This is a genomic window from Sphingomonas endophytica, from assembly GCF_014199415.1.
Taxonomy (GTDB): domain Bacteria; phylum Pseudomonadota; class Alphaproteobacteria; order Sphingomonadales; family Sphingomonadaceae; genus Sphingomonas; species Sphingomonas endophytica.
This window is the reverse complement of sequence record NZ_JACIJN010000013.1, coordinates 1-55,703: the sequence shown is the minus strand read 5'-3', so window position 1 is coordinate 55,703 and position 55,703 is coordinate 1. Positions and strand designations below refer to the sequence as shown.

The window sequence follows — 55,703 nt, the reverse complement described above, 5'->3', positions numbered from 1 at the left end:
CCGGGTTCACCATCCCATGATGCTTCTTGCCCGCGGAGATGCGCACCGGCGCGTCCGTCACCGTGACCGTTGCCGCTTCGTCGGCGACCTTCTCGCCGTCGATCCGCGCGCCGCCGCCCTTGATGAGCCGCCGCGCCTCGCCCTTCGAGGCCGCGAAGCCGAGCCCCACCAGCACGTCGACCAGCGGCGTCGCGCCCGGCGCGACGATCGACGGGAGCCCCGCGCCGCTCGCACCTTCCTCGAAGGTCTTGCGCGCGGTCTCGGCGGCATCCTCCGCGGCGGCGCGGCCGCGGCACATCGAGGTCGCCTCGTTGGCGAGCACCTTCTTGGCCTCGTTGATCTCCGCGCCGTCCAGCGCCTCCAGCCGCGCGATCTCGTCGAGCGGCAGATCGGTGAACAGCCGCAGGAAGCGGCCGACGTCGCGGTCGTCGGTGTTGCGCCAGAATTGCCAGTAATCGAAGTGCGGCAGCTGGTCCTCATGGAGCCACACCGCGCCCGCGACGGTCTTGCCCATCTTCTCCCCCGAGGCGGTGGTGAGCAGCGGGGTGGTCACGCCGAACACCTCGGTGCCGTCCATCCGCCGCGCCAGCTCGACGCCGTTGACGATGTTACCCCATTGATCGCTGCCGCCCATCTGAAGTCGCACGCCCGCGCGCCGCGCCAGCTCGCGGAAGTCGTAGCCTTGCAGGATCATGTAGTTGAATTCGAGGAACGACAGCGACTGCTCGCGATCGAGCCGCAGCTTGACCGAGTCGAAGCTGAGCATCCGGTTGACGCTGAAATGCTGGCCGACTTCGCGCAGGAAGGGAATGTATTCGAGCTTGTCGAGCCATTCGGCATTGTCGAGCATCACCGCATCGCTCGGGCCGTCGCCGAAGGTCAGGAAGCGGTCGAAGATGCGCTTGATGCCCGCGACATTGGCGGCGATCACCTCGTCGCTGTTGAGCTTGCGCGCCTCGTCCTTGAAGCTCGGGTCGCCGATCTTGCCGGTGCCGCCGCCCATCAGCACGACCGGCTTGTGCCCGGCCTGTTGCAGCCGGCGCAGCAGCATGATCTGCACCAGGCTGCCGACGTGCAGCGACGGCGCGGTCGGGTCGAAGCCGATATAGCCGGGCACGACCTGCTTGGCAGCCAGCGCGTCGAGCGCGGCGGCGTCGGTCATCTGGTGGATGTAGCCGCGCGCGGTCAGCGTGCGGAGCAGGTCGGACTGATATACGGTCATAGCGCTGGCGTCGTTACACGCGCGTCAGCGGCGCGGCAATTGCGTCACCGGATCGACGGGGGAGCGGCCGCGGCGCAGCTCGAAATGCAGCTCGGGCTGGTCGGCGAAGCCGGTCGCGCCGCTCAGCGCGATCACCTGTCCGCGCGTCACCGCCTGACCGCGCCGCACCAGTAATTTGCCGGCGTGGCCGTAGATCGAGGTCCAGTTGTCGCCATGTTTGACGATGACGAGCCCGCCCAGCGCGGCGATGCCGTCGCCGGCATAGGCGACCGTGCCGGACGCCGCCGCTTTCACCTCGGTGTCGGACGGTACGGCGATCTCGATTCCGTCGAAGCGCTCGCCGCTGCGCCCCGTGCCGAAGCGACGCACGATCTGGCCGGTGAGCGGCCAGATGAAGCGGCCGGGGGCGGCGCTCGGCGGCGCGACGGGGACGGTGGTGGCGGGCACGTTGGTCGCGCCTTTGACCGGACGGACCGGCGCGCGGCCGCTCGCCACCGCGGGCTCGCCGCCGGTGAGGATCGTGTCGACATCCAGCGTGAACGCTGCCGAGCGGGCAGCGGCGGAGGCGGTCTGCGACGGAATGAGGATGCGTTGCCCGGTGACCAGCACGAACGGTTCGCGCAGGTCGTTCGCCGCGACCACCTCGCTCCACGGCACGCCATAAGCCCGTGCGATGCCGATACCGGTCTGCCCCGGATCGACGCGGTGATAGCGCCCGCCGGGGATCACCAGCCGTTGCCCGGCGCGGAGGGCATAGGGCGACGATAGCCTGTTGCGGCGCGCGATGGCGGTGATCGACGCGCCGGTCCGCTCGGCGATCGCGCTCAGCGTGTCGCCGGAGCGGACGACGACGTCCTGCGTGCGGACCAGCCGCGCGTCGGGGGTGACCGGCGCCGCTTCCCACGCGGGACGCGGTGCAGCGAGTTGCTCGACGGGCGGGCGGCGGGTCGGGCGGGAGGGACGGGCCGGGTGCGGCGCCTCGACCGTTGGCTCCTGCTCTGGCTCCGAAAGCGGTTCGGGAGGCAGCTCGGCGGCAGGAACCGGCGCGGCCGTGGGTGGCGGGAAGCGCGGATCGGCGGCGGGGATGCATCCCGCCAGCACCAGCAGCAGCGCCGCCGATCTCGCCGCTCGCCGCGTCAAACCGCGTTACACTCCGGCGAAAGCGTCGCCGAGCGCCGCGAGCGAGTCATGCAGCGTCAGGTCGAGCTGGAGCGGCGTCACCGTGATCCATCCCTGCGTGATCGTCGTCAGGTCGCTGCCGTCGTCGGCGGCCGGCGCGGCCCGTCCCATCGACAGCCAGTGATAGTCGAAGCCGCGCGGGTCGGTGCGCCGGTCGAAGCGCACCCGCCCGTAGTCACGCAGCCCCTGCGGCACGACGCGCACGCCCTTGACCGCGCCCGCTTCGGGCTCGGGGAAGTTGATGTTGACCACCGAACGCGGCGCCCAGTCATGGTCGAGCAACGGCCGCAGCACGCGCGCGCCCCATTCCTCCGCGGCGGCGAACGACACGTCCTCGCCCGGCTCGCGACGGCCATAGCGCTGGCTGAGCGCGACCGAGCGCACGCCGGCCAGCGCGCCCTCCATCGCCGCCGAGACGGTGCCCGAATACATCACGTCCTCGGCGATATTGCCGCCGCGGTTGACGCCGGAGAGGATGAGATCGGGCGGCCCGTCGCGCATGACTTCAGCCAGCGCATACATCACCGCATCGGTGGGCGTGCCGCCGACCGCAAAGCGCTTCTCGCCGAACTGCTTGACCCGCAACGGCCGCGTCAGCGTCAACGAGCGCCCGGTGCCCGATTGCTCGGAGGCCGGCGCGCAGACCCAGACGTCGTCCGAGAGCTGCGCGGCGATCTTCTCCAGCACCGCCAGCCCCGGCGCATGATAGCCATCGTCGTTCGAAAGCAGGATCCGCATCAGCGCGCACCCAGCAATTCGAGCCCGCCGAGATACGGGCGCAGCACCTCCGGCACCGTCACCGTCCCGTCCTCGCGCTGGTAATTCTCCAGCACCGCCACGAGCGTCCGCCCGACCGCCAGCCCCGAGCCGTTGAGCGTATGGACGAAGCGCGTCGTCTTCTCGCCTTCGGGGCGATAGCGCGCGTTCATCCGCCGCGCCTGGAAATCGGTGCAGGTCGAGCAGCTCGAAATCTCGCGATAGCGCTGCTGCCCGGGCAGCCATACCTCCAGATCATAGGTCCGCGCGGCGGTGAACCCCATGTCGCCGGTACACAATTTCATCCGGCGATAGGCGAGCCCCAGCGCATCCAGCACGCCCTCGGCACAGGCGGTCATCCGCTCATGCTCGGCCTCGCTCGCTTCGGGGGCGACGATCGACACCATTTCGACCTTGTCGAACTGGTGCTGGCGGATATAGCCGCGCGTGTCGCGCCCCGCCGCACCCGCCTCGGAACGGAAGCACGGCGTCAGCGCCGCGAAACGCAGCGGCAGCACGTCGTGGCTGAGGATCTTCTCGCGCACGATATTGGTCAGCGACACCTCGGCGGTCGGGATCAGCCAGCGCCCGTCGGTGGTGCGGAACAGGTCCTCGGCGAACTTGGGCAATTGCCCGGTCCCGAACACCGCCTCGTCGCGCACCAGCAGCGGCGGGGCGACTTCCTCATAGCCATGCTCGCGGGTCAGCCGGTCGAGCATGAACTGCCCGAGCGCGCGTTGCAGCCGCGCCGCGTCGCCGCGCAACAGCGTGAAGCGCGCGCCCGCGATCGCCGCACCGGTCTCGAAATCTAGCCCCAGCGCCGGGCCGATCGCATCGTGCTCGCGCGGGGTGAAGGCGAAGTCGGGGCGCTGCCCGCGTTCGTGGACGAGCTGGTTGTCGTCCTCGTCCGCGCCCTCCGGCACGTCGGCGGCGGGGACGTTGGGCAGCGCGGCCAGCGCGGCGTCGAGCGCGCGTCCCGTCTCCGCCTCCTCAGCCTCCAGCTGCGGCAGCCGTTCCTTGAGCGTCGCCACCTCCGCCATCAGCGCGGCGGCGGTGTCCTCGTCCTTCTTCGCCTTGGCCGCGCCGATCGCCTTCGACGCCTCGTTGCGGCGCGCCTGCGCGGTCTGCGCTTCGGTGGCGGCCTCGCGACGGCGGCGGTCGAGCGAGACGAGCGTTTCGGCGCTGGCGGGCAGGCCGCGCTTGGCCATGGCGGCATCGAAAGCGGCGGGATCGTCGCGGAGCAGGCGGATGTCGTGCATGGCCGCGCTATGACTCCGCGCTCGGGCTGAGGCAACCCGGCTCCGCCGCGAGGCAACCCGCGCCGCGCGCGCGGCGTTCTTCGCCCGTGACGCAACGAGCAGAAGGAGAAACGTCCATGCAGGTCCCCCACAATTCGGTCGTTCTGGTCGCCGATGGCCGCAAGCTGCTGTTCCTGCGCAACGAGGGTGATGCCGAATACCCGAACTTGCAGGTCGAGCACGCCGAGGAACGCGCCAATCCCGCGACCCGCGATCAGGCGACCGACGCCGCGGGCGGCGCCTCGTCGACGCAGAGCGGGGCCGGGGCGCCCAATGCGGCGCAGGGCGGCTCGGGCCATGCGCAGGGCGGCGGCGCGCAATTCGCGCCCTCGCGCGGCAGCTTCGAGCAGACCGATTTCCATCAGCTCGAGGAGGATCGCTTTGCCGCCGATGCCGCCGATCTGCTGAAGCGACGCGCGCTGTCGAACGACTTCGAATCGCTGATCGTGATCGCGCCGCCGCGCACCTTGGGCGAGCTGCGCAAACATTATCACAAGGAGGTCAGCGCGCGATTGGCGGGTGAGCTCGACAAGGATCTGACCGGCCACCCGATCCCCGACATCGAGAAGGCGTTGCTCTCGGCCTGATCGCTTCTCGCCGGCGGGTGTCCGTCACCCGTCGGCATCGATGTACAGCCTTGCGACACTTCGGATCGAACGGGGCCAAGTCATTCGCTTGTGGAGGATCAATCAGACGATTATAGGCGCGCCCAAAGGGGCGTGCAGAGATGCTGACGACATCCTTCACGTGGGCGGGAGAAGGTCATGGCGACGGTGATGAGTCAGGTCGAAGACGCGTTTGACGAGCCGGAGGCGCTCTCCAGCCCGACGCCGGACGGTTATCGCCCCAGCGCGGACGAGCCGTTCATGAACCCGCGCCAGCAGGCGTACTTCCGTCACAAGCTGCTCGCCTGGAAAGAGGCGATCCGTCGCGAGGCGCAGGGAACGCTGTCGCAGCTGCAGGTCGACTCGCTGCGGGAAGCCGATCTCAACGACCGCGCGTCGAGCGAGGCGGACTGGTCGCTCGAACTGCGCACCCGCGACCGGCAGCGCAAGCTGATCGCCAAGATCGACGCCGCGCTGCGGCGCATCGAGGAAGGCGAATATGGCTATTGCGAAGTGACCGGCGAGCCGATCAGCCTCGGGCGGCTTGAGGCGCGGCCGATCGCGACGATGACCGTCGAGGCACAGGAGCGGCACGAGCGTGCCGAAAAGGTATCGCGCGACGATTGATGCGGATCTTAACCATTCGTAAATCATTTTGACGTAACCGTCCGGAACAACGAGCGGGCGGGTTTTATGGGGCAGTCGAGACACAGCTTGGTTGACGACCACAAGGCTGCGGGCCAGCCCGACGAACGCGGGCGGGGCGAGATCCATCTGTCGGCACGGATGCGCGTCCATGCCGAGGATGCGGGTTTTCTTGTGAGGATCCGCAACGTGTCGGCCGGCGGGCTGATGGCGGAACTGCCGCACCCGCTGCCGCCCGACAGCGCGGTCGAGATCAAGCTCAACGGGCTCGGCTGGGTTGCTGGCCGCGTGGTCTGGCAGACCGAGGGCCGGACGGGCGTTGCCTTCGATCATCCGATCGACGTGGCGATCGTCCACAATGCGAACGGCGCAACGCGCTAGGACTGCGCTGACGTCTTACGCGTTTACATCGTCGGTCGCCTTCGGGCACCAACCGAACGGTCTTTCGGGGCGCAACGGCGAACCGCGGGGTTCGGGAACCGGTCAGGGAAGCCGGAACGCCGCGGCTCGACGCCTAACGGCCGCCGGCCTCCAGCAAGCGCCGCGGCGCGGTCAGCTCCCAGCTTCGTGCGATCCGGTCCTCGACCAGCGGCCAATCGACATCCGCGTCGAGTGTGATCGCGAGCTCGCCCGCGGGCTCGCGTAGCCGCAGCACCGTCGCCGCATCCGCGGCAACGCGGGCGAACACCTCGCCCGCGACGAGGAAGTCTGCGCCGTCCGCCGTCGGCTGTTCGACCGTTTCCGGCAACAGCAGCGCGACCGCGCGCACCTGGTCGAGCGCGGTCATGCGCGGACGAACGCCTTGAGCACCGCCGGGTAGAGGCGATGCTCCTCGACCAGCACCCGTGCCGCCAATCGCTCGGGCGTGTCGTCGGGGCGGATCGCCACTTCGGCGCGGCCAAGCACTTCGCCGCCGTCCAGTTCCTCGGTCACGACATGCACCGAACAGCCGCCCGCCGCATCGCCGGCGGCGATCGCCCGGGCATGGGTGTCGAGCCCCTTGTACTTGGGCAGCAGCGACGGATGGATGTTGATGATCCGGCCACGCCACCGCGCGACGAATTTGTCCGACAGCAGCCGCATATAGCCCGCCAGCGCGATCCACTCCGCACCGGCCTCGCGCAGCGCGGCGTCCAGCGCCTCTTCATAGGCGGCCTTGCCGATCCCCTTCGGCGACAAGGCGAAGGTCGCGAGACCCTGCTCGCGTGCCCAGGCCAGTCCCGCCGCGTCGGGTCGGTCGGAGGCGACGAGCACGATCCGGTACGCCGCGCCCTGCTCGGCGGCGAGCGCCTGCATGTTCGAGCCGCGGCCGGAGATCAGCACCGCGACGGGTGCAGGCGTCAACGCGCTCATTGGTGGTGCGTCGCCGTCCAGTCGGCGCGCGCGCTCCACGTCTCGGTCCTGCCGGACACGGTACAGCCGCGCGCGCCCGCCTCGACCCGCCCGATCACATGGACCGTCTCGCCGCCAGTGCGCAGCGCTGCCGCGACCGCGTCGGCCTCATCGGCGGCGACGACCACCACCATGCCGATACCACAATTGAAGGTGCGCGCCATTTCCTCGGGCTCGATCGCGCCCTGCGCCTGCAGGAACGCCATCAGGCGCGGCTGCTCCCACGCGTCGGCGTCGATCTGCGCGTGCGCGTCGCGCGGCAGCACGCGCGGGATGTTCTCCAGCAGCCCGCCACCCGTAATATGCGCCAGTCCCTTGATCCTGTGGGCGCGGAGCAGCGGCAGCAGACTCGCGACATAGATGCGCGTCGGGGCCATCAAAATGTCGATCAGCAGCCGGTCGGCATCGAACAACGCCGGACGATCGAGCTTCCAGCCCTTGTCCGCCGCCAGCCGCCGGACCAGCGAGAAGCCGTTCGAATGCACCCCCGAGGACGCGAGCCCGAGGATCACGTCGCCCGCGCCGATCTCCGCGCCGGTCACGACGTCGCCGCGCTCGACCGCGCCGACGCAGAAGCCGGCCAGATCGTAATCGCCTGCGGCATACATGCCCGGCATCTCCGCGGTTTCGCCGCCGATCAAAGCGCAGCCCGCGATCCGGCAGCCCTCCGCGATCGAGGCGACGACGCTTTCCGCGACGGCGGTGTCGAGCTGCCCCGTCGCGTAATAATCGAGGAAGAACAGCGGTTCGGCACCCTGAACGACCAGATCGTTCGCGCACATCGCGACCAGATCGATCCCGACCCCGGCATGGCGATCCCATTCGATCGCCAGCTTCAGCTTGGTGCCGACTCCGTCATTGGCCGCCACCAGCAGCGGATCGGTGAAGCCGGCCGCCTTCAGATCGAAAAATCCGCCGAACCCGCCGAGATCGGCGTCGGCGCCGGGGCGGCGGGTGGCGCGGGCCAGCGGCGCGATCGCACGGACCAGCGCGTTGCCGGCCGCGATCGACACGCCGGCGCTCTCGTAGGTATAGGCTTCGTTGCTCATGTCCGCCGACTAGCCACATCGCGCTTGGATTTCCACGCCTGCTTCGCCAAAAGACCTTCCGATGCGCCATCGCCTCCCGATCGCCCTGGTTCTGACCGCCCTTGCCGCCGCGCTCGGCACGCGTGGCGTGTTCGCGCAGATCGAGGGCGGCGATCGCGGCGTCGCCGCGGTCGACAGTTCCAACGACTTCGAGGTGACCGGCGTCCGCGTCGACGTACCCGGCCCCAATGCCGAGGCGGCGCGGCTGGCCGGCTGGCGCGAGGCGCAGCGCAAGGCCTATGTCCAATTGGCGCAGCGGATGGGGGCAGGGAGCGGATCGCTCGGCGACGGCACGCTCGACTCGATCGTGTCGAGCATCGTCGTCGAGAATGAGCAGATCGGGCCGAACCGCTATGTCGCGCGGCTGGGGGTGCTGTTCGACCGCGCGCGCACCGCCGGGTTGCTCGGGGTCTCGGCCGCGGTCGCGCGCTCGTCGCCGTTCCTGGTCGTGCCGGTGCAATGGTCGACCGGCGTCGGCACCGTCTTCGAGCAACGCACCGTCTGGCAGGAGGCGTGGGCGCGCTTCCGCACCGGCAGCAGCGCGATCGACTATGTCCGCCCGACCGGCACCGGTCCCGATTCGCTGTTGCTGAACGTCGGGCAGACGCAGCGTCCCGATCGCGGCTGGTGGCGCGCGCTGCTCGACCAATATGGCGCCAGCGACGTGCTGATGCCGAGCGTCCGATTGTTCCGGCAATGGCCCGGTGGCCCCGTGATCGGCGTTTTCGAGGCACGCTACGGCCCGGACCATCGTATTTTGCAGCGCTTCTCGCTACGCGTCGGCACCGGCGCCGGTGTCCCCGCGCTGCTCGACGCCGGGGTCAAGCGGCTCGATGACATATACCAGCGGGCGCTGCGCGAGGGATATCTGGGGCTCGATCCGGGGCTCAATCCGATCACGCCCGTGACGGAGAAGCCGGTGGAGGAGGTTTCCGACCTGCTCGCCGACCAGCCGTTGCTGGCACCGACGACGCTTGCGCTGACCATTCAGTACGATAGCCCGGATGTCGGTGCGGTGACAGGAGCCGAGGCGGCGCTGCGCGGCGTGCCGGGCGTGGCCAGCGCCGCCACCACCAGCCTCGCGCTGGGCGGCGTCTCCTCGATGAACGTCAGCTATGCCGGCACGGTCGAGGCATTGCGCGCTGCGCTGGAGGCGCGCGGCTGGCAAGTCATTGGCACTGCGGCGACCTTGCGGATCCGCCGTGCTGCGCCGACGCCGAGCCCAAGCCCGCGGACGGGGCCGGCGACATGAACCAGATCGCGCTGCCGCTGGCATGGCCGGCGGAGGAACAGGGCGAATTTCTAGTGGTCGAATCGAACGCGCGCGCGGTGCGGATGCTCGAACATTGGGCGACCTGGCCGGTGCGCACCGCGGTGCTCGGCGGACCGCCCAAGTCGGGGCGCTCGCTGCTCGGTCGAATCTTCGCCGCGCGATCAGGTGGTTGGGTGATCGACGATGCCGATGCGATCGACGAGGGCACCTTGTTCCACGCCTGGAACCGCGCGCAAGAGGAACGCCGGCCGTTGCTGTTGATTGCCTCGGCGGTCGCGCCGGCGTGGCAGGTTTCCCTGCCCGATCTCCGTTCGCGGCTCGCCGCCAGCCCCGCCGCGACGATCGGTGCGCCGGAGGAGACGCTGATGTCGGCGCTATTCGAGCGCGGCTTCGCGCGGCGGCACCTCGAGGCGCGCGCCGACCTGATCGCCTGGCTGACCGCCCGGACCGAGCGGAGTCACACCGCCGTCATGGACACGATCGATACGCTCGATCGTGCCGCGCTGGCGGGGCGCCGCCGGCTGACGATCCCGTTGGCGCGCGAAACCCTTGATCTGGACAAGACGGCAAGGAACCGGAGCGACTTTCGATCATGACACGGCCCGTAAGTATCGTGCGTAAGGATGCCGAGGCGGCGCTCAAGCTGGACGATCCCTTCGTGGAACGCGACGGGAATCGGTATTTCAATCGCGAGCAATCGTGGCTCGCCTTCAATCGCCGCGTGCTGGAAGAAGCCTGCAATCCGGCGCATCCGTTGCTCGAACGGCTGCGCTTCCTCGCCATTTCCGGCGGCAATCTCGACGAATTCTTCATGGTTCGCGTCGCCGGCCTGAAAGGACAGCAGTTGCAGGACGTCGAGGCACGTTCTGCCGATGGGCTGACTCCCGGGCAACAACTGGCGGCGATCGTCGAGCAGGCCGATGCCCTGATGGCCAGCCAGCAGGCGGTATGGCGCGACATCCGCCGCGAACTGGACGACGCTGGGATCGCGGTGCTCGGCAGCCGTTCGCTCGAAGGGCTCGATGCCGAGCAGCGCGCGTGGCTCGAGACCTATTTCCAGGAGCAATTGTTTCCGGTCATCACCCCGCAGGCGCTCGATCCGGCGCATCCATTCCCGTTCATGCCCAACAAGGGGATGGCGGTGATGTTCGATCTGGTGCGCCGGTCGGACGCCGAGCCGATCCGCGAGTTGGTGATGTTGCCGGCCGCCATGCCGCGGTTCGTGCGGCTGCCCGGCAACGACCGCGCTTCATACGTTGCGATAGAGTCGATCCTCAAGCGGTTCTCCCATCAGCTTTTTCCTGGCTATGACGTGCTCGGTGCCGCCGAATTCCGCGTGTTGCGCGACAGCGATATCGAGATCGAGGAAGAGGCCGAGGACCTCGTTCGCTATTTCGCCAATGCGATCAAGCGGCGACGGCGTGGGCGCGTCATTCGGCTGGAGCTGGAAACCGGCATGCCCGATCGGCTCGCGCAGGCGCTGCGCGAGGAACTGGGGGGCGCGGATACGATCGTGACCGAAACCGGTTCGTTCCTCGGCATCGGCGATCTGTCGCTGCTCGCCGACGAGGATCGTCCCGACCTGAAGTTCGTGCCGTTCACACCGCGCTTTCCCGAGCGAATTCGGGAGTTTGGCGGCGATTGCTTCGCGGCGATCCGAAGCAAGGACATCGTCGTCCACCACCCTTACGAGACCTTCGACGTCGTGCTCGCCTTCCTCAAGCAGGCGGCGAACGATCCGGACGTGGTCGCGATCAAGCAGACGCTCTACCGCGCCGGCAAACAGTCTGCGGTCATCAGCGCACTGATCGCCGCGGCCGAGGCGGGCAAGTCGGTCACCGCCGTCGTCGAGCTGAAGGCGCGGTTCGACGAAGAGCAGAATCTGCAATGGGCCAGCGCGCTGGAGCGCGCGGGCGTGCAGGTCGTCTATGGCTTCATCGAATGGAAGACCCACGCCAAGGTCGCGATGGTGGTGCGGCGCGAGAACGGCAAGTTCCGCACCTACTGCCATTTCGGCACCGGCAACTATCATCCGATCACGGCGAAAATATATACGGATCTCAGCTTCTTCACCGCCGATCCTCGCATCGGACGCGATGCGGCGCGGATGTTCAACTACATCACCGGCTATGTCGAGCCGGCCGACATGGAACTGGTGGTGCTCAGCCCGCGGTCGCTGCGCGAACGGTTGCTGGCGCGCATCGACGCCGAGATCGCGCATGTCCGCGCCGGGCGGACGGGATCGATCTGGGCGAAAATGAATTCGCTGGTCGATCCGATCATCATCGAGAAGCTCTACGAGGCGAGCTGCGCCGGCGTGGAGATCGATCTGATCGTGCGGGGTATCTGCTGCCTGCGCCCGAAAGTGCCGGGCATGTCGGAGAACATTCGGGTCAAGTCGGTGGTCGGCCGCTTTCTCGAACACAGCCGGATCGCGGCGTTCGGCAATGGCGCGGCGCTCCCCAACGACGGCGCAGTGGTCTACATCTCCTCGGCGGACTGGATGCCGCGCAACTTCGATCGCCGGGTCGAGTATCTGCTACCGCTCCAGAACGAGACGGTGCACGATCAGGTGCTCGATCAGGTCATGGTCGCGAACCTGATCGACAATGAGCAGAGCTGGGAGCTGGAAGCGGATGGTAGCTATGTTCGCGACACGCCGGGCGAAAGGCCGTTCAACCTCCACCGTTATTTCATGGTCAATCCGTCGCTGTCGGGTCGCGGTGCGGCACTGGACGGCGATGAGGTGCCGGTGCTGTCGCTGAGGCGCAAGCGTTGAGGTGGCCGAAGCGCGCCGCGGAGCCGCCGGAAGCGGTGACCTCCGCGGAACCGCGCACCGCGATCATCGACATCGGTTCGAACTCGATCCGGCTGGTCGTCTACCAGGGGCCCCCGCGACTGCCGGCGATCCTCTTCAACGAAAAGGTGCTGGCCGGGCTGGGGCGCAGCCTCGCGGAGAGCGGGTCGATCGACGAACAGGCGATGGCGCTCGCCTATACCGCGCTCCACCGTTTTGCGGCGCTGGCGCGCGCCATGGAGGTCAGCACGCTGCGAACGGTCGCGACCGCTGCGGTGCGCGACGCGAGCAACGGTGGCGATCTGATCGCGATGGCCGAAGGCGCCGGACTGTCGGTCGAAATCCTGCCCGGCGAAAAGGAGGCGGAGGCCGCCGGCTATGGTGTGCTGTCCGGGATCCCGGATGCGGATGGCATCGTCGGCGACCTTGGCGGCGGCAGCCTTGAGCTGGTGCAGGTTCGGCGCGGCGAATTGTCGCGGCGCGCATCCTTTCCGCTCGGCGTGCTGCGGATCGCCGCGCTGCGCGAGAAGGGGCGGCTCGACCGGCAGGTCCGCGCCGTGCTGGACGAACATGGCTGGCTGGGCGCAGGAAAGGGGCTGCCTTTCTATCTGGTTGGCGGATCGTGGCGCGCGCTGGCGCGGCTCGACATGGAGGCGACTCGCTATCCGCTGCCGGTAATTCACCAATATGCGATGTCGCAGGAGACCGTTACCCGCCTCCGCCGCACGCTTGCGCATGTCGGCAAGCCGCGGCTGAAGGACGTGCCCGGCCTGTCGTCCGGGCGCATTCCGACGCTGTCAGATGCCGCCGCGCTGCTCGCGGCGATGTTGAAGCATCTGCGCAGCAGCGGCACGGTCGTCTCCGCCTACGGCCTGCGCGAGGGGCTGCTCTACGAACGTCTGTCGCCCGAGCAACGCGCCGCCGACCCGTTGATCGTCGCGGCGCGCGACGAAGGCCGACGCAGCGGTCGCTTTCCCGAACATGGCGACCTGCTCGATCGCTGGATCGCGCCGTTGTTCGGTGACGATCCGTACGCCGACGCACGGTTGCGCGTCGCTGCCTGCCATCTCGCCGACGTCGGCTGGCGCGCCAATCCGGACTTCCGTGCCGAACGCGGCATGGAGATCGCGCTGCACGGCAATTGGGTGGCGATCGATGCGCGTGGGCGCGCGATGCTGGCGCAGGCGCTCTGGACCGCTTTGGGCGGCGCGATCGACAGCCCCGCGCCGCTCGCCATTCTCGCGGGGGAGGCGAGCCTGCGCCGCGCGACGCAATGGGGGCTCGCGATCCGGCTCGGGCAGAGGCTGAGCGGCGGGCTTGCCGCTCCGCTGACCCGTGCGACAGTCAGCGCACAGGGCGGCGTCCTGCGGCTCCAGCCGGGCGATCCGGCGCTCTATGGCGAGACTGTGCAGAAGCGCCATCGCGCGCTCGCGACGATGATGGGGATGCAGGCCGAACTGGTATAAGTCGTACAGGGCGAAAAAATCCCCGTAGCAGCGGAAGATGACGGAACGGTCATGTTCCGGACAGGGGATTGCGAAGAGGTGCCGGGCAGAAGCACGGCATGGGCGATCCCTTTCCTCTCGACCGGTCGCGCCGCGACCCCGATGACCGGCAACGCTCACGATCGGCGCTTGACGAGCGAGTCTGCCGGCTGATCTGCCCGATGGCGGCGGCGATGGTCGGGGTCTGCCTGACCGGGATCGGGTTGCTCCATGTCGGTATCGCATGGGGCAAACGCGCGAGCTTCGCCGACGATTTGCTGGCCATCGACTCGCTGATCTTCCTGATCGCGATGCTGGCGTCCTATCTTGCGGTGCGCACCCCTGACGCGCGGCGGCGGGCGTGGCTGCACCGGCTGGAGCAAGTGGCTGACGCGAGCTTCATCGTTGCGATGCTCCTGCTGACCGCCGCGTGTTTCGTCATCACTTATGCGGTGAGCGCCTGACCATGCCGGGGCCGCGCCGCAACCGGTTCGCGATCACCGTGGCGACGCTTGCCGCGCTGATGCTGCTCATCACGGGTGGGGTCGGGTATCTCGGCTATTTCGGCGGTCCGGTTCTGCGCGCCTTCCCGGCAACCGCGCCCGCGCCGCATGGCGCCCAAGGCACGCAGGTGCTCTTCCTGTCGGGCGACATGGGGCTGAACGCCGGCATGGCGCCGCGGGTGATCGCGGCCTTGAACGCCGGGGGGTTGTCCGTTCTGGGTTTCAACTCGCTGACCGCGTTCGGGACCCGCCGCACTCCCGCCGAGGCGGTTGCGATCGTGGCGGCAGCGATCAGCCGGGCCGAGCGGAATCCCGGTACGACGCGCGTGGTATTGATCGGCCAGTCGTTCGGTGCGGACATGCTGCAATATGCCAGTGCGCACCTTCCACATGCCTTGCGACCCGCGGTGGCGCGGGTGATCCTGCTCGTGCCCGGCAATACGTTATTGTTCAAGGCCAGCCCGGGCGGGGTGCTGGATGGCGCGCCCGATGCACCCGCGCTGCCAAGCGCGCGGCGGATCGACTGGACTCCGCTGACCTGCATCCAGGGCGCGGCGGAGAGCCACAGCCTGTGTCCATTGCTGCGCGGCCCGAACATGCGCCGGATCGCGCTGCCGGGCGGGCATTTCATGAACTACGACGTGTCTCTGATCGCGCGGACGCTGCGCGGGGTGATCGCAAACGGTCGCTGATCCGTCATCTTCATTACAGATAATTCAGCCGTCGTCGACGTGGCCGCAATCAACGACGGCCTATGATTGGCAGATCACAGGGGATCACATATGTTCGCTTTTCGCCTCGCCGCGGCGGTCGCCGCCCTGATGACGGCCGTCGCCGTTCCCGCCGCGGCGCAACCGCAGAATGCTGTGGCACCGGCGACGATCTACGGCGTTTGGATGAACCCGTACAAAAGCGTCGCAGTGCGCACCGGGCCGTGCGGCGACCGGCTGTGCGGCTGGATCGTCTGGGCGAACGAGGAGGCGCAAAACGATGCGCGCGACGGCGGGACGCCACGGTTGATCGGCACCGCGCTGCTCGAGAACTACCGTGCCGAAAAGCCGGGGAGCTGGTCCGGCACGGTGTTCGTCCCCGACATGAACCGCCGCTTCTATTCGATCATCCAGCAGGTCGGGCCGGACCAGATGAAGGTGAAGGGCTGCATCCTCGGCGGACTGCTCTGCAAGTCGCAGCTATGGCACCGGATCGCGGACGTTCCGCATGCATGAGGCGCGGGTGTGGCTGACGCGGCATCGCACCGCGCTGTCGCTCGTCATGGTGCTGGTGCTGATCGCCCTCGGATTCGCGGCGATGCAGCAACTGACGCGCGAACTGCATTTCTCGCACATCCGCGCCGCGCTTCATGCGCTGACGCCGTGGCAGATCGCAGCGTCGCTGCTGTTTACCGCGCTCAGCTATCTGACCCTGACCGGTTACGACGTGCTGGCACTGCGGATCATCGGGCGGCCGCTGCCGTGGCGGGTCGCCGCGCTCGCGTCGTTCACCAGCTACACGCTCAGCCATAATCTCGGGCTTTCGCTGCTGACCGGGGGGTCGGCGCGGTATCGCATCTATACCGCCGCCGGGCTCGACGGGCCGGACGTGGCGCGGGTGATCGGCATCGCCAGCGCGACCTTCTGGAGCGGCGTGGTCACCGTCGCGTCGGTCGCGCTGCTGGCGCGCAGCGGACCGATCGAGCTCGCCGGCGTCGCGATCCCCGCCGCCGTGTCCCACGCGATCGCCGCGACCATCCTGGTGCTGATCGCCGCGATCATCATGCTGTGCGGCAATGCGCGCGGGCCGTTGCGGCTGTGGCGGTTGAGCGTGCCGCTGCCGACGATCCCGCAAGCCCTCGCGCAGATCGCGCTCGCGGTGCTCGACACCGGCACCGCGGCAGCGGCGTTGTTCGTGCTCGTCCATGGGGCGGCACCGGCGTTACTGCCCGCCTTCATCCTCGCCTATGCGCTCGGCATCGTCGCAGCGGTGCTGGCGCACGTTCCCGGCGGGATCGGCGTGTTCGAGGCGGTGGTGCTCGCCGTGCTGCCCGGCGACCGCTCGATCGCGTTCGCGGCGCTGATCGCCTATCGCGTCATCTATTACCTGTTGCCGCTGGCGGTCGCCGTCGCGATCCTGGCCTGGCGCGAGGGGTTGCGGCGTCGCCACCTCCTCAACCATCCGCTGTCGTCGCGGTTGCTGCGCGATGGGCGGGCGGTTGCCAACGGCATCGCGCCGCTCGCACTGAGCGCCGCGACCTTCATGGGCGGCGCGATGCTGTTGCTTTCGGGGTCGCTGCCGTCGCTCCATGCGCGCTTGGGGGCGCTCGCGTCGATCGTGCCGCTGCCGTTCATCGAGGCAAGCCATATCGCGGGCAGCCTCGTCGGCACCGGGCTGCTGCTGCTTGCCCCCGGCCTCTATCGCCGGCTCGACGGCGCGTTCGTCGCGACCCGCGCGCTGCTGCTCGCCGGCGCGGCCTTCTCACTCGCGAAGGGGATCGATTATGAAGAGGCGATCGCCTGCCTCACGCTCGCTGCGATGCTGCAATGGACGCGTGGCGCCTTTTACCGCCGGACGGCGCTGACTCAGATCCGCTGGTCGGCGGGATGGCTCTCGGCAGTGCTGGTGGTGCTCGCCGCGGCGGTGTGGATCGGGCTGTTCGCCTATCGTCGCGTCCCGTACGAGGATGATCTGTGGTGGCAATTCGCGCTGCGCGGCGATGCGCCCCGCTTCCTGCGCGGCACCCTTGCGGCGACGGTGGCGCTGTTCGCGGCGCTGGTCTGGCGGTGGATGTCGCCGCCACAGGCACCCGAGCCGCGCGCCTTCGAACCGGCGGCGCTCTTGCGGGTGCTCGCATCCGCCGATCGCACCGATGCGATGCTTGCGATGATCGACGACAAGCGGTTGCTCTTTTCCGAGTCGTGCGCGGCGATGTTGATGTACCAGGTCCGCGGTGCGAGCTGGATCGTGATGGGCGACCCGGTGGGGTCGCGGGACGACTGGCCCGAATTGCTGTGGCGGATCCGCGACAAGGCCGATCAGGCGCAGGGCCGGTTGATGCTGTACCAGGTGACCGGGCCGGTGCTGGAGCTGGCGATCGGCATGGGGCTGCACGTCATCAAATATGGCGAGGAGGCGATCATTGACCTCCCCGACTTCACGCTCGACACGCCGCGGCTGCGGTCGGTGCGCAAGGCCGAGCGTGCGGCAGCGCGGCGCGGGCTGAGCTTCCGGATCGTCCCCGCCGCGGCGGTGCCGGTCGTGCTGGACGAACTGGCGGCGATCTCGAACGAATGGATGGCGGCAAAGGGGCATGCCGAGAAAAGCTTCAGCCTCGGCCATTTCAGCCGCGACTATATGCAGCGCTTCGATGTCGCCTTGGTGATGGAGGGCGAGCGGATCGCCGCCTTCGCCAATCTGTGGCTGACCGAGAACCATGCGGAGGCGTCGGTCGACCTGATGCGCCATCGCGACGATGCGCCGCATGGCACGATGGACTTCCTGTTCGTCAACATCCTGCAATGGGCGAAAGATCGCGGCTACCAGCGCTTCTCGCTGGGGATCGCGCCGCTGTCGGGAATATCCGGGCGGCGGCTGGCGCCGGCCTGGGCGCGCGCGGCGTCGCTGGTGTTCCACCATGGCGAGCGCTTCTACGGCTTTCGAGGGCTGCGCAGCTATAAAGAGAAATTCGCCCCGCGCTGGGAGCCGCGCTACATCGCCGGGCCGAAGGGGATCACGATGATCCGCACCTTGCGCGATCTGTCGCGTCTGATTGGGCACGCGCCCGCCGTGTCGTGATCGACAACGGCGAGCGCGCGGCGCGTGCGGGTCAGCCCTTCGGCGCGGTCAGATGCGCGCTGAGGAACTTGTTCATCTCGAACATGCTCGCCGACTTCTTGCCGAAGATCTTCTCCAGCTTGTCGTCCGCATTGATCTGGCGACGGTCCTTCGCATCCTGCAGATCGTGCTTCTTGATATATTCCCACACCTTGCTGACAACCTCGCTGCGCGGCAGGTCGTTCTTGCCGACGATCTCGGCGAGATCGGCAGAGGGGGTGACGGGCGCGGTGATGCCGCCGCGTGCGCCGCCGGCGGGCTTGCCGGTCGCCTTGACCTTCTTCTCCGCGGCCTTGGTTTCGTCCTTGCCGCGCTTCTCCGCCGACTTCGCCATGATAAGCTCCCTTCCTGAACTACTCTCGGATGGCGCAACACCCGGGTGCGGCGCAAGTTCATCCTGAGCACGTCTTATCAGTGGTTTTGTCCGCGTACACAAGGAAGCACGAGACGGAAGGTCGCGGGCATTGCTCCGGCCGGCGTGGGGAAACTGCCCTGCGCGCGCGATCTGATACCCGCGCCCCGGATCAATCCTCGCTCGGCCTGCGGACCGAAGCCCCTTCTTGCGTCGCGAGGTTCGCCCAGATCGGCAGGTGATCGGAAGCGACGCGCGCGGCGGGCGACTGGTGAACGCCGCAGGCGTCGATGCGCAGCTCGGGCGACACCATGATACGGTCGAGCCGCGCGATCGGACGACGCGCGTGGAAGCTGGGTCCGGTGTCCGCGAACCGGAACGATGCGCCGAAATCGCGCAGGCAGCCGGCGGCACGGCTCCATTCGTTGAGGTCGCCCATCATCACCGTCGGCATTGCGTCGCCGCTCGCCCCGACATGCGCGAGGATCGCCGCGGCCTGCCGCCGACGCCAGAGCCCGGACAGGTCGAGGTGCATGCCGATGATCCGAACCGTCGCGTTCGCGATCGCCACGTCCGCCATGACGGCACCGCGCGGCTCCAGCGCGGGTAGATGCAATTGTTCGCAATCAAGGATCCGCGCCGACTTGCGCACAAGGATCGCGTTGCCATGCCACCCCATGCTGGTCGCGCGCATTCCCAGGCCGACCGATTGCCAGTCGCTGTGCTCCTCCAGAAGATGGGGGGTCAGGACGGCGGCGCGCTGCCCGAAGCGACGGTCGGCCTCCTGTAGCGCGACGATGTCGGCGTCTACCTCGCGGAGCACCTGCAACACCCGCTCCGGGCTCCGGCGGCGATCGGAGCCGATCGCCTTGCGAATGTTATAGCTGGCCACTTTCAATATCATTGCCCCGCCGCAACGAGCGAGCGCGGCCTGGGTTGCAGCGGAGCCTGCTATCTGACGAAGGCGATGGACCTTCGCGGACTTATCGCGCATAAGATGCAGGGCAGCATTAGGGCGGATGCGGGTCAATCCTGCTGGCCTGATAAAAACAAAAGTCTGACGGAGGATCGATGTTCCGGGCGACAGTGCGGACATGGTGGGTTGCGATCGTCAATGGAGTGGCCTCGAACCTGCCGGACGATCCGTTCAGCTCGCGGTTGCGCGCCTATTTCTATCGTTGGTTGTCGTTCCGCTTCGGCGCGGCGCCGACGATCAAAGGCGGGTGCCGTATCAATGGCTTTGGTCTGCGGATCGGCAATCGCGTCTTTATCAACCGAAGCTGTTACTTCGACCTCAGCGCGCCGGTCCGGATCGGGGATGATGTGGTCGTCGGGCATCATACCTTGTTCGTGACGGCCAACCATGATGTTGGTGGCCCGGAGCGGCGGGCGGGAGCCGTAACGCCCGCGCCGATCGTCGTCGAGGACGGAGCGTGGATCGGCTGTGGCTGTACCATCCTGCCCGGAGTCACCATCGGACGCGGCAGTGTCGTCGCCGCCGGATCAGTGGTTCGCGAGAATGTCGCGGCGCACACCATGGTCGCGGGTGTACCGGCCGTGCGGAAGCGCCAGCTCGATTTCGTCAGTCAGGGAGAGGCGATCGCGGGATGACGATGGTGCCGGTTGCAGGAATCGAACCCACGACCTTCGGTTTACAAATTCTTGGCGGCGAACCTCGCCATGCGCATTAATCTTCCAACGTTTCCGCCACCTTTGCATCAGGCGCTTGCCTCAGACCGCGGCGCTTGTGCCCCACGCTGTGCCATCGTCGACTTGGCGGCTTTCACCTGATCGGGCGTCAGGAACGCCAGATAGCGCTCGGTGATCGTGATCGTCCCGTGGCCAAGTTCGCCTTGCAGGTCGTAGATCGATCCCCGGCCATTCCGCAGATACTCGACGGCGAACAGGTGCCGAAAATCGTGGTGGCTGAAGGCGTGAAATTCGACGTTCTCGCGTGCCGCCTTTCGTGCCACCCGGCGCATGAAGCCGCCCAGCCGGGAGGACAGGTCGGTCAATCTCACGCCCTTGCCCTTCCAGAAGACCCAAGGCTTGCCGATGTAGCGGGGCTGGCGATCGGCGATCGTCTCCGCCGTTTTCGTCAGCGGCACAACTCGGGTCTTGTCACCCTTGCCGCGGTTCACCGTGATGGTGCGCTCCACGCGATCGATATCGGCATGCGCGAGGGTGGTGACCTCCTCAAGGCGCAGGCCGGTCTCGCGGGTGAATTCGCAGACGTCGCGGATCCGCGAGGGCAGGCGGGCAAAGACCAACGCGATCGACTCTGGCTGAGGGAGCATGATCCGAACGGTGCGTTCGGGCACCAGCCGTCGACGGTTTAATCCACCGGCCGGATTCTCTGCGATCCATCCCTCATCGGCGGCGTGGTTCAGGACGCTGGACAGCGCCGTCAGATCGCGGCGGATCGTCGCATTCTTCACGCCAGCGCGGCGGCGCTGCTTGATCAGCTCCTTAAGCAGCTCCGGAGTGATCTCCTGCACCGAAAGCGGATCGAGTACCGTGCGAAGCTGGCGCAGCGAGCAGCAGTAGCGTGAATAGGTACGGTCGCCCAAGCTTCCGGCGACATTCTCGCTCCAGCTGATCACCGCATCTCGCCAGCCGACCGGCCCAGCGATCCCGTAGACGGCCTGATCTTCGACCTGCTCACGCAGGGCGGCGAGTCGCTTCATCGCGACCCGCTCAGAACGTGTTCGTAGGCTTTGTCGGTGTTCCTGGCCGCGGACCTTGAACCGCGCCCAGTATATTCCTTCTCGAAGGTATAGGTTTTTCGGCATGACGTTCCTCTCGTCGTGCGGGTGACCCAAGCGCGCAGCTCGGACACGACGAAGAGCCACCGGCCGGCCGGCTTGGAGGCGCCGGGAATCGATGGCGCCAGGTCCTGGAGCGTGCGGCGCGACATGCCTGTGATCAATACGGCGCCGGATATGCCGACGCGTTCTGGAGCGCCCGTCATGGCGCCGAGCTCCCTCGACCCTGACGATGTGCGAGCCGATTGCCGGTAAGGCCGACCGGGCTGGTCATGCTTGCCGGCCGAACATCACCGTAACGCTGTGCCAGCCGAACAGCAGGTGGCCTAGCTGGATGACGGGCAGGGGGCCGACGAAGCCGGCGACGACCTGCAACGATACCACATCGAGCGGGGTCAGCCGCGGCGCGCGGGATGCCGGGCACGGGCGGATTAGCGGGGCGGGGGCGCGATCGTAGCGGCGCGGCGCGTGGGCGGTGACGTGACGCATCAGCGGTCTCCGGGAAAGAGCATCGCCCGCAGGATCGCGAGCACGACGACGAGGACGAGGATCAGCGCGGCCAGCGCGAGGCGCATGGCATCGAGGTAGAGGATCGCGACGGGCGCGAGGCCGAGCACCACGGCGGCGACCGACAGCGGCAAGGCGAAATGCTCGCTCACCGCGTAGCGATGTTCCGGCGGCGGTGTCATGCGCGCGCGGTCCGGCGGCGGCGGTAGAAGGCACCGAGCATCGCGTTGACCGCGCGGCTGACGTGCGCGAGCGCGACCGGCAACGCGCGGTGCGACTCCGGTGCATCAAGGAGGCGCGAGCGCAGCAGCCGCTCCTGATCCACGAGCAGGCACCAGATCGTGTCGAGGTCGCGCGGCGTGCCGCCCGGCGCGAACGACAGGCACTCCCTGCCCGACCCGGCCAGCACACGGACGGCTTCGGCCAGCTCGCGCACCGGAATGGCGAAGTCGCCGGGGTCGTTCGCCTCGGCGAGTTCGCCGCGCAGCACGTTGATCGCTGACCGGATCGTGTCGAGTTCGTCGGGGGGCACGGGCGAGGCTTTCGGGCAGTAGAAAACCGTCCCCGAAAGCACGAAGCGAACGGGTCCGGCGGGCAGGTCGGCATCGGTGCGGGCGGTGGCGCGATCAGCTCGTGTCGGGCGGCGCGCACGGGTGCCGGGCAGGCCCGGCTCCAGGAGCGCTCGACCTGCCCCGGGTCATGCGCCGGCCCGCGGGATGCCCGCCGCGTGCGCGGCGAGCATCTGCATGTTGAGTTCGAGCCCGGCGTTCGCGATCGGGATCATCTTCTCCAGATCGTCGGCGGACAGGTCATTGTCCGCCGCAAGCGCGACCACTGCGTTGGCGAGACGCAGCTTCTCGATCATCAAGGCCGCAGGATCGAGCGCAGCAGCGGACGGCAACACGAACGCGCCGAGCGAGGCGGGGCGCAGGCAGCCCGTTGCGAAAGCACCGCCGAGCACCGCAGCGATCGACAGCAGCCGGTCGAAGGGGATCGGACGCCAGTGTTCGGAGCCAACCTGCGCGAGGGCGCATTCGATCGACTTGACCGGCACCCCCGCTTCGCTCGCGAGATCGATCGACTTCCACGCGCGACCGGGGCCGACGTAGCAGCGGAGTGCGTCGCGCACCGCGCCATGCGCATCGCTGCGGGGCACGCGCGGGGTATCACCCGCTGATCGCGTCGGCCGCGTCATGCGACCGAGGGCCGGAAAAGCGGTGCCAGCCGGATGGGCCTGCCGGCACCGAGGGTCGCGCTGGACAGGGATGGGCAGACTGCTTCAACGCGCTGGAGGATTGAGATTGCGCACGGCGACCGACCGGTCTGCCAGCGGTCGACGGGGTAGACTGGTGTGCCTTCCGGGGCCAGGCGCCGTTCGGCTTCAACGCCTCGCGAGGTATTCTCCCGTCCCCGTCCAGCCCGCGCCCAAGGGTGAAGGGCGCGGAGCTGGTGCTGTTCGACGGACGAGCTGGTTGCTCGGCTCGCTGCAATTGTCGTTCTGGCGTTCATCGCTCGGGTCTCTGGTCGACAGAAGCGTTGTCACGGCTGACCATTTCTTGAGGGTAGAGGTCCGGGCGGAGGTCGTGGCGGCTGATGCCGGTTTCGGCCTCGATCGCCAGCACCTCTTCTGGCTCGGCGGGCTTGCCCGCCTTGAGCCGCTTAGAAATGGTCGGCTGCTTTTTTCCGCAAACCTCTGCCATCCGAGCTTGCGATCCGACGATCGTCGCAGCTTTGCGGAAGGCCGAGGCAGGGGTGAGCGCCAACTCCATGAGCCACTACTATTCGCAAAAGAATACGTGCGCAATCGCAATCGAAGCTCGCATCGTATTCGCCTCGGAATATGAGTGCGGTGTGACTGTAACCGGCGATCGCCTCAATAAAATTTTGAAAGAGCGCGGGATTGAGCAAACCGCGCTCGCTGACGCGATTGGTATTCAGCAGGGCTCGATCAGCAAGATTGTAAACGGGACAACGAAAAACTCGCGGCATTTGCCCCGGATCGCATCCGAATTGGGCATCTCGGTCGACTATCTGCTCGGCAAATCCGACTCGCCGCACGACGCGCCCGAGTCGGAGCCGGTACGACCCGTTCAGCTCGTCTCGATGCAGGTGGCGCTCCCGAGCGAGCGGGCGCTCACGCGAATGTTCGACGCGATGTTGGAGATATTGGACGCGTTCCCGGACAATCCGGGCCGGGACGAGCGCGCGCGGCTGCTTGCACAGTGGCTGCCCATCGGCCTGTCACAGCTGCGCGATCTGATTCCCCATTCTGATCCGGCACCGGAGCCTGATAGGGGAAAAGAGCTGGCCGAAGCTCTTGCCACAGGTGCGCGCCGATCGCGGTCATGACAGCGCATTTCATCTCACAAGGCGTACAGCCGCGCTCGCACGCCGGTGTTGCGCGGTATTTCCGATTGCTCACCCTCTCCAGCCTTTCGTCTCGGTCGTGAGCCGAGCCGAAGTAAGGGAGCTTCGCCGCATTTCAGGTGGATCGTGAACCAGATCGGCGATTCACGTTTGGCGAACGTCAGTTCGATCGTCGCCGTTGAGTAACGCCCCGTCCAGTCACCACTGATCGGTAAGCTCCCAAAGGCGAAAGCGTTTGTTCATAGAAAAATGGATCGGAGGCAGTCAGCTTCCAAGGTGATGCGCTGTTCGATGCTGGCGATCGCCCGGGTAGATGCCACCTTGTATCCCGTCCAATCCTGCTCGATTGCTTCGAGACTCCAGCGACCGATATGAGCTTTGGCTGCTTCCTGTCTCTTGGTAGAATCATTCGATAGCAGGTCTATTATCCTGTCGGCGTCTGGGTGAACACGGGATTGCAGGATTGGGAGGATCTCGCGAGCCATAAAACGCGAACGGTCAGCGTTCGCGCCCGTGATGCGCAATCTTGACAGGGCCAGGCGCCCGGTCTGCGGTTCGACTTCTGCGCAAAGTTCCCGATGGACCGATAAACATTCGCGAATACGCTCGTGGTGAGCTCGCAGCACCTCCAACATTGAAGAATTCCATCAAAATGCGATAATAATTTATTGTATGTATGGCGGAGCCAACGCGCGTAGCGGGAGACCGTTATCCTCCAACTTTACCTTTCAGCAGATCTTTGATCTTTTCCGCCGCGTTCTCGACACCCTTCCCGACACCCTTGATTACGCCATCAGCTTCCTTGGCAAGCTGCTTCGTCACATCCTCCGCTGCCTTCTGCGCGTTTTTCGCTGCCTTCTCCTGCTCTTTGGCAGCATCCTCGGCTGCCTTTGTCGCTGCCTTTTCCGCTTCCTTGACAGCCTTTTCGGCCTCCTTCGAAGCCTTGTCGCGCGCGGCGCTATCCGCTTCGGCCGCCGCCTTCGCCGCGTCCCTCGCTGCTTGCTCCGCGTCCTTGTCGCGCGCCAGCTTGTCTGCCTCCTTCGCGGCCTTGTCGGCATTTGCCTTGGCGGCCTCACTGGCAGCCTTGGTAGCGCGCTCGGCGGCGTCGGCTACGGCCTTCGCGGCACGCTCCGCCTCGCGGGCGGCGGCTTCTGCGGCCTTGTCGGCCGCGTCCTTGGATGCGCGCTCTGCATCGCGTGCCGCCTTGGCCACCTGATCCGCAGCGTCTTTCGCCGCGTCGCGGGCTACCTTGTCCATCTTGACCTTTTCGGTCTCGTCCGCGGCGCGTGCCGCATCAGCGACCGCTTTCGCAGCATCGCGCGCGGCCTTGTCCGCGGCGGCGCGTGCGGCGGGGTCGTTCGCACGCCCGGCTTCGACTTCAAGCCGTGCGGCGATTTCCGACGCCATTCGCGCCGCCTCCTGCGCGGCGGCTTGCTGCGCTTGCTGAGTTGCAAGCATGGTCGCGGCGGCTTGTGCGGCCTGCGCCAGCCGCGTTGCCTCTGCGTCGTGTGCTGCAGCGGCTTGGGCCTGCGCCTGCGCCTGTGCGGCCGCCTGTGCGGAGGCACGCGCATTGGCTTCCATCTGCTGCTGCGCAAGCTTCGTCGCGACGCCCGCCTCGGCCTCCGCCTGGGCCTGTGCGCTGGCCGTCGCAAGACGTGCTGCTTCGGCCTGTGCGGCCTGCTCAGCGGCCGCAGCGGCGGCTCTGGCGGCCTGATCCGCCGCTGCGGCGGCTGCGATCCTTGCCGCGGCACTCTGCTCTTGCTCGGCCTGCGCGCGGGCAGCTGCGTCGGCGGCCCTTGCGCTGGCAGCAGCAGCGGCTGACGCTTCGCGCTCCGCATCCAGTTTGACCTGCGTTGCGGCCGCGGCGCTGACGCTGATCTTTTCGGCAGCTTCCGTGGCGGCAAGCGTGGCAGACTGTTTCTCAACGATCACCGTCGCCGCTTCCACGACGCGTGTCGTTGTGATCGCCGCTTCGGTGGCAAGCCGCGTCGCAGCGGCAACGCCGGCGACATCGCCGCCGACCGACCCGGACACGAGACCGCCCGTCGTGGTCGTCAGCGACGCAGCGGGCGCGTAAACCGCCTGCGCCAGCACCGGGGCTAGACTGGCCACTTCCACGGTCTCGTTCGGTGCTGCGGTGGTTTCGACAGCCGCGACCTCACCGGCTGACGCCGCGATGACCGGAGCGTCTACGTTCGACGCGGGGACAGCGACTGCTTCGCCGACCGGCGAGACGGATGGCGAGGCGCTCGCTGGTTCGCCAGAAGACGCAGCCGGCGCGGTCGGTGCCGCTTCCTCGGTTGCGGCCGCTGACGGTGACTCGATCACGCGGGAGCGGCCGTTGTCCTCGATCGTCATACGCATCCGGTTCGATGCGGATATCATCGCCACCGCGCCGGGAGTCACCAGATCGTGCGCGCCGCCGTCGAGCGTCGAAACGTCCACCGCCCCCTCGAGTACCTGTACCGCGGTGCCTTGATCGGAAACGCCGACCGAGAAGGTCGTGCCCTTCACGACGGCGGCCAGATAGGGCGTCTTTACCTCGAAGTGCGGAGTCATCTTCTTCTTAATCATGAAGACGATGTTGCCGAACTCCTCCACCACGCGGGTTACCCCGGCCGCTTGTGCCTCGGCGGGCAGGCGCAGGCGCGACGATGGTGCGACCATCATGAACTCGGTGCCACGCACCAGCACTGCTCGCCCGCCGGGGCCGGTGGTTACCACGTCGCCAGCACTGACCGCCGTTCCGCGCGTCGCAATGGTGCTGACACCCGACCGCGCGATCGTCACTGCGCCGCTTGCTTCACTGATCGTCCAACCCGCAGGCGCCGCTAGTGCCGGGGCAGAACAGGTTGTCGCCAGCACGGCCAACAAGGTGCGACGCATGATAAGCTCCCCGGGGTCGGGCCAGAATCGTCCCGAACAGCGCTCCGCATGGCGGCAATATTGTTTAGAGCCGTACACTGGACATGGTTGAATTGATGGTAACCCTGATTCTAACCCCCTCAACCAAATAACAATCTTTCGCCGGTTACTGCTCCGCTTCCTTCATCCGGATCGGATCGCATGACGCGTGTAATAAGATGGTCGCTGCTGGTGGCGCTGGCCTCACAAGGGGCGCAGGCGCAAACCGCGCTTGACCGGGCCGATCCGCGATTGATCGAGAAGACCTTGCCTGCAGCGGAGGGGCCGCAAGGCCCGGTCGCGGCTCCGCACCCGGGACCGGCGGCAGCGGTGGCAGGCACGTCGTCAGCACTGACGCGGGCTGTGCGCGCGGTGATCGTTGAAGGGCGTGACCGGCTGGCACCGTCCCTATTTGCCGCTCCCATCACAGCGGTGATTGGGCAGCAGCTCGACCGCGATCAGGTCGCGGCGCTTGCCGGAGCTATCGCGGGTGTTGCGCGGGCGCAGGGCTATCCATTTGCCACCGCGCGTGTGCCGGCACAGGCACAAAGCGACGGCGTGCTGCGCGTGACGCTCGATCTCGGCAAAATCGACGCGGTACGCGTTGTTGGCGGTCGCAGCGCGACTGCGGATCGGATGCTCGGCAATGCGCTCGCCACCGGTCAGCCGGTGCGGCAAAAGCAGCTCGAGCGAGCGCTGTTGCTCGTTGGTGACGTGCCCGGCGTCCGGGTCACCGACAGTCGGCTGGTTCGACAGGATGGCTTCGGGATCCTGCTCGTGACGATCGAGACCGACCGGGCGTCCGGCTATGTCCAGATTGACAATCGTGGCAGCAAGGAAGTTGGCCCGATCCGCTCGACGGCGCTTGCGACCTTGCACTCGCTGCTCAACGACGGTGACGAGCTGGCCGTGATTGTGTCTCAGACGCCGTTCCAGCCAAGCGAGTTTGCCTTCGCACGGGCGCGTTATAGCTCCATCATCAGCGACGATGGTCTGGTTCTTTCGGCGTCCGGGTCACTTGCGCGGACGCGCCCCGGTGGCTTCCTGAGAACACTCGACGTTCGCGGTCGCAGCGCCGATGCGGCCGTCTCGCTGCAATATCCGCTGCTGCGGACTCGAACCCGAAGCCTGTTCGCGACCGCCGAGCTCCGCGCCCTGGGAACCGACCAGGACATCGTGCGGCGGCGGTTACGCAGTGATCGCATCGCAACCCTCACGGGGACGGTGGGCGGTAATATGGCGTTTGGCGGGGGAACGCTGCGTGGCGAAGTAGCTGCGCTCGTCGGACTTCCGTTCGCTGGCGTTACTCACGCCGGTTCGCTGCTCGGCTCGCGCTTCGACGGCGATGCGCGTTTCGTAGCCGGAACCTATCTGGTCGATTGGACAGTAAGGCTCGCCAAGCCGTTCAGCATCGTCATCGCCAGCGCCGGTCAGCTCGCCTCGCGTCCACTTCTTGCGGCAATGGAAATCGGCCTCGGCGGCCCGGCATTCGCGCGCGGCTATGATTACGCCGAGCGGACCGGCGACCATGGTGCGATGGGATCGCTCGAATTGCGCGCCGACATCGGCCGAATTCCCGGTAGCGTCGTCGACCGCGGGCAGCTTTACACCTTTGTAGACGGGGGCGTGGTCGGCAATCTTGGCGGCGGCACCGGTGGGGGCAGTCTCGTCTCATCGGGTGTCGGATTGCGCATCGGCACCGGTCGGTTCGACTGGATGGCGGAGGCTGCGCTGCCCTTGGGCGACGTACGGTTTGACACCGGTGATCGACGTCCGCGTATCTCGCTGCGCGTCGCTCGCGCCTTCTGATGCGTCTGACCAGCAACGCACTGATCCTCCTTGCCGCTGCGCTTGTCGGCATGGCGGGGATGCTGCCTGACATCGGCGGGCCGATCATGCGCGCGCTGGAGCCTCTACGTTTCGCGGTCCAATCGCACGCCGCCAGCCAGCAAGTCGCAATCGTCGAGATGGATGCACGCAGCGTCGCCGAAATTCGGCGCTGGCCATGGCCGCGGCGTCACTACGCCGCAGTAGTTGATCAGCTGCGTGCGGCGGGGGCGGCGACTATCGTCTTCGACGTCGACTTCTCCAGCGCTTCTGAGCCGGACGATGATCGCGCCTTCGCCGCAGCGCTTAAGCGCGCCGAGGGCTTGGTGACCTTGCCGACGTTCGGTCAGCAGGCCGGGGCGGGTGATCGCCGCACGCTCGACGCCTTGCCGCTTGGCGCGTTTCGCGCGCATGCTGCGCTTGCTTCGGTCAGCTTCTCGCCAGATGTCGATGGGCTCGTTCGCTCGCTGCCGCTTGCCACGATCACCGCGGGAACCCCGCGACCTTCGCTTTCAGCTTATATAGCGGCGCGTGCTGGCGAGGCCGACGCCGAATATCCGGTCGACTTCTCGATAAATCCCGCAACGATCCCACGCTTAAGCTTTGTTGCGGTCGAGCGCGGCGCCTTCGATCCTGCAATGGTGCGAGGGCGTAACATCCTGATCGGTGCGACCGCAATCGAGATGGGGGATCGCTACCCCGCGCCCTTGCGTGGTGTTCTGCCCGGCGTCACCATCCAGGCGCTAGGCGCCGAGACGCTGCTGCGCGGCGTGCCGGCGCGCGGCACGCCGCTGGCGACCGTCGCGCTGGCTTTGCTGTTGTGCATCCCAGGTGTCCGCGCGCGTCGCCGTGATGTGTCGGCCTGCATTTTCGCGGCCGGGCTGATCACGCTGGCTGTCGTGGTTCTGGCGGCGCAGCGTTGGCTGGCGATCCACTTTCCGCTCGGCCTTGGCTGGCTGATGCTGTCTACAGCGGGAGGCCTGTTTGCCGCTCGAGACATATTTCGCCGTTTCCGCAAGGGGCGGCTGCATGACGAAGCGACCGGGCTGCCCAATCAGCGAGCGATGGCCAGCGAGGGCGGGGGCCGGGGAGGGGTCGCGTGTGTCGTACAGCTCACCAATCTCGAAGAATTGTCTGCGGTGTTCGACGCCGCGCAGGTCGCGCAGGGCATCGTTCGTACCGCAGAGCGGCTGCGGCTCTGCAGCGCTTACGACATCGTCTATCGCGTTCGCAGCCACCAGCTCGCGCTATTGATGCCGACTCGCGAGATCGTCGAGGACGTGCTGGCGACCCTGCGTACCTTACTGCTCCAGCCCGTCGAAATTGCAGGGCGTAAGGTCGATGTCGCCGTCGCGCTTGGCGTGGCTGAGGACGGTGACATGGCCGCCGCAGCGTTGGCGGCCGGCGAGGCCGCTTCGGCGGGCGTATTCTGGCGTCGCGCAGCCCTGAACCGCCAACGCGTCGAGAATGCGGTATCGCTGATGGGTGAGCTCGACGCGGCGATCGCCGCGGGGCACATCGAGGTGCATTATCAGCCCAAGCTTGCGCTCGCGACCGACCGGATCGCCAGCGTCGAGGCGCTGGTGCGATGGCGACACCCCGATCACGGTTTCGTATCGCCGGGTGCTTTCATTCCGCTGGCTGAACAGACGGACCGGATTGGACCACTAACCCTTCACGTCTTGGCACAGGTGATTGCTGATGCCGCACAATGGCGCGCCTGCGGCCACGAGGTGACGGCGGCGGTCAACATCTCCGCCAAGCTGCTCGACTCTCCAGCGTTCATCGCCGCGGTGGACAAGCTGCTTGATAGCGCGCCGATTGCGCCCGACGGGTTGATCTTCGAGGTTACCGAGTCTGCTGCAATGTCGGATCCGGCCACCGCGACAGCAACGCTGCGTCATTTCCGCAATCGCGGGGTGGCCATTTCAATGGACGATTACGGCACCGGGCAATCGACGCTCAGCTACCTTCGAGAATTGCCACTGAGCGAGCTCAAGATTGATCGCAGCTTCGTGCAATACGCTCATGAGCGCGAAAGCGATGCCAAACTTGTCTGCTCCACCATTGAGCTCGCCCACGCACTGGGCCTGAAGGTGGTTGCCGAGGGGATCGAGGATGCCGAGAATTTAGCGTTTCTTCGCTCCGTCTCGTGCGACTATGCACAAGGCTATTTCATCGATCGGCCGATGCCGTTTGACGCACTCGTCAGACGCTTGAACGATCGGATCGAGTCTGGTCGGCTGGCGGTGCAGCTCGGTTAAGAGGATCGGCGCTACTCCTACAGACGATCGAGCTGAGAATGATCGATCGCTGCCCTGAGACGCGATAGCGGCCGGCACTGCGGTCAGGTGGAACCGGTACTCGCGCTGATACGGGGCGGGTGGCGGTGAACGGGAACACCGAACGGCGGGTATTACGCGGGTGCGATCGCTTTGGTTCGCCTTCTCGCCTGAGGAGAAGAGCTGACCGGGGCGGAGGACGCCTCCGCCTCTGTCCCGTCATGTGGGGCCATGAACGAGATGGCTTGCGGCGGCCGGTTTCTGCTGAGCAAGTTGGTCGCGATTTGCGATTTTCCTCATAATTTAGTCGAGATTAGGTTACAGGCGGGCAAGAGGGGGGTGTATCTGCGGTGTTCCCGCGATACATGGTGGTTATGGCATCTGCGCAACAACTGATCGGGCTCATCAAGAGCCACGCCGAAGGCGATGCCGATCGTTTTTTCGATCTTGCGATGCAGTTGTCTGCGGCCGAGGACCAGAAGGGGCATACCCGCTTAGCAGAGCAACTGCGCCTGTGGGCCGAAGCCGGTCAACGTCCGACAAAGCCTCTCTCTAACCTAACCCCGATTTCCGCCCCACGGGGTGACTTGGCGCAATTTTTAGCGGCTTCATATCCCTCTGAGCGGCTAAAAGACGTTATTCTGCCGGAGCTTATTGAGGATGAGCTTGCTCACATTGTTGTTGAGCAGAAGCTCCGCGAAAAGCTCGAGAGCAAAGGACTAAGACCCCGACGCCGCATCTTGCTGTCCGGACCTCCTGGCACAGGCAAGACACTGAGCGCGCACGGGTTAGCAGGCGAGCTGAAATTTCCCCTTTTTACCGTGATGTTGCATGGGCTCATCACCAAATTCATGGGCGAGACGGCTCAGAAGCTGAAACTCGTATTCGAATCAATTAAAACGACTCGCGGCGTCTATTTATTTGACGAGATTGATGCCCTTGCAGCCGCCCGTGGCGACGGAAACGACGTCGGAGAGGCGCGCCGCGTACTAAATTCATTTCTGCAGTTTCTTGACGAGGACTCTGGGCCATCCCTTGTCATCGCTACAACCAATCTCGCAGAAATTCTTGATCGCGCGGTACTGCGACGGTTCGACCTCGTCCTATCGTACGAATTACCTGACGAGGCTTCAATCAGGCAGGCATTAGAGCGACGGCTGATCGGGTTTCAAACCACGAATTTATCGTGGAAGAAGGTGACGGATTGCGCAATTGGTCTGTCAACAGCAGATGTAGTGGCAGCCGCAGAGGATGCGGCGCGGAGGGCGGTCCTTGGGGATTGCGAACAGATTACAACAACTGACTTGTTGGGGTCGCTGGAACGCCGCCGCTCGTTGCAGGGATTAGGAAGAGGCGTTGATGGCACGCGACCTACCTCACTTCGTTCTGCAGGGAATCGGCGCGTCTCGTCCATTCCGGTCAAAAGTAGGCGGCGGCGGGAAGTCATCGAGTGACGTTCGCGATCGCGCGGCACATGCCCAAGCTCTTCTAGGTGCCATTGACGCTTTACCAGCCGTCTCTGCAGCATCTCCCGGCCTCTACCTACAAATCGAGAGTCGGGCTGGCGAAAAGCTTAAGCGGGATAGCCTCGACTCGAGCGGGATTGAACTACTCCGCGTCGCCCGGGCACTTGATAGCGAAATACCTTCTGAAGTTGCCACGGTATTTGCAACCGCGAAAGGCATTGAGAAGCTCCGAAAAAAGGTTGAGCAGTTCGCCACCGATGACACGCCTGACAGGGAGAAAAATGGTGTAGTCACTCCCGGACGGCCCAAGAACGCTGACCTAGTGCAAAGCCTAGCCATGATCGTAGAGGCCGGCTTACGGGCACTCTGGCGAGGTCCGCACAGCAAATTCCCTGAAAATGGAGTTCGCGCTTACTGGGAAATTTGGCTCGCGCCAGAACTCGTGGAAACCTTCATTTCCCGAGCGACGCAGGACGGCGTCGTCATTGGTGCCGACCGCCTTCTATTCCCCGAAGACACCGTCGTAATCGGTGAAGCGTCGCGCGAACAGCTTGCACTTGCGGTGCGGCGAACAGGCGCAGTGCGCGCTCTGGCGGCACCTTCTGTCACCGCGGCCTATTTCGACGAACTCGAAGCCGTCGATCAGGCCGATTGGGTAACTGACCTAGCGCGGCGCACAAATTGGCCCGGTGAAGCGGATACTGGTTTCCTCACATTGATGGACACCGGCGTCAGTAGAGCTCATCCTCTCGTTCAACCGCTGCTCGCGCCAGGCGATCGGCATGCGGCAAATCCGGCTTGGGCCTTGGAGGACATCAAGGGACACGGAACGGCGCTTGCCGGGCTCGCTGTTTTTGGTGATCTTACCTCACGGCTTCAAGATACTCTTCCGATATCTATCAATTACCGATTGGAGTCGGTTAAGATATTCCCTGATGCAGACTTCAATCCGCATTATTTATTGGGAGCTGTAACTCGAGACGGTGTAAATGCTGTCGAAGTGACCGCTAGACGTAGAACCTTTGCGTTCGCAACAACTACCAGCGATGATATGCCTCATGATGGCGCACCAACCTCTTGGTCCACTGAAATTGATCAGCTCGCCGCCGGAGTCTCGGGCCTTCAAGGCAATAAACGGCTAATCCTTAATTCGGCTGGTAATAATGACGCCAGCAGGTTCGGCACCAAGCACTACCTGGATGTATGCGATCACGCCGACAGTGAACTTGAATCACCCGCGCAAGCGTGGAACGCCATATGTGTGGGCGCATTCACCGAGAAAACGTTCATGCCCGCCGGTGAAAAGGACACCCCTTTAGCGCCCTTTGGGGATCTTTCGCCAGTTTCTCGCACGGCCTCGTGGTCGTCGCAGTGGCCGCTCAAGCCCGATATCGTGATGGAGGGTGGTAATTGGACCTCTGGTAAGCCGCCGATGTCGCATAGCGCTCTGTCGCTACTAACGACAAGTCACCGGTACCCGCTTAGATCATTTAGCTTATTTGGGGACACGAGCGCCGCGGCAGCTTTAGCTGCGCGCCAAATCACTCAGCTATGGTCGGACTATCCCGAACTCTGGCCTGAGACTATTCGTGCCTTGTACGTCAGCTCAGCGCGCTGGACTAACCAAATGAAGTCGCATTTGCCGACAAGTCCGTTGAAAGGAGCGTACGCATCCTTATTCCGGCGCTATGGATTTGGCGTACCGGATTTAGCGCGTGCTAGACGCAGCGCCTCAAATGCGCTGACTCTGATAGTTCAAGATGAAATTACTCCATACGGCCTTTCAGAGGCGACCGGAAGCGATGTTCACAAGGAGATGTTGCTTTTTGAGCTTCCGTGGCCGGTCGAGGAGCTTCGTAAGCTAGCCAGCGCGCGTGTGACGCTTCGTGTTGCGTTAAGTTCATTTGTTGCGCCAAATCCCTCCGAGGCAGCGCGAGGTTCCCGCTATCGCTACGCCTCGCACAACCTCCGCTTCAAGCTTAATCGCGCGGGCGAAAAGGCTGATCAATTTCTTGCTCGTATCAGCAAGCTTGCAGATCCAGTCGAAGGATTAACGAGTGAGGAGGATGACAGCTGGAATTATGGAAGCGTCAGGAGGGACGTGGGCTCCCTACATATAGATGAACTAACTTGCGCAGCATCCGATCTCGCGCGCCGGAACCTGATCGCTATTCATCCAGTGGCTGGTTGGTGGAAAAATAAGACTTTACTTAAAAGCACCCTACCGAAGGCGCGCTTTGCACTGGTTGTTGAGATCGACGCGGAGCAAACCGAGGCCGATCTATACGCCGAGGTACGCGCAAGCGTTGCGGCTATGGGTCAAGTGCAAACCGTTGTCACGATCTGAACCCATTCGGATCGCCTTCAAAATAGGGACTCACGTACGGAAACGGCACGGGTACTTAGTTGCAAATCGGACCGAAATCTGACGGCAAAATGTCAACGAGGCAGAGGGCTTCTCCGCCTTGGTCCATTACGCCTCACTTTCAGCTTATCGCGAATTCTACTATCCTCTGGTCATGGGCGTTCCGATCGCGTTGACTGTCGAATGTGACCGCCCCACGGGCCGGCGACAGGAAGCGTATGACTTCATTCGTTCGTACATCGTGCGCCACGGCCATAGCCCTTCGATCGAGAACATCCGCCTCGCGCTCGGGGTCAGCAAGACGCGCGCGAAGGCGCTGGTCCACCAGCTCGCCGCGGTGAAGGCGATCGAGCGCGTGCCAGGCGCGCAGCGCGGCATCAGCATCCCCGGGCTCGCGCGCGAGCTGGTGCTCGAGGAGCTGCGGCGCGAAGGGCTGATCGTCAGCGCGGGCGAGCCGTGCCCTCAAGGTCATCTGCCCCTCATCGCCATTCTTGCGCAGATCCCCGACAAATCAGCCGGGGAGCATCATGACGGATCGGAATGCGGCGGGGCTGCCCGCCTTTAGCACCGCCGAGCGCGAACAGCAGCGCATCACGCATCTCGTGCTGGGCGCACCGCGGCCGCGCCGAAAGCTGACCAGCAAACGGAAGAAGACGAAGGCACCTGTGATCCGGCTCGCGCCGGGGATCGAGGAGCGCGTCCAGCTGCGCGAGGATTGGTCGCACAAGCAGGGCACGCCCGAGACGCACGCCCGCGCCGCGGCCGCCGCGAAGATCGACGGCACGCTCGCGCGGCTGCAACGCTCGGGCGCGATCGACGCGCATCAGGCGGCTGCGGCCGAGCTGATCGTCGCCGCGCACGAGCGGATCACCGCCGACGTGGCGGTGCGCATCGCGAAGCTCGAGCCGCGCGGCTCGGGCGGCGGCGCGAACGCTGCGGCGGCCGAGCGCCTCGCCGCGGTCATTCTGGAGCGGCGCTACACCGATTGGCGCTCGCGCGTCGGGCCGTTCGCCGCGATGATGCTGGCGATCATCGTCGACGGCATGGCGCTTGGCACCGCGGCGCGGCGGTGGCGCATGTCCGACCGCCGCGCGCGCCGGCTGCTGGTCGAGGCGCTCGACCAATGGGGGCGTGCCCGCTGACCGGGGGTGACCTTGTGGGCAGTGCCCCAAAGGTCACGGTGCGAAACGGTCGTGACGACGGCACGAACGACCCCGCCACAACTGCGCCCGGAGCCCGCTACGCCACCGCGCTAACGGGCTTTTTCGTGGAGGTCGCCATGACCCATCCCCCGGTGAACCGCCTCCCTGCGCAGCAGCGCCGCGTCCCCTGCGCGGCGCTACGGCCGCGCCCGACCGTGGCCGATCAGCTCGAACGCTTCACACCGCGCTTCGACGAGCTGATCCACCGGGCGCGGCTGGCAACATCCACCGCCGACTTCGACGAGCTCGAGGAAACGGCGACTGCCATCGCGCGCGAGCTGCGTGCGGTCTTCCGCTCGCCGACCCCGCGCGCGGCCCCGCTGTTCGTCACCGCCGACGGGAAGGGTGCGATGTTCTGATGAAGACGCTGGCCGACATCCTCGCTTCACCGAACCCCGGCAACGCGCTGGTCGGCGTGCCGCTCGCCACGCTGCGCGCCTGGGCGGCGCAGCTGCCTGCAGTCGCCTCGACGCCGGTCGCGCCGATCGTCGCGGCCGTTCAGCCGGGCGTGGCCGCATGACCGCGCCGCGTGTGCATCCCGCTGCGATCGACGTTGCGGGTCAGCCCTACCTGCGTGACGCCAAGGGGGCGCTGGTGCCGCTGGCGGCGGTGAAGGCCACCGACCTGCTGATGGACGAAGTGGTGCGCAAGGCTACCGACACGGCAGCGGCGCTGTCGGCGCGGCTGAAGCGGTTCAAGGAGATGGCCTTCACCAGCGTCGGTGAGTTTCAGGCGCTGCTGGCGCAGGAGTATGATGCGGCGATCGGCGGCAAGAAGGGCAACATCACCCTCACGTCCTACGATGGCTGTCGCAAGGTGCAGGTGCAGGTGTCCGACATCCTCGAGTTCGGGCCGGAGCTGCAGGCGGCGAAGGGGCTGATCGACGAGTGCCTGGCCGAGTGGGCGGCGGGCAGCGGGGCCGAGCTGCGCGCGCTGGTGAACCGGGTGTTTTCGGTCGACAAGGAAGGCCAGATCAACCGCGCCGAGCTGTTCATGCTGCTGCGCGTCGAGATTGCGGACGAGCGTTGGCAGCGCGCCATGAATGCCATTCGCGAGAGCATCCGGGTGATTGGCTCTCGCTCCTACGTGCGGTTCTACGAGCGCGACGCTCCCGACGCGGCTTGGCGCGCGATCCCGCTCGACATCGCAGCGGTCGGCTGACCCAGCGGCTCCGCGGGCGCGCTGGCCAGCGCCAGCGCCAGCGGCGCCTACGACGAACCAACGGCCTTTGCGAGCTGTGCCTCGCCGACGGGCGGACGACCGAGGCGACGATCGTCGACCACATCGTGCCGCTCGCCCACGGTGGCAGCGACGAGGACGACAACACCCGCAACGTGTGCGCCGAGCATAGCCGCAAGGTCACCGCCGAGCAGTTCGGGCATCAGACTTGGTCGGGAGAGCGCGGCGTCAACGCATCTGGTCGCCCGACCGGCGCTGACCATGCCTGGAGCCAAGCGGGTTCACCTGGCGCGCCCCCGGGGGGTCGAAAGTGCCCGACGCCCCTTGCCGGACACCGGGCCCACCCTCCGTACGCTGCGGGAGGGTTTTCAGAGTAAAAAGATCGGGGGTCGTCGATGGCGAAAACGTCCCGCTCCCGCACGAAAGCGGTTGTGCCGCCGGTGGATCAGAGCATCGTCTCCGAACCGGACTGGGCAGCGCTGCTCAACAGCCCGGCCGAGCGGATCGTCGCCGCCGGGCACTGGCGGCGGCTGGTCGTCGAGATGACCGCGCGCGAGATCTTGTCGTCGTCGAACGGCCACGCGCTGCAACGGCTGGTGATGGCCTATCTGGTCTACGACCGCTGCTCGGTCGCGGTCGGCGCCGGCGGGATCGTCGACGAGCCGGCGAAGGACAATCCGAAGGCGATCGCGCGCCTGTCGATCCACTACAAGGCGATGCGCGAGGCGGAGAACACCGCCGAGCGGCTCGAAGCGCAGCTCGGTCTGTCGCCCGGACGCCGCGGAAAGGTGGCGAAGGTCGCCAGGCAGCGCACGCGGACCGCGGGCGCCGATGCGTTCCTCGGCCCGCAAGGGTAGCGCGCGGTCGGTCGACCCGGCCACCGCCTGGGCGCAGGCGGCGGTCCGCGGCGACTTCGTCACCGGGGATCTGGTCCGCCACGCCGCCGAGCGGCACCTGCGCGACCTGCGCGACGCCGAACGGCGCGGTTACTTCTGGCGACCGAAGCTGGCGCAGCGCGCGCTCGACTTCTTCCCGTCGGTGTTCACGATCACCGACGGCCCGGCCGCGGGCAAGCCGTTCCACCTGCTCCCGTACCAGACCTTCTGCGTCGGGTCGCTGATGGGCTGGGTCAACGCGGACGGGCGATGGCGCTTCCGCAACGCGTTTGTCGAGACGGGAAAGGGTCAGGCCAAGTCGCCGATGATGGCGGGGCTCGGGCTTTATGCGCTCGGCTGGTGCGGGTTTCCGCGCGCGCAGATCTACTCGATCGCCGCCAACAAGCAGACCGCGAACGTGCTCTTCAAGGACGCGTTCGCAATGTGCCGCGCGCAGATCCCGGGCTACGACGAGGACGAGACGCTCGAGAGCCAGGGTCACGTCCTGCTGCGCGGCGAAGGCGACAACGTCTGGAAGATCGAGCATCCCGGCTCGCAGTCGTTCTTCCTCCCGCTCGCTGGCGGCACCGCGCAATCGGGGCCGCGGCCGCGGATGGTGCTGGCCGACGAGATCCACGAGTTCACCACCGACGCGCAGATCGAGATCTGGCGGCGCGCGATCACCAAGGTCGCGGGCAGCGCGATGATGGTGATGGGGACCAACACGCCGGCGACGTCGCAGCTGGTCGGCACGTCCTACTCGAACACCGCGATCGCGATCGCGAAGGGCGACGTGAAGGACGACACGCAATTCGCGTTCGTCGCGCGGGTCGACAAGCGCGATCACGACACGGTCTTCACCGACGAGACATGCTGGCCGAAGGCGCTGCCCGCGCTCGGGATCACCTATCCGATCCAGAACCTGCGCGAGGAGGTGGCGACTGCGCAGACGCGGCTGTCGACCGCGGCGTCGGTCAAGCGGCTCTATTTCGGGATCGCGACCGGCGCGGCCGACTTCTGGATCCGCGAGGACAAATGGGCGGCGGTGCTCCAGCCGGTCGACGCGGAGATCATGGCGGCGCTCAAGGGCTGCCCGTGCTGGCTGAGCCTCGATCTCAGCCAGAAGAACGATCTCACGGCGCTCACCTGCACGTGGCGGGACGGTGCCGGGGTGCTGTGGCAGAAGACCTGGTACTGGACGACCAGCGAAGGGCTCGACGACCGGGCCACCGCCGACCAGGCACCGTATCAGGACTGGGTCGAGGCGGGATATCTGACCGCGGTCGACGGGCCGACGATCGAGAAGACCTTCCCGGCCGCGCGCGTCGCCGAGCTGGCCGCCGGGCAGAACGTCCAGGAGCTGGTGTTCGACCCGGCGCAGTTCGCCGACTTTCTCGAGGCGTGCAAGCTCGTCGGGCTGCCTGTGTGGGTCTACGAGGGGCCGGACAAGCCGGCGGGCACCGGGCTGAAGCTGGTCCGCCACGCGCAGGGCACCCGCGTCGTGTTCGAGGACAGGCAATATTGCATGCCGCGCTCGATCGAGCGGTTCGAGGACCGGATCCTCAACGGCACGATCGTCATCGACCAATCCCCGGTCACCTACATGTGCGCGTCGAACGCGGCGTTCGACACCGACGGGCTCAGGAACCGGGCGTTCAACAAGAAGCGCTCACGCGGCCGCATCGACGGGATCGTCACCGGCGCGATGGGCGCAGGCGCGGCGGACGGCGCCGAGCTGGAAGCCGATCGCTACACCGGTTCCTATTTCGTCGATCTCGAAAGCGACGACTCCGACGCCGAGGAGGCCGCATGAGCGTAGCAGGTTACACCCTGTCGCCCCGCGCCGCCGCGGCCGAGGCGCGCCGCAACGGCACGGTCAACGCCGCCAGCAGCACGGCGGTGATCACCGGCGGCGACCCGGTCGACATGGTCGAATGGTTCGGGGGCGGCCAGCGCGCGGCCGGGATGGTCGTGACGCCCGAGACGGCGATGCGCAGCACCGCGGTCTGGCGCTGCGTGACGCTGATCTCGGGCGCGCTGATGACGCAGGAGCTGGGCGTCTACCGCTCGACGCCGAAGGGCGACTTCATCCGCGTCCACGGCCACCCGATGGACCGGTTCCTGAACCGCGAGCCCAATGCCGAGATGACCGGTGCGGTCTTTGTCGAGAACAGCGCGGTGCAGATGTTGCTGCGCGGGAACGGCTACGGCCTGATCCGCCAGGCGCGCAACGGCACGATGACCGCGGTCGACTTCTACTTTCCGTGGCAGGTGCTGCCCTTCCGCTCGCTCAATCGCGACATCTGGTACCGGTTCACCAACGAGGACGGGTCGACCGAGGATCACCACGCCAGCTACGTCCTCCACTTCAAGGGGCCGGGCCTGTCGCCCGACGGGATCCGCGCGTTGTCGCCGATCTCGCACCACGCGCAGTCGATCGGGATCAGCCTCGCGACACGCGACTATGAGGCCGGCCAGTTCGAGCGCGGGCTGATGACCAACGACTATTTCCAGTTCAAGGAAGCGGTCAGCGGGGACCAGCGGCGGGACTTCAAGGAATATCTGCGCAACAAGGCGCGCGGCGTTGCGAACGCGCACAATCCGCTGCTCCTCGAACATGGCGCGGAGTGGAAGCGGGTTGCGGTCACCGCCAAGGACGCGCAGCTCCTCGAGCTGCTGCAATATTCGGTGGTCGACGTGTGCCGGATCTTCGGCGTGCCGCCGAACATGGCGGGCGAGGTCGCCAACACCTCCAATTTCGGCACCGGGGTCGAGCAGCAGTCGATCGGCTTCGATCGCTGGACGGTGATGCCGCACAAGGTGCGGATCGCGGGCGAATGGACCCGCAAGCTGTTCCCGGTCGTCGGTGCGCGGACGCCCGAATTCTTCGTGTGGTGGGACGACGATTTCCTGCTCTCGGGGGACAGCAAGGCGATCGCCGCCTACCTGCGCGCCGGGCTCGGCGGCAACCAGCTGCCCGGCTGGCTCAGCCAGAACGAGGCGCGCCGCAAGGTCAACCTGCCCCCGAAGAACGGGCCGGGCGGCGACGACGTCTATTCCCCCTCCGACAGCGCAACCGCCGCGGCACCTCCGGTCGACCCGGCGCTGGATGCGGCGCTCGCCGACGACAAGGACACCGCGAATGCATCGTAAGCTGTTCAACCTCGCGCAGGCGAACCAGGGCAAGGGTCAGGGCATCCGCGCCGACGTGTCCAACGATACCGCGACGATCTACGTCTACGATGTCATCGACCGCTACTGGGGCGTGTCGGCCGCCGATCTGGCCAAGACGCTTGCCGGGATCACCGCCCCCAACATCACGCTGCGCATCAACAGCCCGGGCGGCGACGTGTTCGAAGGCCGCGCGATGATGGCGCAGCTCGTCGGGCACAGCGCCACCGTCACCGCAAGGATCGACGGCCTTGCCGCCTCGGCGGCGTCGGTGCTGGCGCTCGCCGCCAGCGAGGTCGAGATCGCCGAAGGCGGGTTCTACATGATCCACAAGGGCTGGACGTGGATGATGGGCAACGCCGACGACCTGCGCGACGCCGCGGACCTGCTCGACAAGGTCGATAGCGCGATCGTCGACGCCTATGCCGGCAAGTCCGGCAAGTCGGCCGACGAGATCGTCGCCTGGATGAAGGCGGAGACGTGGTTCGGCGCGCAGGAGGCGGTCGATGCCGGCTTCTGCGACCGGATCATGCCGACGACCGCGACCAAGGCCAGTGCGCGCGCCTTCAACCTCGGCGTCTACGACAAGGCACCAAAGGCGCTGACCGAGGCGCCGCCGGCGATCGACGAGAGTGCCCGCGCGCGCTCGCTCGCCCGCCTGTCGCTCTACGAGCGCACGGCCGCCTGACGGCCGCTCTTCCCCGCGCCGGTCCCGCCCGGACGCCCCTGTCGGCCCCGCCATCGTGCGGGGCTTTTTCGTGAGGAACGACCCTATGCTGAACATCAAGGCGCTCCGGGAACAGCGTGCCGAAAAGGCGCGCGAGGCCCGCAACCTGCTCGACACCAAGACCGGCGACGCCTTCACCAAGGAGGTCGAGACGCAGATCGACGCGCTCTACGAGGAGATCGACCGCATCGATGCGCAGATCACGCGCGCCGAGCGTCAGGCGCGGATCGACGGCGACAGCGCCGATCTGGAGCGCGATCGCGAGGCGGGCGAGCGGATCCGCTCGCAGCTGACCCCGGAGCAGCGCGAATTTCAGGATCGCCACGCCGCGGCGTTCCGCAACTTCATGCTGTTCGGCATGGGCGGGATCAGCGCCGAGGATCAGACCTTCCTGCGCGAGGCGACGATCCGCGCCGCGCAGTCGGGCCAGCAGTCCAACGGCGCGCAGGGCGGCTATCTCGTCCCGACCGGCTGGGGCGGGCAGCTGCTCGAGGCGCTGGCGCAATTCGGCGGGATGCGCGACGTCGCGACGGTGCTGTCGACCGCCGGCGGCAACACCATTCCGTGGCCGACCGTCGACGAGACCGCGGTCGAGGGCGAGCTGGTGCCCGAGAGCCAGGCGGCGAGCGCCGGCGACTTCCAGTTCGGCACGACCGGCATCGGTGCCTACAAGTTCAGCTCGAAGATCGTCGCGATCCCGATCGAGCTGTTGCAGGATCAGGGGCCGGGGATCGACATGGAGGCGTTCACGCGCCGCGCGCTGGCGACGCGGATCGCGCGGATCACCAACCGGCTGTTCACGACGGGCAGCGGCGTCGGGCAGCCGCAGGGCGTCGTCACCGCCGCCCCGGTCGGCGCCGCGCTGACGACCGGCAGCTCGACGAGCTTCGCGCCCGACGCGCTGATCGACCTCGAACATTCGGTCGACCCGGCGTACCGGCGGATGCCGGGCGTCGGCTACATGTTCCACGACAACACGCTCCGCTACGCGAAGAAGCTGAAGGACGGGAACGGCAATTACCTCTGGAAGCCGGGGTTCAACGCCAAGGATCCCGACACGATCAACGGCTATCGCTACACGATCAACCAGCAGATGCCGACGATGGCCGCCAACGCCAAATCGGTGCTGTTCGGCGACCTGTCGCAATACATGATCCGCGACGCGATGCAGGTGACGCTGTTCCGCTTCGACGACAGCGCCTTCGCCACCAAGGGTCAGGTCGGCTTCCTCGCCTTCTCGCGCCACGATGGTCGCATCATCTCGGCCGGCGCGCCGATCAAGGCGATGCAGCACTCCGCCTCGTGATCGACGCAGGCCGGGGCGGATCGCCGCTCCGGCCCCGTTTCCCCCTGACCGAAGGAGGCCCGCATGGCCCGCACCCCCGTTCCGGCCAACACGTCCGACGCCACGAACGCCGACGCGACGACCGGCACCACGCCCGACACCGCCAGCGCCGACATCGAGGCCGCCGCCAGCAACGAGCCCGACGAACCCGACAGCGAGGCGATCGGCACGATCGAGGCGCGGATCCTGCTCGATCAGGCCGCATGGCGCCCCAACGATGTCGCGCTGCTCACGCCGGCCGAAATGCGCGCCGGCCGCGAGGCCGGCTGGGCCGACGACCATCCCGAGGCCGTCGCCTTCGCCAGAAGCCTCGCCGCGTGACCGAGCCCGTCACGCTCGCCGAGGTGAAGGCGCATCTGCGCCTCGATGCGAGCGAGACGGTCGAGGACCGCTACCTCGAAATCCTGATCACCGCCGCGCGGCGCGCGGTCGAGCTGCGCACGCGTCGCTCGATCGTCGGCGCCGCGCCGACGATCGCCGGGGATGACCTGGCGTCCGCCCGACATGCCATCCTGTTGATCGTCGGGACGTGGTACGCGCATCGCGAGGGTTCGACCATCGATGCGCGGAGCGCGCCGGCCGAGGTGCCGCTCACCGTCAGCTGGTTGCTCGAACCGCTGGTGCGCTGGGATAGCGGAGACGACGCGTGACGATCGCCGCCGGTCGTCTCCGCTTCCGGGTGGCGCTGCTCGCGCCCGACACGATCGAAAATGGTCGCGGTGGCCGCATGCCGAGCCCCGGCTCGGACGGGTGGAAAGCGGTCGCCGATCTGTGGGCCGACGTCATTGCGCTGCGCGGGGATGAGGCGGTGCGACAGAGCATCGAGCGCCCAGTGCAGTTGTGGCGTGTCGAGGTCCGGATGCGTCGCGATGTCACCACCCACCACCGGCTGCGGTGGGGCGCGATCGTCATGGACATCAAATCGGTCGCGCCGAACGACGCCGGGGACGGGCTGGTCATGACCTGCGAAAGCGGGGCGAACGGCAAATGAGCGGCTTCAAGGGCGGCAAGCGCTTTCGCCGCATTCTCCAGCAGCTGCCAGACGAGGCGCGCCGCGATCTGGTCGAAGCGTTCGGTCGCGCCGGTCGTCGCGCGCAGGCCGCGATGCGGGCGCGCGCCAAGCACAAGACCGGCACTCTTCAGCAGGGCATCAAATATCGCGTGTCGCCGACGACGCTGCGACTTCAGGTCGGCCTGCTGGGCACCAAGCGCGGCCGCTCGAAACTGTTCTACGGCTTCGTGCTCGACAAGGGCCGCAAGGCCCAGACCGTCCGGATCACGCGTGGTCCCCGCGCCGGTGCCAGCATGAAGATCCGCGCGCTGCCCGGTGATCACTTCGTCAGCGGCGAATATCCCGACCTGCGTGACGGCATCAACCGCGAGGTGAGGCCGCTGTTCAACCGGATCCTGACGCGCCTGTCGCAAGGCGTCGCCAATGACTAGCGCCAAGGCGGCGACCGAGCTGCTCGCGTTCGAGCAGCTCCATTCCGGCGTCAACGGGGCCGCGGTGTTTCAGGACGTGCCCGATGACGCGCCGCCTCCGCTGGTCATCATCGGCGATATCGAAAGCGCGCCATTCGCCGGGGCCGACGATCCGGATCGCCGGATCACGCTGACCCTGATCGTCATCACCGAGGGCGACGAGCGCGCCCCGTGCGTCGATCTTCAGGAGCAGGTCGAGGCCATTCTCGCCGGCCGATCCTTCCGGGTCGACGAATGGAACCTGCACGTCGCGCTGGAAAGCAGCGATGCGGTGCTGTCCGAGGACGGCACCGGCTATGTCGGCACCACGATCCTGACGCTCCTCGCCTTCCGCGAGGACTGAGGTCTCACCAACCGATCCACCTCCGCCCCGCCGCGCCAGCGGGGCTTTTCGCATGGGAGAAGCACGATGGCGAAGAAGCTCGGCAACGATTACCTGGTCTGGGTCGAAGGCGATCAGGCCGGCACCTACAGCCTGGTGAAGGGTCAGCAGACCGTCTCGATCAGCCGCGACGCCGGTTCGATCGACACGACCAGCAAGGATGAGTCCGGCTACGGCACCTCTGCGCCGGGGCTCAAGTCGCTGAAGATCTCGCTCGACACGATCCCGAACCTGCCCGACGCGAGCGGCTACACCCGCCTCGAGACGCTGTGCAACACCACGCCGGCGGCGCCGTTCAACATCCAGATTCGCAAGAACGGACAAACCGCGGTCGCGGCCGACGCCGTTTTCGCCGGCTCGGTGTACGGCAACATCGCCTCGACCGAGTTCGGCCAGAACGACGCGGTCAAGTCGAAGATCGAATTCTCGGCCGCTGCGGCGCCGACGATCGACAAGCTCGCCTGAGCATGGCCGACGCGAACGCGCTTCGCGGCGAGGTCGACCTGGAACTCGACGGGCAGCGCTTCGTGCTCCGCCCGTCGTACACCGCGATCGTCGCCATGGAGAAGAAGACGGGCCTCCCACTGCTTCAACTCGTCCAGCTCGCCGAGCAGGGCGCGCTCACGCAGGAGGTGCAGGCGATCGTCGTGACCGAGCTGGTCCGCGCCTGGGGGCGCGAGCAGCTGCTCGACGAATATGCCTCGGCGTCCGATCGCGCGATGGTCACCGCGGCGAAGGCGGCGAACCAGGACACGATCGCCGAGCTGCTCTTCCCGGTCGGCGTGCTGGTGGTGCAGCCGCGGGTCGCGATCGTGCTGGGGCTCGCTGCCACCGGCGGGTGCCTGCCCTCGGGGGAAGTCAAGGCGACGGGGATGACGATCCCCGAGATCCCCGTCGCCGACTAGCGGGCATCGCCGCGGCCGCGCTCCACTGGCCGGCCGAACGCTTCTGGTCATCCACGCCGCACGAATTCTGGGCTGCCTTCGAGGCATGGAAGTCAATGAACACGGCCAGCGAGGAGTGAGGCGATGGCGGGTGCGACCGACGTCAAGCAACTGCTCCTCCAGGTCGACGCTTCGGTCGAGCTGCTGCGGCGGAACCTGACCGCGGGACAGGCGCAGGTCGACCGCTTCACCGCGGAGACGCAGCGCCGTCTCGACGCCGCCGACCGCCGCTTCGGCGAGTTCGGACGCCCGCTCGCCGGGCTGCGGACGTCGATCGACGCCACTCGCCGCGAGATCGCGACGATCGGCACGTCGGTCGAGCGGACCGAAAGCCGCATCCGCGCGGCGGCCGGCGGGATCAAGGCCGCGCTGCTCGGCTCGGCGTCCGGTCTCGCCGCCGCCTTCTCCGTCGACCGCATCAAGGAATATGCGGACGGCTACACCCGCTACACCAACCAGCTGAAGGTCGCGGGGCTCGAGGGCGCGGTCCTCGCGAAGACGCAGAACGACCTGTACGCGGTCGCACAGCGCAACGGCGTCGAGCTGGAAGCCGTCGGCACGCTGTACGGCAAGGCGTCCGCGGCGGCGAAGGAGCTGGGGGGCTCGAACGCCGACCTGCTGCGCTTCACCAGCGGCGTATCGGCCGCGCTGCGCGTGCAGGGTGGATCGGCCGAGGCGGCGAGCGGCGCGCTCCAGCAACTCGGGCAGCTGCTCGGGAGCAGCCGCGTGCAGGCCGAGGAATTCAACTCGGTTGCGGACGGCGCGCGCCCGATCCTTCAGGCGGTCGCGAACAACCTGGACGGCGCCGGCGGTTCGATCTCGAAGCTCAAGTCGCTGGTCAATGACGGCAAGGTCTCGAACACCGACTTCTTCCGCGCCTTTCTGAAGGGCTCGACCGACCTCGAGGCGCAGGCCGCCAAGGCGAACCTGACGATCGCCGCGTCATTCACCATCCTCAACAACGCGCTCGGCAAATACATCGGCGAGACCGATGCGGGCCTCAGCGCCACCGCGCGGGTGTCGAGCGCGATCATTTCCCTATCGCAGAACCTCGACACGCTGATTCCGGCGCTGGCGATCGTCGCCACCGGCTTCGCAACGCGCTTCGTGGCCGGGCCGGTCGCGGCCGTCGCCGCCGAGGTCCTGCTGCTGACCAAGGCGCTCGACGCCGAAAAGCTCGTCCTCATCGGCGGTAGGGTGGCGGCGGCACAGAAAGCCGACTTCACCGCCGCGGCCGCGCGCACCGAGGTCGCGTCAATCGAGGCGACGATCGCCGCCCGCAAGCAGGATCAGGCGGCGATCGCCCAGACACTGGCGCTGATCGAGGCGCAGCGCGCGGAGTCGCTGAAAGCGGCCGAACAGCAGGCGTTCAACGCGCGGCTCAATTTCGGGCTTGGGCGCGCCGTGACGTCGGCCGACGCCGCGCGGGTCAACGCGGATCTGAAGGCGCAACTGACCACCAAGCGCGCGCTGGCCGTGGTCGACGCCGAGCTGATCGAGCTGAACAATGCGCTCGCGGTCGCGCAGGGACGCGCCACCGCAGCCGAAACCGCATCGACGGCTGCGGCGGCGGAGCTGACGATCGCCAGCCGCGCATCGGCCGCGGCGTCTCAGCTATTTGCCGCTGGACTGACACTGATCGGCGGCTCCGTCGCCGGTGGCGCGGCGGTGCTGGCGATCGGCGCGCTGGTCGGCGCGATCCTGCTCTACCGCGACGCGTCGCAGCAGGCAGACGATCGTAATCGCGCCACCGCCGAGTCGATGCAGCACGCCGCGCAGGCCAGCCGCAAGCTCAACGTCGACCTGCTTGCCGTCGCCAACTCGGGGTCCGCTGCGGCGTCGGGCATCGCCCTGGCGGGCGGCGCAGCGAACAGCGCGACCGGCAAGATGCTTACCTTCGCCGGCGCCGTGGGGGAGGCAGCGGCAAAGCTGCAGGTGCTCGCGCAGGCACGGCGCCGCGAGGAGATTCTAAATTTCGCGCGGCAATCGGCCGATGCCGAGCATCAGGCCAATCTGGCCGCGCAACGCATCAACGCACGGAGCCGCGCGCGTCAGGCGAACCGTGGATTCCAGTCGCTCGCCGATGCGACCGCGAACGCCGACGATGCCGCGCTTGTCGTACAGTACCGCGGAATGCAGGCCAGCGCCTACCGGGCCATGCAGGCGGCGGCGCGCCGCCCGCTAGAATCACGCATCAGCGAAAGTGACCGCAATGGCGGGCGCGACATCGAGGGCGAGTTGGCGCGCGTCACGCGCGATCTGGTCGTCGCCCGCAAGCGCGGCATCCGCAGTCAGGTCGAGGCGCTCGAGGCGCAGAAATTCGAGCTGACGCAATATAAAGATTACCGGAAAAAGGGTCTGTCACCGCAGGCGGCGCAGGAAGCGGCCAGCCGCGATGCGGGCGCGTTCCGCTCCGCCAGCGCCGGGGCGCAGGGCGATCGCGACGCGCGCACCGGCCGCCGCGCCGCCGCGACCGCCGACCGCGAGGCGGCGGCGGCGCGGCGCCGCCAGGCCGCGCAAGTCCGCGACGCAGCCTCGGACGAACGCGCCTACAGCGCCGCCGAGCGCCAGGCGAACAACCAGATCGCCGCCGCGCGCGCTGACCTGACCAATTCCGCAGTCGAGCGCGCCGCGATCGAGAAGGCGCGGATCGAGGCCGAACGGGTCAACCGCAACAACGAGATTGCGCAGCAGGCGAAGCAGGGCGGCCTCGGCGATGGCGTTCAGGCGCAGACCCGCGCGCTTGAGTTGCAGCGCCTCAACGACCAGCGCGCCGCGCTGGAAACCGAGGTGGTCACCGCGCGCGAGAAGCAGCGCGAAGCCGACGAGGCGCTGGCGATCGCGCAGGCCGATCGCGGCAACCAGGTCGATCTGCTCGGCAAAGAGACCGAGCTGGTCACCACGGCGGCCCAGCGTCGCGACCTCGAGCTGCGGATCCTCGCGCTCCAGTATGATGAGGAGCGCGCGCGCCTCGATGGCGTGATCGCGTCGCGGGACACGACCGAGGCGGAAAAGGAGATCGCGCGCCGACGCCGCGCGATTTTGGACGAGCTCCAGGCCGCCGACGAGAAGGGCGTCGAGCGCAAGAACGAAGGGCCGCTCGACCAATATCGCCGGCGGCTCCGCGAGGGGGCGACGGACATGAACACCGCGCTTCAGGGTGTCGCGGTCAACGGCCTCGAGCAGCTGGAGAACGGGCTGATCGGCATCGTCAACGGCACGGAATCGGTCAGCTCGGCCTTCAAGCGGATGGCGGCGAGCATCATTTCCGATCTGGCGCGGATCGCGATCGAAAAGGCGATCGTATCGGCGATCGGCGGGGGCGGCTTCTTCGGGCTGAGCACCGGCGGCAAGATCGAAGGTTTCGCCGCCGGGGGGCGGATCTCGGGTCCGGGGACCGGCACGTCGGACAGCATCCTCGCGCTGGTCGACGGCCGCAAACCGCTGATGGTCTCGAACGGCGAAAGCATCGTCACCGCCGAGGCGACCGCGCGCTGGTGGCCGATCATCGATGCAATGAACAGGGGCACGCTTCAGAAGCTCGCAACCGGCGGCATGGTCGGCCGCCCGCCCGCAGCGACGATCAGCACGCCGACGGTGCCGAGCCTTGCAGCGATGGCGGCAGGGGGCGTCGGCGGCCTCGTCACGGTCCGCCTCGCGCTCAGCGAAGACCTGCACGCCACGATCGACAATCGTGCCGCCGGCGTCGCGGTGCAGGTGGTGCGCGCCACCGCGCCCGAGATCGTCGACGCGGCGTCGGCCCAGACGATGACGATCCTTCAACGGCCAAACCTCTGAAAGGCGATAGATGGCGATCATCCAGCCTCCGGCGCGGCTTCCGCTGAGCGGCATCAAATGGCGGTGTGCCGAGCCGGCGATCGTCAACCGCTCGGGATGGACCAACACCAGCAAGGTGGTCGGTCTGCCCGGCGCGGGCCTGTGGAGCGCCACCGGCACCTTCGTGACGATCATAGGCGAGCGCGCGGCACTGCGCTGGCGGGGATTCTTCACCGCGCTACGCGGCCAGCGGAACAGCTTCCCGCTGATTGCGACCGAGCGGGTGCGTCAGACGGCCATCGCGAACCCGCTCGTCGCCGCCGGCGCGGGCAGCGCCGACGCGCTACCGCTCAAGGGATTGCCGGCCAACGCTACAGTGCTGCTCAACGGCGAGCTGATGACGGTGCCGCTGCCCAGCGGCCACCAACGGCTCGTCTGCCTGACGGCCGACCTGGTCAGCGACGCCGCCGGCGCAGCGCTCGCGCGGTTCGGGCCCGAGCTGGGCGAAGTGCCGGTCGAGAATGCGGTGGTCGAGATCGGCACGCCGTTCGCGCTGGTGCGCCAGACGAGCGAACCGCCCGGCTGGGACGTCGACGTCGGGCAGACCTACACCTTCCCGTTTGCGGTCGAGGAGGCCCGGTGAGCCGGCCCGACGCCGCGGCCGCCGCGGCGCTCGACGCCGCTGTGGTGCGCCCGGTATTCCTCTGCTTCCTCGATATTCTCGGCGATCCGCTGCGCGCCTGCACCGCGGGACGGTCGCTCAGACTGAGTGGGACAGGGGACCTCGACCTCGACGATCTCACCTTTGACGGACTGGACCCCACGGTGGTGGAGATCGGCCCGGTTCGCGCGAAGGATGGGGGATCGGACGCCGTATCGGCGCGGCTGTCCGGCATTGTCGCGCTCGATGCTCCCCTGCTCAATCTGGTGGGCGACCCCGCCACCTGGCAGGGGCGGACCGCGCGGCTCTGGCGGATGATCCGCGATGCGGACGGCGTCCAGCACGGCGCGATCCAGCATTATTTCACCGGGTGGATGACGGCGCTGGCGATCACGGGCGACCCGGCGAACGGCCAGACGATCACGTTGACGATCGAGGCATATCTCGCGGCCTACAGTCAGGCGTCGAACCGCAGCTACATGGACCAGGCGCTGTTCGATCCCGACGACCTGTCGTCGCGCGCGGCGCTTGCGATCGCCAACGGCAACAGTGGCAGCCCGCTGACCGGCAACACCTCGGTCAATTTCGACAGTGACGCGATGAACGCCGCTGCGGGCCGCGCCGCTTTCTGAGGAGGTCGGGATGATCGAACGACTGCCCGATTGGGAGCAGCGGCTGCACGACTATGTCAGCGCGCTCGAGGGTGCGTCCTTCGCGTGGGGCACGCTCGATTGCGCGCTGTTCGCCGCCGGAGCGGTGCGCGCGCAAACCGGGGTGGATCCCGCGGCGGACTTCCGCGACCGGTACCGCAGCGCCGCTGGCAGCGTTCGCGCGCTTCGCCGCTTCGGTGCCGGCACGCTCGCGGCGACGATCGACGCGCGCCTTCCCGGGATTGCTCCGGCCTTCGCGCGGCGCGGCGACATCGTCATGACCGGCGGCATTGCCGGCGTCTGTCTCGGCGCACGGGCGCTCTTCGTCGGCGAGGTCGATGGCCAGCCCGGCTGGGTCACGCACGCGCGGCCCGCCTGGCAGCAAGCGTGGAAGGTCGGCTGATGGCGAAGGCACTCGCCATCGGCGCCAGCATCGCCGCGATCGCCGGCGTGGTCGTCATCACCGGCGGCGCAGCGCTCGGGCTCGGGGTTGCGCTCAGCACCAGCGTGTTCGGCGTTTCAGCGGGGGCGCTGCTGGCGACGAGCGCGGTGCTGGGGGTCGGCTCGTCACTGCTCGCTCCCCGGCCGAAGGCGCCGGCGGGTCTGTCGCATGCCGACCGGCTCACCGTGTCGATCAACGTCCGCGAGCCGCGGAAGATCGTCTTCGGCTCGACTGCGATGGCGACAGATCTGCGCGATCAGGAATGGAGCGACGACCAGACGTACCTGCACCGCTTCATCGTCGTGGCCTCACACCGCATCGCTGCGGTCCGCGAGATCTGGTTCGACGACAAGCTGGCGTGGACCGTGGCCGGCGGAGCGCAGGGTGAGTTCGCCCGCTGGCTCATCGTGACACCCGTGCTCGAAGGATCGGCGGCGAACGCGATCTACATCGGCCCGCGGATGGGCGCGACCCGGCGCTTCACCGGCTGCGCCTATGTCTACCTGCGCTACCAGATTCTCGCGCATTCTAAGAAGCTCGATAGCGTCTTCAGCCAGTCGGTGCCGAGCCGTGTCACGATCGTCGGCGATGGCGCGCCGGTCTACGATCCGCGCCGCGACAGCACCGTGCCGGGCGGCTCGGGGCCGCAGCGCGCCGACGATCAGGCGACGTGGACATGGGACGCCAGCGCGTCGCGCAACCCGGCGCTGTGCATGCTGTTCTATCTGCTTGGCTGGCGCATCAACCGCCGGCTGGCCGTCGGCAAGGGCATCCCGCCCGGGCGGATCGATCTTGCCAGCTTCGTCGACGCCGCCAACCTGTGCGACGAGCCGGTTGCGCGGTCGGCCGGCGGGTTCGAGCCGCGTTACCGCTGCGACGGCGTTGTAAGCGAGGGCGACGACACCCAGGCGGTGCTCGACAACCTCAAGGCGACGATGAACGCGGTCCTCGACGACGTCGACGGGCGATTGCGCGTTTCGGTGCTCCACAATGACCTCGCCGCACCGATCGGCGACCTGTCCACCGCGGACGTGCTGGGCGCATTCACCTGGCAGCAGACCTTGCCGCTCAACGACAGCGTCAGCGTGATCCGCGGCGGTTTTTCCGATCCCGGGCCGATCTCGCTCTACCAGACCGCCGACTATCCCGAGGTGGCGATCGCCAGCCGTGACGGGATCGAGCGGTCGCAGACGATCAACTATCCGCTCGTCCAGTCGGCCAGCCAGGCGCAACGCCTGTCGAAACAGCGCCTCCAGCGGATGCTGTACGGCGGCACCTTCACCGCGATCTTCCAGACGACCGCGTGGAAATACCAGAAGGGTGACGTGATACGCCTGACCTTCGCGCCGCTCGGGTGGCAGCGCAAGCTGTTCCGGATCGCCGACATGGCGACGCAGCTGGACGGCAAGGTGCCGATGATGCTGCGCGAGGAGCATCCGGCCATTTACGCGTGGGATGCGAGCGATGCCGCGCCGATCGTGGGAGCCGAGCCGACCCGCTACGATCCTGCGCTCTGGCCGCTCGCACAAGGGATCGGCGATGCGGCAACCACGGCGGTTTGGGGCAAGGTCGCCGATCCCGCCGGCACCAAGCCTCATGACGGTGCCGACGTGACCGCGGATGCGATCGAGCGCGCGCGTTTCGCGCTGGTGACCCGTGCGGCGCGGATCGGCACCGAACGCCGCGCACGGTTCGACCCGCTGTTCTGGACCTGCAACTTTCCCGGCACGATGATGGCGAGCGTGCGCGCGAGTGGCGACGAGCTGCTCGTCGAGGCGGTATTTCACGAGCAGGATCACCTGGTCGGCGTCATTTGGGAGTCGGAGGATCGCTTCGATCATCCGACCACCGCCTATGATACCAATCGCGACTATCGTGGCTGCATCCTGCGGTTCCGCCTGCGGCTGCACGGCGACGTGCTGCCGATCGACAATGACGACGGCCCGGTCCTGACGATCGAAGGGCGCGACGATACCGGCAAGCCCCGCACCTGGTATGTTCGCCTCGTCAATGCGCAGCGCTCCGGCTCGGGCACTGACGCACAGATCGAGCTGGATTTCGACAGGTTGACCGCCGGGTATCACGGCACCGAGGACGTCTACGCCGGCGACATCGATCGCATGTTCCTCTCCCTTGTTCCTACCGGATACCGGCGTGATGGCGGCCGGCTGTCGACCGCGCTCGAGGGCGGGATGACGCTGTCCGACGTGAGCGCGACAGGCGCTTCGTCGACGCTCGTCTGCGGACTTGGGCCGGGCGGTACGCACGAGATCCGCATGACCAACGGCTATGACGACACGTACAATGTCGCGCCGGCGCGAATCCTGCGCAACCTGCAGCTGCTCGGCTACCGCGGCACGCTCAACCATTATGTCGGCATGAGCCACTACTTTCGCTGGGCGTGGAGCGACACCGAGAAGCGTTACGTAGCCGAGGACACAGCCCAGCCGCTCAACACGCCGTGTACGCTCTGGCATCGGGACCTGGCGGAACGACTGCACGCGGCGGGCATCCGGCTGATCGTGTCGTTGAGTTACGAGATGCTCGACGCCTTCGCGCCGCGCGCCTTCCGCCAGCTCGACCATAGCGGCGCGCCGGCGCAAACGGGCTGGGATCCGCCGTCGACGCTCTTCTCGCCCTGCCATGCCGGAGCGATGGATTACCTCCAGCGGGTTGCCCGGCAATTCTGCAATATCGCCGCGGCCGCGGGGCACGACGTCCACTTCCAGGTGGGTGAGCCTTGGTACTGGATCGATTATCGCACGCTGACGCCATGCTTCTACGACGCGGCGACCGTCGGGCGCTTCCAGACCGCAACCGGCGGTGCGCCGCCGGTGATCGCTTCGATGGAGGGAGCGAAGGACGATGCGGAGCGCGCATACCTCGACTGGCTGGGCGCGCAGCTCGCACAATCGATCCTTGCGCTCATAGCGGCGGTCCGTGCCGACCACCCGGCGATGACCAGCTACGCATTGCTGTACCTTCCGCAGCTGCTGCACGATGACACGCCCGAGGTGCGGCGGGTGAACCTGCCACCGGCGCTCGCCTGGCCGGCGCTCGATATCCTCCAGCTCGAGGATTACGACTTCGTCATCGACAACCGCCCCGATCGCTCTGCGACCGCGCGCGCCGTGGTCGAGGCGCGTCTCGGCTACCCGCGATCTCGCCAGCATTATTTCGGCGGCTTCGCGCTTTTCCGCGACACCGGGCAGGTCTGGCGGAGCACCAGCAACGCCATTCAGGCCGCCTACGACGAGGGCGTCGCCGCGGTCTTCGTCTGGGCCTACACGCAGGTGCTCCGGGACGGCTACGTGCCGACGATGCCGATGGCACCGCGCTGGACGCTCGGCGATGTGCTCGATGTCGACCTGACCAGCGGCACGCAGGCGGGCGATGTCCTGACCTTCGACGCGGCGCGCCGCAAATGGGTGCCGCGCCGCCCGCTTGCGGCCTGACAGGTCCTCAACCTCACTTCATCAACCCCATAGCGACCGTGGTGCGGAGACTTGCCATGTCCGATCCCTCAGGCCCGCGCGGCTTCCTGCGCGACTGGCTGCCCCACCTGATGACGGTCGTCGGGCTGATCTTTGCCGGGGGCCAGGCTTACAGTCGCGACTCCGACCGCGAGCGACGTGTCGAGAAGCTCGAGGGGCGCGTCGATCGTGGTGACGACAAGTTCGCCGAGATCGGCCGCGCGATCGAGCGCGTCGATGGCAAGGTCGAGCGTGTCGACGCCAAGCTGTCGCTGGTGATCGAGCGATTGCCCGACCGCCACTGACCTGACCCTCCACCAAGGACGAAACCATGACGCTTCTTGCGAAGGGACGCGCGCTGGCGCGCGCCTGGTACGCGCACGCCGCCGGCGCCGCCGCGGCGATCGCCGGGCTGCTGATGGGGCTCGACCCCAATCTGCTTGGGGCCGGCTGGCAGACGATGCCCGCCGAGTTGCGCGTGCTGATCC

At 67.1% G+C, this 55,703-nt stretch carries 58 protein-coding genes (1 of these 58 running past the window's edge); 41 read left to right on the top strand and 17 right to left on the bottom strand.

The window, feature by feature from the left end:
- The 4 genes in view from tyrS to serS are tightly spaced (at most 24 nt apart) and all read right to left on the bottom strand, a layout consistent with a single transcriptional unit that may run on beyond the window.
- A protein-coding gene (gene tyrS / locus FHS97_RS16285) for a tyrosine--tRNA ligase (protein ID WP_184040536.1) crosses the window boundary here: on the bottom strand, nt 1–1,222 show its 5' portion. The gene continues 5 nt to the left of window position 1, outside the view; only the first 1,222 of its 1,227 coding nucleotides appear in the window; it begins with the start codon at nt 1,220–1,222; its stop codon lies off the left edge, out of view.
- Between the two features lie 24 nt (nt 1,223–1,246).
- Nucleotides 1,247–2,362, bottom strand: coding sequence for a M23 family metallopeptidase (locus FHS97_RS16280; protein ID WP_184040534.1), 1,116 nt, complete (start codon nt 2,360–2,362; stop codon nt 1,247–1,249).
- A 6-nt stretch (nt 2,363–2,368) separates the two neighbouring features.
- Nucleotides 2,369–3,139: a 5'/3'-nucleotidase SurE gene (gene surE / locus FHS97_RS16275; protein ID WP_184040531.1), complete on the bottom strand. Its 771-nt coding sequence runs from the start codon at nt 3,137–3,139 to the stop codon at nt 2,369–2,371.
- The gene (serS, locus tag FHS97_RS16270) at nt 3,139–4,416 is read right to left on the bottom strand and encodes a serine--tRNA ligase (RefSeq protein ID WP_184040528.1); all 1,278 of its coding nucleotides are present in this window, start codon (nt 4,414–4,416) and stop codon (nt 3,139–3,141) included. Before serS ends, surE begins: the two co-directional genes overlap by 1 nt.
- Nucleotides 4,417–4,532: 116 nt before the next feature.
- Here serS and FHS97_RS16265 point away from each other — a divergent pair, with 116 nt between their 5' ends.
- From FHS97_RS16265 to FHS97_RS16255, 3 genes are all read left to right on the top strand, one after another.
- Nucleotides 4,533–5,042, top strand: coding sequence for a host attachment family protein (locus tag FHS97_RS16265; protein WP_184040525.1), 510 nt, complete (start codon nt 4,533–4,535; stop codon nt 5,040–5,042).
- A gap of 189 nt (nt 5,043–5,231) precedes the next feature.
- On the top strand, nt 5,232–5,687 hold the full coding sequence (dksA, locus tag FHS97_RS16260) for an RNA polymerase-binding protein DksA (RefSeq protein ID WP_425506318.1): 456 nt from the start codon (nt 5,232–5,234) through the stop codon (nt 5,685–5,687).
- An 87-nt stretch (nt 5,688–5,774) separates the two neighbouring features.
- Entirely contained in the window at nt 5,775–6,086 is a 312-nt protein-coding gene (locus FHS97_RS16255; RefSeq protein ID WP_184040506.1) for a PilZ domain-containing protein, read from the top strand.
- Between the two features lie 133 nt (nt 6,087–6,219).
- Here the strand turns inward: FHS97_RS16255 and FHS97_RS16250 are convergent, their stop codons facing one another.
- Genes FHS97_RS16250 through purM form a run of 3 tightly spaced genes read right to left on the bottom strand, consistent with a single transcriptional unit; the run spans nt 6,220 to nt 8,146 of the window.
- Nucleotides 6,220–6,492, bottom strand: coding sequence for an MmcQ/YjbR family DNA-binding protein (locus tag FHS97_RS16250; protein ID WP_184040501.1), 273 nt, complete (start codon nt 6,490–6,492; stop codon nt 6,220–6,222).
- Nucleotides 6,489–7,058, bottom strand: a complete 570-nt coding sequence (purN, locus tag FHS97_RS16245) for a phosphoribosylglycinamide formyltransferase (RefSeq protein ID WP_184040498.1) — start codon at nt 7,056–7,058, stop codon at nt 6,489–6,491. The genes FHS97_RS16250 and purN overlap by 4 nt, the downstream gene beginning before the upstream one ends.
- Nucleotides 7,055–8,146, bottom strand: coding sequence for a phosphoribosylformylglycinamidine cyclo-ligase (gene purM / locus FHS97_RS16240; RefSeq protein WP_184040495.1), 1,092 nt, complete (start codon nt 8,144–8,146; stop codon nt 7,055–7,057). The genes purN and purM overlap by 4 nt, the downstream gene beginning before the upstream one ends.
- Before the next feature lie 61 nt (nt 8,147–8,207).
- Between purM and FHS97_RS16235 the strand changes: the two genes are divergently transcribed.
- The 8 genes from FHS97_RS16235 to mprF all read left to right on the top strand — a co-directional run bounded on the left by FHS97_RS16235 (nt 8,208) and on the right by mprF (nt 18,031).
- Nucleotides 8,208–9,437: a heavy-metal-associated domain-containing protein gene (locus tag FHS97_RS16235; protein ID WP_184040492.1), complete on the top strand. Its 1,230-nt coding sequence runs from the start codon at nt 8,208–8,210 to the stop codon at nt 9,435–9,437.
- Complete coding sequence (locus FHS97_RS16230; protein WP_184040490.1) at nt 9,434–10,054, top strand: HdaA/DnaA family protein; 621 nt, start codon at nt 9,434–9,436, stop codon at nt 10,052–10,054. The genes FHS97_RS16235 and FHS97_RS16230 overlap by 4 nt, the downstream gene beginning before the upstream one ends.
- Entirely contained in the window at nt 10,051–12,237 is a 2,187-nt protein-coding gene (locus FHS97_RS16225; RefSeq protein WP_184040487.1) for an RNA degradosome polyphosphate kinase, read from the top strand. The genes FHS97_RS16230 and FHS97_RS16225 overlap by 4 nt, the downstream gene beginning before the upstream one ends.
- Nucleotides 12,234–13,721 carry a Ppx/GppA family phosphatase gene (locus tag FHS97_RS16220; RefSeq protein WP_221233363.1) on the top strand — a complete coding sequence of 496 codons (1,488 nt, stop codon included), beginning with the start codon at nt 12,234–12,236 and terminating at the stop codon, nt 13,719–13,721. The genes FHS97_RS16225 and FHS97_RS16220 overlap by 4 nt, the downstream gene beginning before the upstream one ends.
- 98 nt (nt 13,722–13,819) lie before the next feature.
- Nucleotides 13,820–14,203, top strand: coding sequence for a hypothetical protein (locus FHS97_RS16215; protein ID WP_184040484.1), 384 nt, complete (start codon nt 13,820–13,822; stop codon nt 14,201–14,203).
- Between the two features lie 2 nt (nt 14,204–14,205).
- Nucleotides 14,206–14,934: an AcvB/VirJ family lysyl-phosphatidylglycerol hydrolase gene (locus tag FHS97_RS16210; RefSeq protein ID WP_184040481.1), complete on the top strand. Its 729-nt coding sequence runs from the start codon at nt 14,206–14,208 to the stop codon at nt 14,932–14,934.
- Between the two features lie 90 nt (nt 14,935–15,024).
- Entirely contained in the window at nt 15,025–15,468 is a 444-nt protein-coding gene (locus FHS97_RS16205) for a DUF2147 domain-containing protein (RefSeq protein ID WP_184040479.1), read from the top strand.
- Nucleotides 15,461–18,031 (top strand): bifunctional lysylphosphatidylglycerol flippase/synthetase MprF, encoded by a 2,571-nt coding sequence (gene mprF, locus FHS97_RS16200; protein WP_184040476.1) that lies wholly within the window; start codon nt 15,461–15,463, stop codon nt 18,029–18,031. The genes FHS97_RS16205 and mprF overlap by 8 nt, the downstream gene beginning before the upstream one ends.
- A gap of 31 nt (nt 18,032–18,062) precedes the next feature.
- Here the strand turns inward: mprF and FHS97_RS16195 are convergent, their stop codons facing one another.
- Nucleotides 18,063–18,404, bottom strand: a complete 342-nt coding sequence (locus tag FHS97_RS16195; protein WP_028965720.1) for an SWIB/MDM2 domain-containing protein — start codon at nt 18,402–18,404, stop codon at nt 18,063–18,065.
- Nucleotides 18,405–18,594: 190 nt separating this feature from the next.
- Nucleotides 18,595–19,326 carry an endonuclease/exonuclease/phosphatase family protein gene (locus tag FHS97_RS16190; RefSeq protein ID WP_184040587.1) on the bottom strand — a complete coding sequence of 244 codons (732 nt, stop codon included), beginning with the start codon at nt 19,324–19,326 and terminating at the stop codon, nt 18,595–18,597.
- Between the two features lie 215 nt (nt 19,327–19,541).
- Between FHS97_RS16190 and FHS97_RS16185 the strand changes: the two genes are divergently transcribed.
- Nucleotides 19,542–20,033 carry a DapH/DapD/GlmU-related protein gene (locus tag FHS97_RS16185; RefSeq protein WP_184040473.1) on the top strand — a complete coding sequence of 164 codons (492 nt, stop codon included), beginning with the start codon at nt 19,542–19,544 and terminating at the stop codon, nt 20,031–20,033.
- Nucleotides 20,034–20,140: 107 nt separating this feature from the next.
- Here FHS97_RS16185 and FHS97_RS16180 read toward each other — a convergent pair whose 3' ends face one another.
- From FHS97_RS16180 to FHS97_RS16155, 6 genes are all read right to left on the bottom strand, one after another.
- Entirely contained in the window at nt 20,141–21,109 is a 969-nt protein-coding gene (locus FHS97_RS16180) for a tyrosine-type recombinase/integrase (protein ID WP_184040470.1), read from the bottom strand.
- A 348-nt stretch (nt 21,110–21,457) separates the two neighbouring features.
- Nucleotides 21,458–21,676: a hypothetical protein gene (locus FHS97_RS16175; protein WP_184040467.1), complete on the bottom strand. Its 219-nt coding sequence runs from the start codon at nt 21,674–21,676 to the stop codon at nt 21,458–21,460.
- Nucleotides 21,676–21,876: a hypothetical protein gene (locus tag FHS97_RS16170; RefSeq protein WP_184040464.1), complete on the bottom strand. Its 201-nt coding sequence runs from the start codon at nt 21,874–21,876 to the stop codon at nt 21,676–21,678. The genes FHS97_RS16175 and FHS97_RS16170 overlap by 1 nt, the downstream gene beginning before the upstream one ends.
- Complete coding sequence (locus FHS97_RS16165; RefSeq protein WP_184040461.1) at nt 21,873–22,226, bottom strand: hypothetical protein; 354 nt, start codon at nt 22,224–22,226, stop codon at nt 21,873–21,875. The genes FHS97_RS16170 and FHS97_RS16165 overlap by 4 nt, the downstream gene beginning before the upstream one ends.
- Before the next feature lie 165 nt (nt 22,227–22,391).
- Nucleotides 22,392–22,850 carry a hypothetical protein gene (locus tag FHS97_RS16160; RefSeq protein ID WP_184040458.1) on the bottom strand — a complete coding sequence of 153 codons (459 nt, stop codon included), beginning with the start codon at nt 22,848–22,850 and terminating at the stop codon, nt 22,392–22,394.
- A 349-nt stretch (nt 22,851–23,199) separates the two neighbouring features.
- Nucleotides 23,200–23,463, bottom strand: a complete 264-nt coding sequence (locus FHS97_RS16155; protein WP_184040455.1) for a transcriptional regulator — start codon at nt 23,461–23,463, stop codon at nt 23,200–23,202.
- Between FHS97_RS16155 and FHS97_RS16150 the strand changes: the two genes are divergently transcribed.
- Nucleotides 23,462–24,043 carry a helix-turn-helix domain-containing protein gene (locus FHS97_RS16150; RefSeq protein WP_184040452.1) on the top strand — a complete coding sequence of 194 codons (582 nt, stop codon included), beginning with the start codon at nt 23,462–23,464 and terminating at the stop codon, nt 24,041–24,043. The two genes, FHS97_RS16155 and FHS97_RS16150, sit on opposite strands and share 2 nt — an antisense overlap.
- 257 nt (nt 24,044–24,300) lie before the next feature.
- Here the strand turns inward: FHS97_RS16150 and FHS97_RS16145 are convergent, their stop codons facing one another.
- Both FHS97_RS16145 and FHS97_RS16140 read right to left on the bottom strand, forming a co-directional pair.
- The gene (locus FHS97_RS16145; protein WP_184040449.1) at nt 24,301–24,696 is read right to left on the bottom strand and encodes a hypothetical protein; all 396 of its coding nucleotides are present in this window, start codon (nt 24,694–24,696) and stop codon (nt 24,301–24,303) included.
- Between the two features lie 73 nt (nt 24,697–24,769).
- Nucleotides 24,770–26,947 (bottom strand): FecR domain-containing protein, encoded by a 2,178-nt coding sequence (locus FHS97_RS16140; RefSeq protein WP_184040446.1) that lies wholly within the window; start codon nt 26,945–26,947, stop codon nt 24,770–24,772.
- Between the two features lie 180 nt (nt 26,948–27,127).
- On the opposite strand from FHS97_RS16140, the gene FHS97_RS16135 reads away from it, so the two are divergent.
- From FHS97_RS16135 to FHS97_RS16000, 28 genes are all read left to right on the top strand, one after another.
- Entirely contained in the window at nt 27,128–28,774 is a 1,647-nt protein-coding gene (locus tag FHS97_RS16135; RefSeq protein ID WP_184040443.1) for a ShlB/FhaC/HecB family hemolysin secretion/activation protein, read from the top strand.
- Nucleotides 28,774–31,056: an EAL domain-containing protein gene (locus tag FHS97_RS16130; RefSeq protein ID WP_184040440.1), complete on the top strand. Its 2,283-nt coding sequence runs from the start codon at nt 28,774–28,776 to the stop codon at nt 31,054–31,056. Before FHS97_RS16135 ends, FHS97_RS16130 begins: the two co-directional genes overlap by 1 nt.
- Nucleotides 31,057–31,448: 392 nt before the next feature.
- Nucleotides 31,449–32,528, top strand: a complete 1,080-nt coding sequence (locus tag FHS97_RS16125) for an AAA family ATPase (protein WP_184040437.1) — start codon at nt 31,449–31,451, stop codon at nt 32,526–32,528.
- Complete coding sequence (locus tag FHS97_RS16120) at nt 32,434–34,887, top strand: S8 family peptidase (protein ID WP_184040434.1); 2,454 nt, start codon at nt 32,434–32,436, stop codon at nt 34,885–34,887. The genes FHS97_RS16125 and FHS97_RS16120 overlap by 95 nt, the downstream gene beginning before the upstream one ends.
- Before the next feature lie 172 nt (nt 34,888–35,059).
- Nucleotides 35,060–35,470: a LexA family protein gene (locus FHS97_RS16115; RefSeq protein WP_246346730.1), complete on the top strand. Its 411-nt coding sequence runs from the start codon at nt 35,060–35,062 to the stop codon at nt 35,468–35,470.
- The gene (locus FHS97_RS16110) at nt 35,433–36,047 is read left to right on the top strand and encodes a hypothetical protein (RefSeq protein WP_184040428.1); all 615 of its coding nucleotides are present in this window, start codon (nt 35,433–35,435) and stop codon (nt 36,045–36,047) included. Before FHS97_RS16115 ends, FHS97_RS16110 begins: the two co-directional genes overlap by 38 nt.
- A gap of 137 nt (nt 36,048–36,184) precedes the next feature.
- Nucleotides 36,185–36,466, top strand: coding sequence for a hypothetical protein (locus FHS97_RS16105; RefSeq protein WP_184040426.1), 282 nt, complete (start codon nt 36,185–36,187; stop codon nt 36,464–36,466).
- Complete coding sequence (locus FHS97_RS16100) at nt 36,466–36,627, top strand: hypothetical protein (RefSeq protein ID WP_184040424.1); 162 nt, start codon at nt 36,466–36,468, stop codon at nt 36,625–36,627. The genes FHS97_RS16105 and FHS97_RS16100 overlap by 1 nt, the downstream gene beginning before the upstream one ends.
- Complete coding sequence (locus FHS97_RS16095) at nt 36,624–37,268, top strand: DUF3164 family protein (RefSeq protein WP_184040421.1); 645 nt, start codon at nt 36,624–36,626, stop codon at nt 37,266–37,268. The genes FHS97_RS16100 and FHS97_RS16095 overlap by 4 nt, the downstream gene beginning before the upstream one ends.
- Nucleotides 37,229–37,663: an HNH endonuclease gene (locus tag FHS97_RS16090; RefSeq protein ID WP_246346729.1), complete on the top strand. Its 435-nt coding sequence runs from the start codon at nt 37,229–37,231 to the stop codon at nt 37,661–37,663. The genes FHS97_RS16095 and FHS97_RS16090 overlap by 40 nt, the downstream gene beginning before the upstream one ends.
- Nucleotides 37,664–37,726: 63 nt before the next feature.
- Complete coding sequence (locus FHS97_RS16085) at nt 37,727–38,143, top strand: P27 family phage terminase small subunit (protein WP_343053478.1); 417 nt, start codon at nt 37,727–37,729, stop codon at nt 38,141–38,143.
- On the top strand, nt 38,118–39,974 hold the full coding sequence (locus FHS97_RS16080) for a terminase large subunit (RefSeq protein ID WP_184040415.1): 1,857 nt from the start codon (nt 38,118–38,120) through the stop codon (nt 39,972–39,974). Before FHS97_RS16085 ends, FHS97_RS16080 begins: the two co-directional genes overlap by 26 nt.
- Nucleotides 39,971–41,314, top strand: coding sequence for a phage portal protein (locus FHS97_RS16075; protein ID WP_184040412.1), 1,344 nt, complete (start codon nt 39,971–39,973; stop codon nt 41,312–41,314). Before FHS97_RS16080 ends, FHS97_RS16075 begins: the two co-directional genes overlap by 4 nt.
- Nucleotides 41,304–42,020 carry a head maturation protease, ClpP-related gene (locus FHS97_RS16070; protein ID WP_184040409.1) on the top strand — a complete coding sequence of 239 codons (717 nt, stop codon included), beginning with the start codon at nt 41,304–41,306 and terminating at the stop codon, nt 42,018–42,020. Before FHS97_RS16075 ends, FHS97_RS16070 begins: the two co-directional genes overlap by 11 nt.
- A gap of 85 nt (nt 42,021–42,105) precedes the next feature.
- Entirely contained in the window at nt 42,106–43,365 is a 1,260-nt protein-coding gene (locus FHS97_RS16065; RefSeq protein WP_184040406.1) for a phage major capsid protein, read from the top strand.
- Nucleotides 43,366–43,428: 63 nt separating this feature from the next.
- Entirely contained in the window at nt 43,429–43,725 is a 297-nt protein-coding gene (locus FHS97_RS16060; RefSeq protein ID WP_184040402.1) for a hypothetical protein, read from the top strand.
- Nucleotides 43,722–44,054, top strand: coding sequence for a head-tail connector protein (locus tag FHS97_RS16055; protein ID WP_184040399.1), 333 nt, complete (start codon nt 43,722–43,724; stop codon nt 44,052–44,054). The genes FHS97_RS16060 and FHS97_RS16055 overlap by 4 nt, the downstream gene beginning before the upstream one ends.
- Complete coding sequence (locus FHS97_RS16050) at nt 44,051–44,395, top strand: phage head completion protein (RefSeq protein WP_184040396.1); 345 nt, start codon at nt 44,051–44,053, stop codon at nt 44,393–44,395. Before FHS97_RS16055 ends, FHS97_RS16050 begins: the two co-directional genes overlap by 4 nt.
- On the top strand, nt 44,392–44,847 hold the full coding sequence (locus FHS97_RS16045) for an HK97 gp10 family phage protein (protein WP_184040393.1): 456 nt from the start codon (nt 44,392–44,394) through the stop codon (nt 44,845–44,847). The genes FHS97_RS16050 and FHS97_RS16045 overlap by 4 nt, the downstream gene beginning before the upstream one ends.
- Nucleotides 44,840–45,229, top strand: coding sequence for a tail completion protein gp17 (gp17, locus tag FHS97_RS16040; RefSeq protein ID WP_184040390.1), 390 nt, complete (start codon nt 44,840–44,842; stop codon nt 45,227–45,229). The genes FHS97_RS16045 and gp17 overlap by 8 nt, the downstream gene beginning before the upstream one ends.
- 66 nt (nt 45,230–45,295) lie before the next feature.
- Entirely contained in the window at nt 45,296–45,733 is a 438-nt protein-coding gene (locus tag FHS97_RS16035; RefSeq protein ID WP_184040388.1) for a phage tail tube protein, read from the top strand.
- A 2-nt stretch (nt 45,734–45,735) separates the two neighbouring features.
- Nucleotides 45,736–46,173, top strand: a complete 438-nt coding sequence (locus FHS97_RS16030) for a GTA-gp10 family protein (RefSeq protein ID WP_184040385.1) — start codon at nt 45,736–45,738, stop codon at nt 46,171–46,173.
- Nucleotides 46,174–46,296: 123 nt separating this feature from the next.
- Nucleotides 46,297–50,010 carry a tape measure protein gene (locus FHS97_RS17290; protein WP_221233360.1) on the top strand — a complete coding sequence of 1,238 codons (3,714 nt, stop codon included), beginning with the start codon at nt 46,297–46,299 and terminating at the stop codon, nt 50,008–50,010.
- Between the two features lie 10 nt (nt 50,011–50,020).
- A complete protein-coding gene (locus tag FHS97_RS16020; protein ID WP_184040382.1) occupies nt 50,021–50,632 on the top strand; it encodes a hypothetical protein in 612 nt (203 codons plus the stop codon).
- Nucleotides 50,629–51,282, top strand: coding sequence for a hypothetical protein (locus FHS97_RS16015; RefSeq protein ID WP_184040379.1), 654 nt, complete (start codon nt 50,629–50,631; stop codon nt 51,280–51,282). Before FHS97_RS16020 ends, FHS97_RS16015 begins: the two co-directional genes overlap by 4 nt.
- 10 nt (nt 51,283–51,292) lie before the next feature.
- The gene (locus FHS97_RS16010) at nt 51,293–51,703 is read left to right on the top strand and encodes a DUF6950 family protein (protein ID WP_184040378.1); all 411 of its coding nucleotides are present in this window, start codon (nt 51,293–51,295) and stop codon (nt 51,701–51,703) included.
- Nucleotides 51,703–55,197 (top strand): non-contractile tail sheath protein, encoded by a 3,495-nt coding sequence (locus FHS97_RS16005; protein ID WP_184040375.1) that lies wholly within the window; start codon nt 51,703–51,705, stop codon nt 55,195–55,197. The genes FHS97_RS16010 and FHS97_RS16005 overlap by 1 nt, the downstream gene beginning before the upstream one ends.
- A 56-nt stretch (nt 55,198–55,253) precedes the next feature.
- Nucleotides 55,254–55,520, top strand: coding sequence for a hypothetical protein (locus FHS97_RS16000; RefSeq protein WP_184040372.1), 267 nt, complete (start codon nt 55,254–55,256; stop codon nt 55,518–55,520).
- Nucleotides 55,521–55,703 lie beyond the last annotated feature (183 nt).

Coding starts and splice junctions, on each gene's coding strand:
- FHS97_RS16170 (WP_184040464.1), bottom strand. CDS start 21,876: ATGACACCGCCGCCGGAACATCGCTACGCGGTGAGCGAGCATTTCGCC.
- FHS97_RS16095 (WP_184040421.1), top strand. CDS start 36,624: ATGACCGCGCCGCGTGTGCATCCCGCTGCGATCGACGTTGCGGGTCAG.
- FHS97_RS16100 (WP_184040424.1), top strand. CDS start 36,466: ATGAAGACGCTGGCCGACATCCTCGCTTCACCGAACCCCGGCAACGCG.
- FHS97_RS17290 (WP_221233360.1), top strand. CDS start 46,297: ATGGCGGGTGCGACCGACGTCAAGCAACTGCTCCTCCAGGTCGACGCT.
- FHS97_RS16065 (WP_184040406.1), top strand. CDS start 42,106: ATGCTGAACATCAAGGCGCTCCGGGAACAGCGTGCCGAAAAGGCGCGC.
- FHS97_RS16080 (WP_184040415.1), top strand. CDS start 38,118: ATGCGTTCCTCGGCCCGCAAGGGTAGCGCGCGGTCGGTCGACCCGGCC.
- surE (WP_184040531.1), bottom strand. CDS start 3,139: ATGCGGATCCTGCTTTCGAACGACGATGGCTATCATGCGCCGGGGCTG.
- FHS97_RS16135 (WP_184040443.1), top strand. CDS start 27,128: ATGACGCGTGTAATAAGATGGTCGCTGCTGGTGGCGCTGGCCTCACAA.
- FHS97_RS16110 (WP_184040428.1), top strand. CDS start 35,433: ATGACGGATCGGAATGCGGCGGGGCTGCCCGCCTTTAGCACCGCCGAG.
- FHS97_RS16075 (WP_184040412.1), top strand. CDS start 39,971: ATGAGCGTAGCAGGTTACACCCTGTCGCCCCGCGCCGCCGCGGCCGAG.
- FHS97_RS16020 (WP_184040382.1), top strand. CDS start 50,021: ATGGCGATCATCCAGCCTCCGGCGCGGCTTCCGCTGAGCGGCATCAAA.
- FHS97_RS16195 (WP_028965720.1), bottom strand. CDS start 18,404: ATGGCGAAGTCGGCGGAGAAGCGCGGCAAGGACGAAACCAAGGCCGCG.
- FHS97_RS16105 (WP_184040426.1), top strand. CDS start 36,185: ATGACCCATCCCCCGGTGAACCGCCTCCCTGCGCAGCAGCGCCGCGTC.
- FHS97_RS16070 (WP_184040409.1), top strand. CDS start 41,304: ATGCATCGTAAGCTGTTCAACCTCGCGCAGGCGAACCAGGGCAAGGGT.
- FHS97_RS16005 (WP_184040375.1), top strand. CDS start 51,703: ATGGCGAAGGCACTCGCCATCGGCGCCAGCATCGCCGCGATCGCCGGC.
- purM (WP_184040495.1), bottom strand. CDS start 8,146: ATGAGCAACGAAGCCTATACCTACGAGAGCGCCGGCGTGTCGATCGCG.
- FHS97_RS16250 (WP_184040501.1), bottom strand. CDS start 6,492: ATGACCGCGCTCGACCAGGTGCGCGCGGTCGCGCTGCTGTTGCCGGAA.
- FHS97_RS16120 (WP_184040434.1), top strand. CDS start 32,434: ATGGCACGCGACCTACCTCACTTCGTTCTGCAGGGAATCGGCGCGTCT.
- FHS97_RS16225 (WP_184040487.1), top strand. CDS start 10,051: ATGACACGGCCCGTAAGTATCGTGCGTAAGGATGCCGAGGCGGCGCTC.
- FHS97_RS16190 (WP_184040587.1), bottom strand. CDS start 19,326: ATGATATTGAAAGTGGCCAGCTATAACATTCGCAAGGCGATCGGCTCC.
- FHS97_RS16205 (WP_184040479.1), top strand. CDS start 15,025: ATGTTCGCTTTTCGCCTCGCCGCGGCGGTCGCCGCCCTGATGACGGCC.
- FHS97_RS16010 (WP_184040378.1), top strand. CDS start 51,293: ATGATCGAACGACTGCCCGATTGGGAGCAGCGGCTGCACGACTATGTC.
- FHS97_RS16265 (WP_184040525.1), top strand. CDS start 4,533: ATGCAGGTCCCCCACAATTCGGTCGTTCTGGTCGCCGATGGCCGCAAG.
- gp17 (WP_184040390.1), top strand. CDS start 44,840: ATGACTAGCGCCAAGGCGGCGACCGAGCTGCTCGCGTTCGAGCAGCTC.
- FHS97_RS16155 (WP_184040455.1), bottom strand. CDS start 23,463: ATGGAGTTGGCGCTCACCCCTGCCTCGGCCTTCCGCAAAGCTGCGACG.
- FHS97_RS16115 (WP_246346730.1), top strand. CDS start 35,060: ATGGGCGTTCCGATCGCGTTGACTGTCGAATGTGACCGCCCCACGGGC.
- serS (WP_184040528.1), bottom strand. CDS start 4,416: ATGCACGACATCCGCCTGCTCCGCGACGATCCCGCCGCTTTCGATGCC.
- FHS97_RS16000 (WP_184040372.1), top strand. CDS start 55,254: ATGTCCGATCCCTCAGGCCCGCGCGGCTTCCTGCGCGACTGGCTGCCC.
- FHS97_RS16030 (WP_184040385.1), top strand. CDS start 45,736: ATGGCCGACGCGAACGCGCTTCGCGGCGAGGTCGACCTGGAACTCGAC.
- FHS97_RS16150 (WP_184040452.1), top strand. CDS start 23,462: ATGAGCCACTACTATTCGCAAAAGAATACGTGCGCAATCGCAATCGAA.
- FHS97_RS16235 (WP_184040492.1), top strand. CDS start 8,208: ATGCGCCATCGCCTCCCGATCGCCCTGGTTCTGACCGCCCTTGCCGCC.
- mprF (WP_184040476.1), top strand. CDS start 15,461: ATGCATGAGGCGCGGGTGTGGCTGACGCGGCATCGCACCGCGCTGTCG.
- FHS97_RS16230 (WP_184040490.1), top strand. CDS start 9,434: ATGAACCAGATCGCGCTGCCGCTGGCATGGCCGGCGGAGGAACAGGGC.
- FHS97_RS16145 (WP_184040449.1), bottom strand. CDS start 24,696: ATGTTGGAGGTGCTGCGAGCTCACCACGAGCGTATTCGCGAATGTTTA.
- FHS97_RS16140 (WP_184040446.1), bottom strand. CDS start 26,947: ATGCGTCGCACCTTGTTGGCCGTGCTGGCGACAACCTGTTCTGCCCCG.
- FHS97_RS16130 (WP_184040440.1), top strand. CDS start 28,774: ATGCGTCTGACCAGCAACGCACTGATCCTCCTTGCCGCTGCGCTTGTC.
- FHS97_RS16210 (WP_184040481.1), top strand. CDS start 14,206: ATGCCGGGGCCGCGCCGCAACCGGTTCGCGATCACCGTGGCGACGCTT.
- FHS97_RS16215 (WP_184040484.1), top strand. CDS start 13,820: ATGGGCGATCCCTTTCCTCTCGACCGGTCGCGCCGCGACCCCGATGAC.
- FHS97_RS16125 (WP_184040437.1), top strand. CDS start 31,449: ATGGCATCTGCGCAACAACTGATCGGGCTCATCAAGAGCCACGCCGAA.
- purN (WP_184040498.1), bottom strand. CDS start 7,058: ATGAGCGCGTTGACGCCTGCACCCGTCGCGGTGCTGATCTCCGGCCGC.
- dksA (WP_425506318.1), top strand. CDS start 5,232: ATGAGTCAGGTCGAAGACGCGTTTGACGAGCCGGAGGCGCTCTCCAGC.
- FHS97_RS16175 (WP_184040467.1), bottom strand. CDS start 21,676: ATGCGTCACGTCACCGCCCACGCGCCGCGCCGCTACGATCGCGCCCCC.
- FHS97_RS16180 (WP_184040470.1), bottom strand. CDS start 21,109: ATGAAGCGACTCGCCGCCCTGCGTGAGCAGGTCGAAGATCAGGCCGTC.
- FHS97_RS16045 (WP_184040393.1), top strand. CDS start 44,392: ATGAGCGGCTTCAAGGGCGGCAAGCGCTTTCGCCGCATTCTCCAGCAG.
- FHS97_RS16035 (WP_184040388.1), top strand. CDS start 45,296: ATGGCGAAGAAGCTCGGCAACGATTACCTGGTCTGGGTCGAAGGCGAT.
- FHS97_RS16060 (WP_184040402.1), top strand. CDS start 43,429: ATGGCCCGCACCCCCGTTCCGGCCAACACGTCCGACGCCACGAACGCC.